At 61.8% G+C, this 54,525-nt stretch carries 58 protein-coding genes and 1 pseudogene (2 of these 59 only partly in view); 28 read left to right on the top strand and 31 right to left on the bottom strand.

Annotation, left to right across the window (positions count from 1 at the left end):
* On the top strand, positions 1-1,196 hold the 3' portion of the coding sequence (gene guaA, locus RL_RS01645; RefSeq protein ID WP_011650119.1) for a glutamine-hydrolyzing GMP synthase. It extends 367 nt beyond the left edge of the window; 1,196 of the gene's 1,563 nt are visible here — the last part of the coding sequence; the start codon falls outside the window, past its left edge; the stop codon is at positions 1,194-1,196.
* Between the two features lie 131 nt (positions 1,197-1,327).
* Here the strand turns inward: guaA and RL_RS01640 are convergent, their stop codons facing one another.
* The 6 genes from RL_RS01640 to RL_RS01615 all read right to left on the bottom strand — a co-directional run bounded on the left by RL_RS01640 (position 1,328) and on the right by RL_RS01615 (position 6,724).
* Positions 1,328-2,554, bottom strand: a complete 1,227-nt coding sequence (locus RL_RS01640; protein ID WP_011650118.1) for an MFS transporter — start codon at positions 2,552-2,554, stop codon at positions 1,328-1,330.
* 55 nt (positions 2,555-2,609) lie between these two features.
* Positions 2,610-3,986 carry an aldehyde dehydrogenase family protein gene (locus tag RL_RS01635; RefSeq protein WP_011650117.1) on the bottom strand — a complete coding sequence of 459 codons (1,377 nt, stop codon included), beginning with the start codon at positions 3,984-3,986 and terminating at the stop codon, positions 2,610-2,612.
* Between the two features lie 25 nt (positions 3,987-4,011).
* Entirely contained in the window at positions 4,012-4,311 is a 300-nt protein-coding gene (locus RL_RS01630; RefSeq protein WP_011650116.1) for a putative quinol monooxygenase, read from the bottom strand.
* A gap of 109 nt (positions 4,312-4,420) precedes the next feature.
* Positions 4,421-5,104 carry a type 1 glutamine amidotransferase domain-containing protein gene (locus tag RL_RS01625; RefSeq protein WP_011650115.1) on the bottom strand — a complete coding sequence of 228 codons (684 nt, stop codon included), beginning with the start codon at positions 5,102-5,104 and terminating at the stop codon, positions 4,421-4,423.
* A 121-nt stretch (positions 5,105-5,225) separates the two neighbouring features.
* Positions 5,226-6,281, bottom strand: coding sequence for an NAD(P)-dependent alcohol dehydrogenase (locus tag RL_RS01620; RefSeq protein WP_011650114.1), 1,056 nt, complete (start codon positions 6,279-6,281; stop codon positions 5,226-5,228).
* 11 nt (positions 6,282-6,292) lie between these two features.
* Positions 6,293-6,724, bottom strand: a complete 432-nt coding sequence (locus RL_RS01615; protein WP_011650113.1) for a GlcG/HbpS family heme-binding protein — start codon at positions 6,722-6,724, stop codon at positions 6,293-6,295.
* 247 nt (positions 6,725-6,971) lie between these two features.
* Between RL_RS01615 and RL_RS01610 the strand changes: the two genes are divergently transcribed.
* Positions 6,972-9,836 carry an ATP-binding protein gene (locus RL_RS01610; RefSeq protein ID WP_011650112.1) on the top strand — a complete coding sequence of 955 codons (2,865 nt, stop codon included), beginning with the start codon at positions 6,972-6,974 and terminating at the stop codon, positions 9,834-9,836.
* On the opposite strand, the gene RL_RS01605 is transcribed toward RL_RS01610, so the two are convergent.
* Positions 9,833-10,732, bottom strand: a complete 900-nt coding sequence (locus tag RL_RS01605) for a LysR family transcriptional regulator (protein WP_011650111.1) — start codon at positions 10,730-10,732, stop codon at positions 9,833-9,835. The genes RL_RS01610 and RL_RS01605 overlap by 4 nt on opposite strands.
* Before the next feature lie 153 nt (positions 10,733-10,885).
* On the opposite strand from RL_RS01605, the gene RL_RS01600 reads away from it, so the two are divergent.
* The gene (locus RL_RS01600) at positions 10,886-11,533 is read left to right on the top strand and encodes a hydrolase (RefSeq protein ID WP_011650110.1); all 648 of its coding nucleotides are present in this window, start codon (positions 10,886-10,888) and stop codon (positions 11,531-11,533) included.
* Positions 11,534-11,836: 303 nt separating this feature from the next.
* On the opposite strand, the gene RL_RS01595 is transcribed toward RL_RS01600, so the two are convergent.
* The 3 genes from RL_RS01595 to RL_RS01585 form a co-directional block, all read right to left on the bottom strand.
* Complete coding sequence (locus tag RL_RS01595; protein ID WP_011650109.1) at positions 11,837-12,367, bottom strand: dihydrofolate reductase family protein; 531 nt, start codon at positions 12,365-12,367, stop codon at positions 11,837-11,839.
* A gap of 200 nt (positions 12,368-12,567) precedes the next feature.
* On the bottom strand, positions 12,568-13,602 hold the full coding sequence (locus RL_RS01590; RefSeq protein WP_011650108.1) for an SDR family oxidoreductase: 1,035 nt from the start codon (positions 13,600-13,602) through the stop codon (positions 12,568-12,570).
* Positions 13,603-13,630: 28 nt separating this feature from the next.
* Positions 13,631-14,626 carry an aldo/keto reductase gene (locus tag RL_RS01585; protein WP_011650107.1) on the bottom strand — a complete coding sequence of 332 codons (996 nt, stop codon included), beginning with the start codon at positions 14,624-14,626 and terminating at the stop codon, positions 13,631-13,633.
* 101 nt (positions 14,627-14,727) lie between these two features.
* On the opposite strand from RL_RS01585, the gene RL_RS01580 reads away from it, so the two are divergent.
* Positions 14,728-15,675 (top strand): AraC family transcriptional regulator, encoded by a 948-nt coding sequence (locus tag RL_RS01580; protein WP_011650106.1) that lies wholly within the window; start codon positions 14,728-14,730, stop codon positions 15,673-15,675.
* Positions 15,676-15,915: 240 nt separating this feature from the next.
* Here RL_RS01580 and RL_RS01575 read toward each other — a convergent pair whose 3' ends face one another.
* The gene (locus RL_RS01575) at positions 15,916-16,797 is read right to left on the bottom strand and encodes an AraC family transcriptional regulator (RefSeq protein ID WP_011650105.1); all 882 of its coding nucleotides are present in this window, start codon (positions 16,795-16,797) and stop codon (positions 15,916-15,918) included.
* A gap of 287 nt (positions 16,798-17,084) precedes the next feature.
* Here RL_RS01575 and RL_RS01570 point away from each other — a divergent pair, with 287 nt between their 5' ends.
* Positions 17,085-17,576, top strand: coding sequence for a GNAT family N-acetyltransferase (locus RL_RS01570; RefSeq protein WP_011650104.1), 492 nt, complete (start codon positions 17,085-17,087; stop codon positions 17,574-17,576).
* A gap of 188 nt (positions 17,577-17,764) precedes the next feature.
* Here RL_RS01570 and RL_RS01565 read toward each other — a convergent pair whose 3' ends face one another.
* On the bottom strand, positions 17,765-18,736 hold the full coding sequence (locus RL_RS01565; RefSeq protein WP_011650103.1) for a LysR family transcriptional regulator: 972 nt from the start codon (positions 18,734-18,736) through the stop codon (positions 17,765-17,767).
* 78 nt (positions 18,737-18,814) lie between these two features.
* Here RL_RS01565 and RL_RS01560 point away from each other — a divergent pair.
* Positions 18,815-19,338: pseudogene (locus tag RL_RS01560) on the top strand (hypothetical protein).
* 98 nt (positions 19,339-19,436) lie between these two features.
* The gene (locus RL_RS01555; protein ID WP_011650101.1) at positions 19,437-19,727 is read left to right on the top strand and encodes an AbrB/MazE/SpoVT family DNA-binding domain-containing protein; all 291 of its coding nucleotides are present in this window, start codon (positions 19,437-19,439) and stop codon (positions 19,725-19,727) included.
* Here the strand turns inward: RL_RS01555 and RL_RS01550 are convergent.
* A complete protein-coding gene (locus RL_RS01550) occupies positions 19,724-20,617 on the bottom strand; it encodes a LysR family transcriptional regulator (protein WP_011650100.1) in 894 nt (297 codons plus the stop codon). The two genes, RL_RS01555 and RL_RS01550, sit on opposite strands and share 4 nt — an antisense overlap.
* A gap of 105 nt (positions 20,618-20,722) precedes the next feature.
* On the opposite strand from RL_RS01550, the gene RL_RS37160 reads away from it, so the two are divergent.
* A complete protein-coding gene (locus RL_RS37160) occupies positions 20,723-21,097 on the top strand; it encodes an Atu4866 domain-containing protein (RefSeq protein ID WP_011650099.1) in 375 nt (124 codons plus the stop codon).
* A gap of 144 nt (positions 21,098-21,241) precedes the next feature.
* A complete protein-coding gene (locus RL_RS01540; protein WP_011650098.1) occupies positions 21,242-21,976 on the top strand; it encodes an SDR family oxidoreductase in 735 nt (244 codons plus the stop codon).
* A 111-nt stretch (positions 21,977-22,087) separates the two neighbouring features.
* Here RL_RS01540 and RL_RS01535 read toward each other — a convergent pair whose 3' ends face one another.
* On the bottom strand, positions 22,088-22,651 hold the full coding sequence (locus RL_RS01535; RefSeq protein ID WP_011650097.1) for a methylated-DNA--[protein]-cysteine S-methyltransferase: 564 nt from the start codon (positions 22,649-22,651) through the stop codon (positions 22,088-22,090).
* A 260-nt stretch (positions 22,652-22,911) separates the two neighbouring features.
* Between RL_RS01535 and RL_RS01530 the strand changes: the two genes are divergently transcribed.
* The 4 genes from RL_RS01530 to ybaK all read left to right on the top strand — a co-directional run bounded on the left by RL_RS01530 (position 22,912) and on the right by ybaK (position 25,661).
* Entirely contained in the window at positions 22,912-23,520 is a 609-nt protein-coding gene (locus RL_RS01530; protein WP_011650096.1) for a 2'-5' RNA ligase family protein, read from the top strand.
* A gap of 101 nt (positions 23,521-23,621) precedes the next feature.
* Complete coding sequence (locus RL_RS01525; RefSeq protein WP_011650095.1) at positions 23,622-24,683, top strand: succinylglutamate desuccinylase/aspartoacylase domain-containing protein; 1,062 nt, start codon at positions 23,622-23,624, stop codon at positions 24,681-24,683.
* 121 nt (positions 24,684-24,804) lie between these two features.
* Complete coding sequence (locus tag RL_RS01520) at positions 24,805-25,155, top strand: ArsC family reductase (protein ID WP_011650094.1); 351 nt, start codon at positions 24,805-24,807, stop codon at positions 25,153-25,155.
* A 32-nt stretch (positions 25,156-25,187) separates the two neighbouring features.
* Positions 25,188-25,661 carry a Cys-tRNA(Pro) deacylase gene (ybaK, locus tag RL_RS01515; RefSeq protein ID WP_011650093.1) on the top strand — a complete coding sequence of 158 codons (474 nt, stop codon included), beginning with the start codon at positions 25,188-25,190 and terminating at the stop codon, positions 25,659-25,661.
* A gap of 76 nt (positions 25,662-25,737) precedes the next feature.
* On the opposite strand, the gene RL_RS01510 is transcribed toward ybaK, so the two are convergent.
* Positions 25,738-26,181 carry a MarR family winged helix-turn-helix transcriptional regulator gene (locus tag RL_RS01510; protein WP_011650092.1) on the bottom strand — a complete coding sequence of 148 codons (444 nt, stop codon included), beginning with the start codon at positions 26,179-26,181 and terminating at the stop codon, positions 25,738-25,740.
* Between the two features lie 82 nt (positions 26,182-26,263).
* On the opposite strand from RL_RS01510, the gene RL_RS01505 reads away from it, so the two are divergent.
* Both RL_RS01505 and RL_RS01500 read left to right on the top strand, forming a co-directional pair.
* Positions 26,264-26,947, top strand: a complete 684-nt coding sequence (locus RL_RS01505) for a glutathione S-transferase family protein (protein WP_041936138.1) — start codon at positions 26,264-26,266, stop codon at positions 26,945-26,947.
* Positions 26,948-27,073: 126 nt separating this feature from the next.
* Positions 27,074-28,327, top strand: a complete 1,254-nt coding sequence (locus RL_RS01500) for an aminopeptidase (RefSeq protein ID WP_011650090.1) — start codon at positions 27,074-27,076, stop codon at positions 28,325-28,327.
* Here RL_RS01500 and RL_RS01495 read toward each other — a convergent pair.
* Complete coding sequence (locus tag RL_RS01495; protein ID WP_011650089.1) at positions 28,275-29,186, bottom strand: EamA family transporter; 912 nt, start codon at positions 29,184-29,186, stop codon at positions 28,275-28,277. The genes RL_RS01500 and RL_RS01495 overlap by 53 nt on opposite strands.
* Before the next feature lie 81 nt (positions 29,187-29,267).
* Between RL_RS01495 and RL_RS01490 the strand changes: the two genes are divergently transcribed.
* A complete protein-coding gene (locus RL_RS01490) occupies positions 29,268-29,768 on the top strand; it encodes a MarR family winged helix-turn-helix transcriptional regulator (RefSeq protein ID WP_011650088.1) in 501 nt (166 codons plus the stop codon).
* Positions 29,769-29,771: 3 nt separating this feature from the next.
* On the opposite strand, the gene RL_RS01485 is transcribed toward RL_RS01490, so the two are convergent.
* Together RL_RS01485 and xseA are read right to left on the bottom strand one after the other, a co-directional pair.
* Positions 29,772-30,365 carry an NAD(P)H-dependent oxidoreductase gene (locus RL_RS01485; protein ID WP_011650087.1) on the bottom strand — a complete coding sequence of 198 codons (594 nt, stop codon included), beginning with the start codon at positions 30,363-30,365 and terminating at the stop codon, positions 29,772-29,774.
* Positions 30,366-30,367: 2 nt separating this feature from the next.
* Positions 30,368-31,948 (bottom strand): exodeoxyribonuclease VII large subunit, encoded by a 1,581-nt coding sequence (xseA, locus tag RL_RS01480; RefSeq protein ID WP_011650086.1) that lies wholly within the window; start codon positions 31,946-31,948, stop codon positions 30,368-30,370.
* Between the two features lie 341 nt (positions 31,949-32,289).
* On the opposite strand from xseA, the gene RL_RS01475 reads away from it, so the two are divergent.
* Positions 32,290-32,535 (top strand): hypothetical protein, encoded by a 246-nt coding sequence (locus RL_RS01475; protein WP_003544643.1) that lies wholly within the window; start codon positions 32,290-32,292, stop codon positions 32,533-32,535.
* Between the two features lie 101 nt (positions 32,536-32,636).
* Here the strand turns inward: RL_RS01475 and RL_RS01470 are convergent, their stop codons facing one another.
* Positions 32,637-34,505, bottom strand: a complete 1,869-nt coding sequence (locus tag RL_RS01470; protein WP_011650085.1) for a hypothetical protein — start codon at positions 34,503-34,505, stop codon at positions 32,637-32,639.
* A gap of 159 nt (positions 34,506-34,664) precedes the next feature.
* Here RL_RS01470 and RL_RS01465 point away from each other — a divergent pair, with 159 nt between their 5' ends.
* Together RL_RS01465 and RL_RS01460 are read left to right on the top strand one after the other, a co-directional pair.
* On the top strand, positions 34,665-35,672 hold the full coding sequence (locus RL_RS01465; protein WP_011650084.1) for a glycosyltransferase: 1,008 nt from the start codon (positions 34,665-34,667) through the stop codon (positions 35,670-35,672).
* Positions 35,669-36,046 (top strand): GtrA family protein, encoded by a 378-nt coding sequence (locus RL_RS01460; protein ID WP_011650083.1) that lies wholly within the window; start codon positions 35,669-35,671, stop codon positions 36,044-36,046. Before RL_RS01465 ends, RL_RS01460 begins: the two co-directional genes overlap by 4 nt.
* 102 nt (positions 36,047-36,148) lie before the next feature.
* On the opposite strand, the gene RL_RS01455 is transcribed toward RL_RS01460, so the two are convergent.
* A complete protein-coding gene (locus RL_RS01455; protein WP_011650082.1) occupies positions 36,149-37,135 on the bottom strand; it encodes a Gfo/Idh/MocA family protein in 987 nt (328 codons plus the stop codon).
* Between the two features lie 178 nt (positions 37,136-37,313).
* On the opposite strand from RL_RS01455, the gene RL_RS01450 reads away from it, so the two are divergent.
* On the top strand, positions 37,314-38,261 hold the full coding sequence (locus tag RL_RS01450) for an aldo/keto reductase (protein ID WP_028740598.1): 948 nt from the start codon (positions 37,314-37,316) through the stop codon (positions 38,259-38,261).
* A 14-nt stretch (positions 38,262-38,275) separates the two neighbouring features.
* Entirely contained in the window at positions 38,276-38,719 is a 444-nt protein-coding gene (locus tag RL_RS01445) for a GNAT family N-acetyltransferase (RefSeq protein ID WP_011650080.1), read from the top strand.
* Here the strand turns inward: RL_RS01445 and RL_RS01440 are convergent.
* Positions 38,709-39,359 carry a hypothetical protein gene (locus RL_RS01440; RefSeq protein WP_032992380.1) on the bottom strand — a complete coding sequence of 217 codons (651 nt, stop codon included), beginning with the start codon at positions 39,357-39,359 and terminating at the stop codon, positions 38,709-38,711. The two genes, RL_RS01445 and RL_RS01440, sit on opposite strands and share 11 nt — an antisense overlap.
* Positions 39,360-39,472: 113 nt before the next feature.
* On the opposite strand from RL_RS01440, the gene RL_RS01435 reads away from it, so the two are divergent.
* Positions 39,473-39,970, top strand: coding sequence for a ferritin-like domain-containing protein (locus RL_RS01435; RefSeq protein ID WP_011650078.1), 498 nt, complete (start codon positions 39,473-39,475; stop codon positions 39,968-39,970).
* A 45-nt stretch (positions 39,971-40,015) separates the two neighbouring features.
* Here RL_RS01435 and RL_RS01430 read toward each other — a convergent pair whose 3' ends face one another.
* A complete protein-coding gene (locus RL_RS01430) occupies positions 40,016-40,924 on the bottom strand; it encodes a LysR family transcriptional regulator (protein WP_011650077.1) in 909 nt (302 codons plus the stop codon).
* A 124-nt stretch (positions 40,925-41,048) separates the two neighbouring features.
* On the opposite strand from RL_RS01430, the gene RL_RS01425 reads away from it, so the two are divergent.
* Both RL_RS01425 and RL_RS01420 read left to right on the top strand, forming a co-directional pair.
* Entirely contained in the window at positions 41,049-42,044 is a 996-nt protein-coding gene (locus tag RL_RS01425) for an aldo/keto reductase (RefSeq protein WP_011650076.1), read from the top strand.
* 107 nt (positions 42,045-42,151) lie between these two features.
* The gene (locus tag RL_RS01420; RefSeq protein ID WP_003544625.1) at positions 42,152-42,511 is read left to right on the top strand and encodes a nuclear transport factor 2 family protein; all 360 of its coding nucleotides are present in this window, start codon (positions 42,152-42,154) and stop codon (positions 42,509-42,511) included.
* A 54-nt stretch (positions 42,512-42,565) separates the two neighbouring features.
* Here RL_RS01420 and pheT read toward each other — a convergent pair whose 3' ends face one another.
* The 5 genes from pheT to infC form a co-directional block, all read right to left on the bottom strand.
* Complete coding sequence (gene pheT / locus RL_RS01415) at positions 42,566-44,989, bottom strand: phenylalanine--tRNA ligase subunit beta (RefSeq protein ID WP_011650075.1); 2,424 nt, start codon at positions 44,987-44,989, stop codon at positions 42,566-42,568.
* A 16-nt stretch (positions 44,990-45,005) separates the two neighbouring features.
* Entirely contained in the window at positions 45,006-46,088 is a 1,083-nt protein-coding gene (gene pheS, locus RL_RS01410) for a phenylalanine--tRNA ligase subunit alpha (protein WP_011650074.1), read from the bottom strand.
* A 150-nt stretch (positions 46,089-46,238) separates the two neighbouring features.
* Positions 46,239-46,643, bottom strand: coding sequence for a 50S ribosomal protein L20 (rplT, locus tag RL_RS01405; protein ID WP_003544622.1), 405 nt, complete (start codon positions 46,641-46,643; stop codon positions 46,239-46,241).
* Positions 46,644-46,681: 38 nt separating this feature from the next.
* Positions 46,682-46,885, bottom strand: coding sequence for a 50S ribosomal protein L35 (gene rpmI, locus RL_RS01400; RefSeq protein WP_003544621.1), 204 nt, complete (start codon positions 46,883-46,885; stop codon positions 46,682-46,684).
* A 311-nt stretch (positions 46,886-47,196) separates the two neighbouring features.
* The gene (infC, locus tag RL_RS01395; protein ID WP_075225634.1) at positions 47,197-47,733 is read right to left on the bottom strand and encodes a translation initiation factor IF-3; all 537 of its coding nucleotides are present in this window, start codon (positions 47,731-47,733) and stop codon (positions 47,197-47,199) included.
* 178 nt (positions 47,734-47,911) lie between these two features.
* Here infC and RL_RS01390 point away from each other — a divergent pair, with 178 nt between their 5' ends.
* Together RL_RS01390 and RL_RS01385 are read left to right on the top strand one after the other, a co-directional pair.
* Positions 47,912-48,736 carry an alpha/beta hydrolase gene (locus tag RL_RS01390; RefSeq protein ID WP_011650072.1) on the top strand — a complete coding sequence of 275 codons (825 nt, stop codon included), beginning with the start codon at positions 47,912-47,914 and terminating at the stop codon, positions 48,734-48,736.
* A gap of 165 nt (positions 48,737-48,901) precedes the next feature.
* Positions 48,902-49,501: a transglutaminase-like cysteine peptidase gene (locus tag RL_RS01385; protein WP_011650071.1), complete on the top strand. Its 600-nt coding sequence runs from the start codon at positions 48,902-48,904 to the stop codon at positions 49,499-49,501.
* Between the two features lie 164 nt (positions 49,502-49,665).
* Here RL_RS01385 and mbfA read toward each other — a convergent pair whose 3' ends face one another.
* Entirely contained in the window at positions 49,666-50,649 is a 984-nt protein-coding gene (gene mbfA, locus RL_RS01380) for an iron exporter MbfA (RefSeq protein ID WP_011650070.1), read from the bottom strand.
* A gap of 173 nt (positions 50,650-50,822) precedes the next feature.
* On the opposite strand from mbfA, the gene RL_RS01375 reads away from it, so the two are divergent.
* Complete coding sequence (locus RL_RS01375) at positions 50,823-51,290, top strand: group III truncated hemoglobin (protein ID WP_003544609.1); 468 nt, start codon at positions 50,823-50,825, stop codon at positions 51,288-51,290.
* 44 nt (positions 51,291-51,334) lie between these two features.
* Here RL_RS01375 and RL_RS01370 read toward each other — a convergent pair whose 3' ends face one another.
* From RL_RS01370 to RL_RS01360, 3 genes are all read right to left on the bottom strand, one after another.
* Positions 51,335-52,246 carry an EamA family transporter gene (locus tag RL_RS01370; RefSeq protein ID WP_011650069.1) on the bottom strand — a complete coding sequence of 304 codons (912 nt, stop codon included), beginning with the start codon at positions 52,244-52,246 and terminating at the stop codon, positions 51,335-51,337.
* A 72-nt stretch (positions 52,247-52,318) separates the two neighbouring features.
* On the bottom strand, positions 52,319-52,894 hold the full coding sequence (recX, locus tag RL_RS01365) for a recombination regulator RecX (RefSeq protein WP_011650068.1): 576 nt from the start codon (positions 52,892-52,894) through the stop codon (positions 52,319-52,321).
* A gap of 9 nt (positions 52,895-52,903) precedes the next feature.
* Positions 52,904-53,929 (bottom strand): histone deacetylase family protein, encoded by a 1,026-nt coding sequence (locus RL_RS01360; RefSeq protein ID WP_011650067.1) that lies wholly within the window; start codon positions 53,927-53,929, stop codon positions 52,904-52,906.
* Positions 53,930-54,062: 133 nt separating this feature from the next.
* Between RL_RS01360 and RL_RS01355 the strand changes: the two genes are divergently transcribed.
* Positions 54,063-54,525 carry the 5' portion of an HAD family hydrolase gene (locus RL_RS01355; RefSeq protein ID WP_011650066.1) on the top strand. 149 nt of this gene lie beyond the right edge of the window, so 463 of the gene's 612 nt are visible here — the first part of the coding sequence; it begins with the start codon at positions 54,063-54,065; the stop codon falls past the right edge of the window.

Raw genomic sequence — 54,525 nt, 5'->3', positions numbered from 1 at the left:
AGGGCCTCTGGTCCTCCGGCTCGCGCCATCAGGTCTGGATGAGCCATGGCGACCGCGTCACCGCGCTGCCGGATGGTTTCGAAGTGGTCGCCACCTCCTCCAACGCGCCCTATGCCTTCATCGCCGACGAGAAGCGCAAATATTACGGCGTGCAGTTCCACCCCGAGGTCGTGCATACGCCTGATGGCGCCAAGCTGATCGGCAATTTCATTCATAACATCGCCGGCATCAAGGGCGACTGGTCGATGTCGGCCTATCGCCAGAAGGCGGTCGAGCAGATCCGCGCGCAAGTGGGCGACAAGCGCGTCATCTGCGCGCTTTCGGGCGGCGTCGACAGCTCCGTCGCAGCGCTCTTGATCCACGAGGCCGTCGGCGACCAGCTAACCTGCATCCTCGTCGACCACGGGCTGATGCGCAAGGACGAGGCGGCCGGCGTCGTCGCCATGTTCCGTGAGCACTACAATCTGCATCTGCTGCACGTCGATGCCGCCGATCGTTTCATCGGCGAACTCGAGGGCGTCAGCGACCCGGAAACCAAGCGCAAGATCATCGGCCGGCTGTTCATCGAGACCTTCGAGGAAGAGGCCAGGAAGCTCGGCGGCGCCGATTTCCTCGGCCAGGGCACGCTCTATCCCGACGTGATCGAGAGCGTTTCCTTCACCGGCGGCCCGTCGGTGACGATCAAGTCGCACCACAATGTCGGCGGTCTGCCGGAGCGCATGAAGATGCAGCTCGTCGAGCCGCTGCGTGAACTCTTCAAGGACGAGGTGCGCGCACTCGGCCGCGAACTCGGCCTGCCCGACAGCTTCATCGGCCGCCACCCATTCCCAGGCCCCGGCCTCGCGATCCGTTGCCCCGGCGGCATCACCCGCGAAAAGCTGGAGATCCTGCGCGAGGCCGATGCGATCTATCTCGACGAAATCCGCAAGGCCGGCCTCTACGACGCCATCTGGCAGGCCTTCGCCGTGCTGCTGCCCGTCCAGACCGTCGGCGTCATGGGCGACGGGCGCACCTATGAATTCGTCTGCGCGCTGCGCGCCGTCACCTCCGTCGACGGCATGACGGCGGACTTCTACCACTACGACATGGAATTCCTCGGCCGCGCCGCCACCCGCATCATCAACGAGGTGCGCGGTATCAACCGCGTGGTCTACGATGTTACGTCGAAGCCGCCTGGCACAATCGAGTGGGAGTGAGGGAAACGGCAAGCGTGGCATAGTTTCGACGGCAGTTTGCGCTGCCCATCGGCTGCCATCCATGTTGTACCTCGCTCTCGCCTGGTGATGTTGGTCTCGCTGCATCAGCCCGCGCCTGGTTTTTTGCGCGTTTAAGCCTGCACGACCGAAGCGCTTCGCGGAAGCGCGATGAAATAGACGAGCAGCCCTGCAGCGGTCAGCACAAATCCGGCAAGCGGTGAAAAGAGGACGCTGTATCCCGCAGCGATGACCAGTCCACCGCCCCAAGCCCCAAGCGCATTCGCGACATTGAGGGCCGCCAGGTTCATCGCCCCCATCAGTGTCGGGGCTTCCGGTGCAAAATGCGTCATCCGCACCTGAATGGTTGGAATCGCCGCCATCATCGCAGCACCCAGCCCGAAGAGACAGGGCATGAAAACCCATACCTTCGTCCCAAAGCACGACAAGATAACAAGGAGGATGAGCGTTATCCCGTATCCAAGGATGAGGCCGCGAAACGCAAAAATGTCTGCGAGCTGACCGCCGACAGCGTTGCCGACCGTCATGCCAACGCCAAAGACACCAAGCGCAAGGGGGATCGTGGATTGATCGAGTTGCACCACATCGGTCACCAATGGTCCGATAAAGGCATAGACCGCAAAAATGCTTGATATTCCGAGTGCCGCAACGACGATCATTGCCCAAACATTCCATCGACGAAGCCCGGATAACTCATGGAGGACCGAGCCTCCGTTAAGGGCTTCCGTGCGCGGCACGAACAGGAACAGCGCAAGAAACGCAACTGCGCCGAGCGCGGCCATGGCGAGATAGGTGTTCCGCCACCCGAGCGTCTGACCAAGGAAGGTTGCCAAGGGCGAACCGAAGATCGTTGCGATCGTCAGACCGGTCATGACCAGCGCGAAAGCCTTTCCGGCGCGGTCTGCGCCGAAGAAATAGGCCGCGATAACCGCCCCCGCTCCAAAATAGGCGCCTTGCGGCACACCGCTTATGAACCGGGCGGCCGCAAACAGGCCGATATTGCTCGCCATCGATGACAGGACGTTTCCAACTACCCATAGCGCCATCAGACACAACAGCAAAGTCCGACGATTGAGTCTGGCCGCGACGAGCGTGGCGAGCGGCGCGCCAAGGACGACGCCGAAAGCATACCCGGTAATCGCATTCGTCGCCGTTGGAATATCGATGCCGAAGTCTTCGGCATATAATTGTATGATGCCCATGCTGGCGAATTCTGACGTTCCGATGCAGAAACTGCCCAGTGCAAGCGAGAAAAGAGCCAGCGCTTGGCTCTCATGGTGAGCACTGGACGGGGCAAACTTCGTTGCCTGGCATTGCGCTTCGTAAGCCTTTCCAAACATCGACCGATCTCCAATCCGGTGGGTGCACGAGGCGTAATTTTAGAAGATGCGCCGGCTAGCGCTTGAAGACGATCATCTTCTCCGCGGTCATTTCGCGCGCCGTAAAGGGAATGCCGCCGACGCCGTAACCGGATTCGCGCCGGCCGGCAAAAGGCATCCAGTCGGTGCGGAACGCGCTGTGATCGTTCACCATCACCGCCGAAGCGTCGAGCTTCTCGGCCGCGTTGAACGCGACATCCAGATCGCGTGTGAAAATGCTCGCCTGAAATGCTACCGGCAGGGAATTTGCTGCAGCAATCGCATCCTCGACCTCGTCATATCCGTAGATGCAGGTGACAGGCCCGAAAATCTCATGCGTCGAGACCTTGGTGTCGCGCGGCGGATCGACGAGTATGGCCGGCTTGAGCGTGGTATCGCTCAGGCGTCCACCGCCGATCCGACGGGCCCCTGCCGTTGCGGCTTCATCGATCCACGTCTCGACCCGCGTGGCTTCGGCAGGTGTGATCAGGGGGCCGACCTCTGTTTCGGCGTGGGTGGGATCGCCGACACGGAGTTGCTCGACCCGCGCGGCGAACCGCTCGATGAAAGCCTCTTTGAGTTCGGCGTGTACATAAATCCGCTGGACGGACACGCATACCTGGCCAGCATGATAATAGCCGCCTTTGGCAAGGGGCTCGATGATCGCGTCGAGATCGGCACTCCGGTCGACAATGACGGGTGCGACGCCGCCGTGCTCAAGGGCGCAACGGGTGCCCGGAGCCAGGTTTGCGCGCAGGCGCCAGCCCACTTCCGCTGACCCGATGAAGCTCAGGAACGCGATGCGCGCGTCGCTCGCAAACGCGCTTGACAGAACGCGACTTTCGGGAAGGAAGGCCTGCACCCAGCCCTCCGGCATCCCGGCCTCATGAACCAGCTTGACCAGTTCGAGACAACAAAGCGGCGTAGCTGCAGCCGGCTTGATGATGACGGGGCAGCCGGTTGCAATCGCCGGTGCCATCTGATGGACGATGAGATTGAGCGGGTGATTGAAGGCGGAAATGGCGGCCACGACACCGATCGGCTCCTGAATCGTCCAGGCACGTCGATTGTCACTTGCCTGCGTAAGGCCCATCGGGATTTCGACGCCACCGCGGGTCCGCAGCACATCGGCAGCATTACGAATGCCGTCGATCGCGCGGTCGGTCTCGACGAGCGCGTCGGTGTAGGGCTTGCCGCCTTCGCATGCGATGCGCTTGGCGAAGACCTCGCGCTGCAGCCCGACAAGGTCCGCGAGTCTCCGCAGCACTGCCATCCGTTCATGCGGCGCAAGCCAGTCGTTGCGATTCAGAAAGCGTGCGCGCGCAGTCTCGAGCTTCGATTCCAAGGCCGCAGCATCGTCCGTCGGCAGATCGGCGATGTGTTTCCGATCAAAGGCTTGCACCACTTCAAGCATGGATGTTCTCCGATCCTCGACAGAACTACGACACGGCTACCGCCTCGAGTACCAGCGCCGACCGCTCTGCCAGCGAAGGAATGCGCGTCAGATAATCCTGGTAGTGCGGCGTCCGGCGATGCGCCTCCACCGCCTCACCGTCGCGATAGAGCTCATCCAGAACGTAGCGCTCGGGAACGGCCTGGTCGCGCCAGACATCCCAGCGCAGATTGCCGGGTTCGGCTCTGCAAAGCGGTGCCATGCCAACAAGCAGTGATCGCAGGTCAGCGGCTTTGCCGGGGTGAGCAGTAAGGACGGCAGTGATTTTGGCCGGCGATTGAGTCATGCGATAGGCTCCCGATAAAATGCGCAAGTGCACTCGTTTGAGCGGGCGGGGCGAGCGCGGTCGCGGTATGAGGGGCACGCCCGAATGTTTCAGCCTGCGTCTCATCAATTCACGCCGGAACGGCAGCCCGTTTGAGGGCGGCGACCAGTTCTTTTCCCAGCGGCCCCGCCGAGGCGGGGTTCTGGCCGGTGATAAGGCGGCCATCAACGACGACGTGAGGTTCCCAGTTGGATGCAGAGGAGTATTCGGCGCCCTCCGCCCTTAACGCATCCTCAAGTTCGTAAGGTACGTCATCGCGAGCGTAGTCGTACTCTTCCTTCTTCGAAAACGACGTAAGCTTCTTGCCGCGCACGAACGGCGTGCCATCCCCGAGGTCGACGCTGAGCAGCGCGCACGGACCGTGACAAACAGCGGTTACGAGCTTTCCGGTGGTCCAAGCGCGCACGATGGCCTTCTGGACATCCGCGTTACGCTGGATGTCGACCATGGGCCCGAGGCCACCCGGCACCAGGATGGCGTCGTAGTCCGCAGCGTCCACTTCGGACAACTTTCGGCTATGATTCAGGCGACGAAAGGCCTTGCTCTCGAGAAACTCCTTTTGGGCGGGGTCTTTCTCGTCGTACGCGTCGTAGGGCGTCCATCCGCCAGCGGGAGACGCGAACTCTACGGCGATCCCCGCCTTGTCGAGCACGTCGAAAGGATGAGCGACCTCGGCGAAAAAGAAGCCGGTCTTGCGACTGTGCGGACCGATCACGGCTGCGTTTGTGACGATGAACAGGACATGTTGAGTCACGATCTTCTCCTTGAATAAATTATGACGCGTTCAAAGATTGGGTTGCATTCGGACATGAAGTCACTTGGGGCGCAGGATACTTGGCGCGGCAGTAATCCGGTCTCGTTGCGCCCTCATGCTGTCAGAACGTCACGACGGCACGCCCAACGATTTTATTGTCGCGCATCAGGTCGATATATTCGTTGATGTCGTCGAAGGAGATCGTCTTGATCGTGTGCTGGATTTTGCCTTCGGCCGCGAGCGCCATTACCTCGGTGAGATCCGCGTTGTTGCCCCAGAACGACCCGTGGAAAGTCTGTTCGCCGGACACACGCGGGAACAATGGGATATCGATGCGATCGCCGATGAACCCGACATCGGCATAGTGGCCGCTGATCGCCAGCCGCGAGAAGGCGAGCTGCATCATCTCGGTCGCGCCGGCGCAATCGATGATCGCATCGAACTTGTCCTGGCCAGTGGCTTTCCTGAGCTCCTTGCCAACGTCCTCGGAGGACTTGCCCTCTATGGCGATGATATGATCCGCGCCATATTTCTTGGCCACCTGCAACTTTTCTTCATTGCGGGCCACCGCGACGACCGGACCGCCGGCGCCAAGCAATTTGGCATATTGGACGGCGTACGCTCCGAGCCCGCCAATGCCAAACACACCGATCACCCGATCCGGGCCGAGGCCACCGGCGTTACGGATTTTCTTGAGGCCGCGGTAGGGCGTCAGCCCGGCGTCGGTCAGCGGCGCGAGCTGCTCGAACTTCAGGTGTTTCGGCACCTTGATCACATAGCGTGCCGGTACCGGGATATACTCCGCGAAGCCACCATCGGGGCCGAAGCCGGGCCAACGGACATTGGGACAGATGTGCGTATCGCCGACCATGCAATGGCGGCAGACACCGTCGCCCCAACCGGGTGCGACCACCACGTGATCGCCTTCTTCGATGCCGGCAACCTTTGGCACGACGCTGCCGATTTTCTCGATCGTGCCTGTAATTTCATGGCCGGGAATGACCGGTGGGGGGATATCGCCATAGCCCTGGAAGAAGCCGTCGATCAGCAACACATCCGACCGGCACATACCGCAGGCAGCAACCTTCACCAGCACCTCGTCGGGCTGAATATCGGGGACCGGTATATCCTCGAGAACCAGGGCCTTTTTATACTCCAAGATACGCGCTGCTTTCATCGCAAGTCTCCCTACGGTTTCGCGTTTGGTGAAATTGCTTCTGCTGCCGCCACGGCGACCGCGATGTCCTGCTCGACCGAACCGGCGCTGGTGCCGACCGCGCCGATGATCTGGTTGTCGTACTTTACCGGCAGACCGCCGCCGAAGATCACGACATTGCCGCCATTGCTCTGTTCGATCCCGAACAGCGGTGCGCCGGGCTGAGCGAGCTCGGCAAGATATTCCGTCGTCTTGTCGAACAAGCGCGCTGTCTTCGCCTTACCGATGGCAAGATCGATGCTCCCGGCGAGCGCACCGTCCTGGCGGGTGAATGCGATCAGCGCGCCTCCGGCATCGACCACCGCGATATTGTAGGGGATGCCGAGGTTGGCTGCCTTGGCCTCGCCGGCCTGCAGCATCTGCTTCGCATCCGACAGCGTCAGTGTGTTGAGCGTGCGAGGCATGCGGCCGTTCCTTCCATCCGGTTTCCGCTCTGTCAGTCCGACACGAGCGCTACCGGGAATGGCCCCCGGAGGTAGAGCGCCCAAATGCATGAATGTTTTCCTGCCGACCGACTTGCGCCCGGACCAACCGGCTCAGCCTTTTCTCAAGTTGGCCTGGGAACGTAAATAGCATCGAGGCGCTGGCGGCGCCGGTTAAAAAAGGTAAATTTAATGCAGCCGTGGAGATTACTTCAGCCAGGGAGCTACGATGGAAGAATTGGAAGAGGCCAACGTAACAACCTATTGTTTCGGCGACTGCCGCTTCATTCCCGCTCGCCAGTTGTTGCTTCATCGCGAGGTTCCAATCCGTGTCGGATCCCGTGCGATCGATCTACTTCATGCGCTGGTACGCCGGCCTGGTATCGTTGTCAGTAAGGACGAGCTCTTTCGCGCAGCCTGGCCGAACGTTTTCGTCGATGAGAGCAACCTCAAGGTCAACATCGCAGTGCTGCGGCGCGCTCTGGCGCAGGTTGAGCCCGATCTAACTTGCATCGCAACCGTGCCGGGCCGCGGCTATCGGTTCGTCGCGCCACTGCGCGTCCTCGGCGTTGCTGACGAGGCAGCTCTTTCCGACGCGGTCAGAGGTATTTCAGGGGAATTGCCAGCCCCACCGGCGCTGATCGGGCGCGACGAGGCTATGGCCGACCTCGCCGGCGCGCTTGCCGAGACCAGGCTGCTTACAATTGTCGGCCCACCCGGCGTCGGCAAGACGAGCGTAGCTGTCGCCACCGCACGGCAGGTCGGTGAGAGCTTGAAGGACGGCGTCTGCTTCGTCGATCTTGCGGCGATCGACTCTCCGCAGCTGGTAGCGCCGGCAATTGCCTTTGCGTGTGGCCTGAACAGCAATCTCGTCAATATCCTGGCAGGTCTTGTCGAAATGTTGCGCGACCGTGAATTGTTGCTGGTGCTCGACAATTGCGAACATGTGTTGAACGCCGCGGCGACGGTTGCAGACCACCTCAATCACGCGCTTCCGAGGCTTCTCGTCGTCACGACGAGTCGAGAGCCACTCCGGTGCAGGCGGGAGTCGGTCTATCGTCTCGCCCCGCTTCGCTTTCCGCCCGCGGGGAGCGAGCTGGACGCGGCAGCGGCGTTAGACTTTTCGGCCGTAGAATTGCTGGTACAGCGCGCTGTGACGCAGGGATATCGGCTCGACGATGCGGACGCCTCTTCGCTCGCGGCCATTAGCCGTCGCCTCGATGGTATCGCGCTGGCGATAGAATTGGCGGCCCCGCGGCTGTCCACCGATGGGCCTGCCAAGCTGGCCGACCTGTTGGAGAATGCCTTCGATGCGTTTGTGTTGCAGGGGAACGCGGCGGCGCCTCGGCATATGACGCTGATGGCGATGCTGGACTGGAGCTATAGGTTACTTCCCGAGCGCGAAGCATGTCTGCTGCGTCATCTATCACTATTTAGTGGAACTTTCACGCTGAACGATGTTGTCGGCGTCTGCGGCCATCTCGGGTCGGCAGAGGATGTCGGGGCGTGGCTGGAGAGCCTTGCCGCCAGATCGTTGTCGTCTGTCAGCTATCATAGCGGACACCGATACTATCGCCTCCTTGACAGCACGCGGAGCTTCGCCAGCGAACGCCTTCGCGCGAGCGGCGAAGAGCAGGCGGCGATGGCGAGCTATACGCACTACCTGCTGGCTCTGTTCGAACAAGGCGAAGTCGAGTGGAACTGGCGGGCGCGCGAAGATTGGACCGCACGTTACGGCCGTTGGGGAAATGATCTCCACCGAGCCATCGATTGGGCGTGGCGTGATGGACACAACAGGGAACTCGGCATCCGGCTGACCGCAGCCGCCATTCCACTGTGGAACGAGCTGTCCTCCCTCTCAGAGACCCGAACGCGCGTGGCTGAAGTGGTGGAGGGGCTCAATGGTCTGGCTATGGACGATGTTGTGCTCAGATTGAAACTCGTGTCGGCGCACGCCCTCAATCTCAATTTCGGCGACGATCGCGGACCGGAGATTGAAGCGGCGTGGCGTGAAGCGAGGACCCTTGCCGACGAAACCGGGAATGTCGAGTATCGGTTGCGAACGACGATGGGCTGGGCCGGCGCGAAGACATTCGCCGGAAATCATCGCCAAGTCCTGTCCGCCCTTTCCGAACTCCGCGGCCTCCTCAACCAGGAAGGAGGTCACTCGGCGGTGCCCGATGTCACGAGACTGGAATTGGTCAACCGTTTCTACTGCGGCGATATCGAGACTTCGGTCGCGGGCCTCAAGGCGTTGGCACGCAGTCATTCCACGGTCGCCTATCGCTCGCAGACGTCAAGGTTTCAACTCGATCGCTTCGTCGGAATACGGTCCTATCTCGCGCCGATGCTGTGGGTAGTCGGCGAGCACCGGGAGGCCTTCGATGTGGCGCAGGAATGCATTTTAGCCGCAACGACCATCGGCCATCCCGTCTCGCTCATGCATGCGTTGGCGGTGGGGGGACTTTCGGTATCGCTTTGGTCTGGCCTTCTTGACGTGGCGCAGGACCAGTTGAAGCGGCTGGAAGCGCAGTACCAAATCTGTCAGCTGGACATTTGGCCGCCCCTTATTCGATTCTATCGGGCTGCCATCGACACCGCTGGCCGTGACGCGCAGGCGGTAGACAGAATGCGTGACGCTATCGGCGGACTCAGGAGCCGCAATCTGCGGATTCATTTCGCAATGAACCTCGCAATGCTCGCGGACGCTGCTCTGTCCCATAATCGTCTCGATGTCGCGCGCGCCGTCGCGGCAGAAGCCAGCGATTATCTGGAGCGGGACGAGGCTTGGTGTCGCTCAGAATTGTTCCGCGTCATTGGCCTCACGCGGTGGCGCGAGGGTGATGTCCTTTCCGCCGCGGAAAATTTGGCCATGGCGGTGCGGGCGGCGCAGCGAAGCGGCGCTCTAACTCTCGAACTGCGCGCTGCGACCCAACAGGCCAAACTCGCGCTGCAAACTGGACATGGTGATATCGCGCTAAGTCACTTGGCCTGCGTGTACCAACGCTTCGAAAGCGGCTTGCATACCGCCGATGTGGTCGCGGCGCGCGACCAGCTGGAGGTTGGTCAGATGATCTCACGGGGCGGCTCTTAATCTGCCCACCCCAAATCGTGAAAGGACGGAGCCGGTTCGCAATACTCAATCAGCAATTCGGTGAGGACCCGTATCTTCCGTGCGGGATGCTGACCTGGCGGGCGGATGACATAGGCACCTGCCGGGGGTGGTGGATAATGCGTCATGACCGGCACAAGCGCGCCGGAGGCAATAAATTCATGGGTAAGGCAATCGGGCAGGTAAGCGATCCCTAATCCTGCTACCGCGGCGGCGACCAGAGCAGTACCGTTGTCGGCTTTAAAGCGCCCCTGCGGACGAACCGTGATGATCTTGTCGCCATCCATGAGTTGCCAGGCTTCGGTGCCCTGCATGAGGGCCTCATGAGCGATGAGTTCCTCCGGCGTCTCGGGAGACCCATGCGCCTTGATGTAGTCCGGGCTTGCGACGAACTTCCCATAGATCGGTCCGACGCGTCTTGCGATCAAGTTGGAGTCCTGAAGATAGCCAACCCGGATCGCACAATCATAACCCTCTGTGATGAGATCGACGAAGCGATCACTGTAGCAGGTGTGGATGTGGAGCTGGGGGTGGCGGCGCGCCATTTCCGCGAGGATGGGAGCGAAGTGAGTCTGGCCGAAGGAAAGCGGCACGGCAACTCGCAAGCGGCCGCGAAGGTCACCGGCGGGTAGGATCGTTTCCCTGGCCACGTCGATCTCGGCGCAGACTCTCGCTGCATAATCTCGGAACGTGACCCCTGCTTCCGTGAGAGCGGCGCCCCGGGTGGTCCGTGCAAGAAGCTGGACACCAAGTTCCGCTTCAAGCCGGAAAAGCCGCCGACTGACGATCGACTTGGAGACGCCGAGCCGGAGCGCGGCCGGCGAAACGCCCCCGGCATCAGCCACTTCCACGAATGTCTGCAGTTCTTCGATATCCATTTAGCGTTCCCCTTTCCGCGACACAGCTTGCCATAAAAGCGTGCTACCGCATCTCGAATAGGAACGGCAATACTGCTTCCAGGCAACGTCGCCCTTGGCGCATGTCTCCCGCAAAACCAATGCCGCTCATGGGCGGCAGCAAAGGAAGTAATAATGACCTTTCGTAACGGCCTTGCTTCGCTTCTTCGTCCCGAAGATTCGGTACTCGTTCTGATCGACCACCAGCCCTACCAGCTCGCGAACCTGAACAGCCACGATCCGCATGCAGTGGTCAACAATTCGACGGCACTGGCGAAGGCCGCGAGGGCTTTCGGTGTTCCCACCATCCTGACGAGCGTGATCGCCGATCGGGGCGGTCTGATCTTCCCGCAAATCACCGACGTATTTCCCGGCCAGGAGGTAATCGACCGGACGTTCATCAATACCTGGGAAGACAGGAAGGTCGTGGACGCGGTCAAAGCAACCGGCCGCAAGCAGCTGATCATCGCCGGCCTGTGGACCGAAATCTGCGTCGCGATGCCGGTGATCCAGGCGCTCGGCGAAGGCTGGGATGTGACTGTTATCACCGACGCGTCGGGCGGCACTTCGGTCGAGGCCCACGAGGTCGCCATCCAGCGCATGATCGCGGCTGGCGCGAACATGATGACCTGGCTGGCGCTGGCGTCCGAATGGCAGCGCGACTGGGCGCGCACCGAGCACGCTGCAGAGTTGACGGAGGTTCTCAAGCAGCACGCCGCCGGTAGCGGCATCGCGTACCTCTGGGAGCAGCAGCTGCTCAACACACCTGTGCCTAGAGCATGATGCTGAAAAGTGTCAGCGGTTTTCGGACGACATCATGCTCTAACTTTTTAATTTAGAACAGGATTCAGATTTTAGGCCGATCTGGCCTAAAATCATCCTGCTCTAGCAACGCAGGCTGGTCTGCACCCGGATCAGGCGCCCGTCCGCTATCGCGGGCATCACCTTTGCGACGGGCGCCCCTATGAATTCTTAGGCTGCGCGCCGTCACCTCCGTCGACGGCACCAAGCGGGCTGTTTCCGTCGCTTTGGCCCCAACCCAAGACCAAGACTTTCGCGGCGATTTCCATCTGGCGAGTCCCGAGATCAAGCCGGAACGTAGGTCAACCTGATCACATCCTCGCCAATCCGGTCATGAGCCATCAGGCGGAGCGGCGGCCTGGGTCCGGCGAAATATGGCTTGCCGTGACCGAGCACGACGGGGTGCAGGTAGATGCGATACTCATCGATCAGGCCAAGTTCGGTCAGGCTTTGCGCCAAATTGGGGCCGGCAACTTCGATCTCCCCGTCGCGTTCCGCCTTCAGCTCGCGGATCGCGGCCGCAAGATCTTCCTCAACAAGCCTGGCGTTGGGACCGACCGACTTCGATGAGCGCGAGACGACCCATTTCGGCTGGTTCCGCCACGCTGCCGCGAAGGCGTGTCGCTCTGCGTCCCATTCAGGATGTTCGTCGTCCCAGTAACGCATGACCTCATACATCTGGCGACCGTACACACTGCCCGCCTGCCGCTGAGCCTCCTCGATGAAGTGGCGGAAGAGTGTCGGGCTTGGCCCAAACGCCGTATGATCGACGTAGCCGTCCAGGGACTGGTTCATTCCGAACACAAGCTTGGCCATACTCACTTCCTTTCCTTAAAAGGCATATCCGCGCAAGCTGATTGCACTATGCAATCGGTTGTAAGTTAGTTCAACTGGTTTTTGAAATGCGCATAAATCCGCGACCCGATGTTCGCCACCCGCCGTGTCCACGCTATAATCCGCAGGCGCGCATTTCGTTGCCGTAGGGAACCGCCGTCGATCTTGGGTGTCTCCAATTTCTAATCCTTCATGTTGACCCGGCCGAGGCGGATGAGGCTGTCGGCCGTGGCGCCGATAGCCTCTTCACGCGAGCGGGGCTCCCAACCAAGCAGGCGTTGGGCCTTCTCGCTGCTGGCGTTCATATTGACGCCGAGATGCGGCACGATCCCCTTCATCGCCGGATTGAACAGCGCGACGACGCGGACGAACCAGTTGGGCAAAACACGCGTGGACACCTTGCTCGCGCCTTTCCCCAGACGTTGTTTGAGAAGCCTGGCGATCTCGACCATCCACAGGCTTTCGCCCGACGCTGCGAGGAAGCGCTCGCCCCTTGCTGCGGGATCGGTCATCGCGCGTAGATGCAAGTCGGCGACGTCGCGCACGTCGACAACGCAGGTATTGATCTTGGGACAGCCCTGCTGACCGTCCAGCAAGTTCTTGATGAGACGGATCGAGTGGGAATAGTCGGGACCGAGCGCGGGCCCGAGCACGGTCGTGGGGTTGACACTCGCAAGCTCGAGCCCGCCGCCCTCGCGGGCAATGAAATCCCACGACGCGCGCTCGGCCAGCGTCTTCGATCTCTGATAGGGCGCCACATGCCCGTTCAGGTCACTCCAGTCGGTCTCGACGAAGGGACGACTTCGCGGTTTGTGGCCGACGCCGATCGCACCGAAGGCCGAGGTGAGCACCACCCGCTTCACGCCCGCATCGCGTGCCGCGCGGAGCACGCGCATGTTGCCGTCGACCGCAGGCCTGACCCAATCTTCCTCGCACACCTGATCGCCGGACGGCGTAGGCGAGGCGCCGTGGATCACATAGGTGCAGCCTGCGGCAGCCTCCGCCCAGCCGTCGTCGGCGGTAAGGTCAGCAGCGATAAACGAAAGGCGGTCGCCTGGCTCGGCACCGCCAGTCCTGAGGTTGCTGAGAACCTCCGCCTCTCGCGACAGTGACCTGAGCGTGGTCCGCACGCGATAGCCCGCCCGCAAGAGCGCCAGGATGCAATGCTGCGCGATGAACCCGCTTCCGCCGGTCACGAGCACCAGTTCGCCACTCATAACGATCTCCAGACTTGCTTGTTGTGCATCAGCGGTCGATCCCCGCCATGATCCAGTCGGGATAGCGATTGCCGGAGACCGTACCAGTCGCCAGTGCATCGTCGAGCGTCTGCATCTCGGCAGGCGTCAGCCGGACAGCGTCTGCCGCGACATTTTGCTCGAGGTAGGCGCGACGCTTGGTGCCGGGGATCGGCACGATAAAATCGCCCTTGTGCAGCAGCCAGGCGAGCGCGATCTGCGCAGGCTTTACACCCTTGGCTTCAGCGATGTCGAGCACCGCCCGCGCCGCCCGTAGGTTGGCGCCGTAATTCTCGCCCTGATACCGTTCATCGATGCGGCGGGTATCGCCTTCAGGATAGTCTTCCGCGCGCTTCACCCCGCCGGCCAGGAAGCCGCGTCCGAGTGGACAAAACGGCACAAGACCGATGCCCAGGTCGCGCAAGACCGGGATCACGTCGGCTTCGAGATTGCGTTCCCACAGCGAATATTCGCTCTGCAGCGCCGAGACCGGATGGGTGGCATGCGCGCGGCGCAGCGTGGCGGCACCTACCTCGGACAGGCCGAAGAAGCGGACCTTGCCTTCCTTCACCAGCTCGCCGACTGTACCCGCCACATCTTCGATCGGTACCTTGCGATCGATGCGGTGCTGATAGAGCAAGTCGATATGGTCGGTTTGCAGCCGGCGCAGCGAGCCCTCGACCGTCTGGCGGATCGCCGCGGGGCTGCTGTCGGTCTCGGTGCCGAGCTGGCGACCATTCTCGAATCGAAAGCCGAACTTGGTGGCGAGGACCACTTTCTCGCGACGGTCGCCGAAGGCGCGGCCGAGAAGCTCCTCGTTGGTGTGCGGGCCGTAGCCTTCCGCCGTATCGAAGAAGTCGCAGCCGAGCTCGATGGCACGATGCAGGGTGGCGATCGATTCGGCCTCGTTGGCCGGTCCGTAGGACTGGCTCATGCCCATACAGCCCAGGCCAATCGCGCCGACCTTGAGGCCCTGATGTCCAAGTTGCCGTTTGCTCAATATCATTGTCATTGGCCTCGTCGTTCTGGTGTGTGGCAGTGAACATAGATGTGGCAGGGCGGACGTTGAATGCTTGAGAATACGCAATACTTGCGCGAGAATACGAAATGACTACTGATCCCTTCTCCGACATTCTCAAGCTTGCGCGGGCGGAAACGCTGGTCACGGGTGGATTCACCGCTGGAGGCCCTTGGGCGATCCGTTTCCCCGTGCCGAAGACGATCAAGTTCTTCGCCGTCGTAAAGGGAGGCTGCTGGGTGACGCTCGACGGCGAAGCGCCTATCCGGTTTGCAACTGGTGATGTGGGGCTGCTCTCGGCGCCGCGAGCATTCGTGCTCGCCAGTGATCCCGATGTCTCTCCTGTCGACGCGATGACGTTGTTCTCCGGAGTCGGGCGAACGACGGCTCAACTCGGCGACGGTGACGACTTCGCGCATGTCGGCGGACACGTCCTACTTGATCCCGTGAGCGGCCGCCTGTTGGCGGACGTGCTGCCGCCCTGGATCCACGTGCAGGCGAACTTGCCCGCGGCCACGACGTTCCGCTGGCTGCTCGACCGGCTCGTCGAGGAGCGAACATCCGATTTACCAGGCGCTGAACTCGCATCCGCTCAGCTGGCGCAGCTGCTTTTCATCCAGATCCTGCGGGCCCATCTGGCCGGAGCACACTGCGCAGGCAGCGGCTGGCTAAGGGCGCTAAGCGATCCGCGCATCGCGCCGGCCCTACGTTTGATGCACGAGGATCCAGCGCGGGCATGGCACCTTGAAGATCTCGCTGCTGCCTGCGCCATGTCGCGGACGACGTTCGCCGACCGGTTCCGCACCGTCGCCGGCGTCGCGCCCCTGACCTACCTGACACAGTGGCGCATGCGACTGGCTGAGCAGGCACTGCGGGACGAGGCAGGAAAATCGGTGGCGTTGATCGCGCGCTCAGTCGGCTACACGTCGGAGAGCGCTTTTAGTAACGCGTTCAAGCGGGTAGCCGGTAAGTCGCCGAAATCTTACCGAGACAATAATATGCACAAACGCAGTTTGACGCAGGTCAAGGATATCTGATGCACTCCGGACCTTGGCTGTTGCGCACCTCTCAGGTGTTCGAAGGCTGACGCTGACGGTACTTCTGCCGCGTTCGCGGTTCGGACCTGGAATGGTGCGCTAAGAGCCGATGGTAGTCGGTAGATGGCTTGCGGGGATTGTAGACATTCCCCCGGGGCTCAAGCCCCCCGGCCGGCCCGAGGCGGACAACGGCCTGTCCGCTTCCAGCGATCAGAATGGACAGGCCGCCGCCAGAGGGCGCTATTTCAGCGGCAGAAACAGTTCCGCCACCGCCTCATGCTCCGGCACTTCGGGGAAGAAGCTCAGCCGCTGGCAATAGATCGGGAAGTCGCGCACTTCCTCGCCGCTGGCCGGAAGCCAGTCCCGATAAAGGTAGAGCGCGGCGGGCTCCAGATTGTCGGTGTTGCCGACGACACGCAGCACCGCGCAGCGTCCGCCAGGGATCTCGCCGGCTTTGATCTCCTCGCCATTCGCCTCGATCGCTTGATCGGTCCCGACACAAAGGTCCACGCTATAATCGGTAGGCGACTGAGGACGCCGCTCTGAACGCCAGACATTGAAGGTCGGACTTGTCCTGGGGTGCAGGCCAGCGGCCTTGCGCCAGGCGATGAACCGCTGGATGGTGGCGCCGAGCGTCGCCGGGTCGCCCCGATGCTCCATGATCGCCACCGGCGTGGTGGGCACATTGCGAATTATCACGTCGTCAGTGGTAAAAGTCTTCTGCATGAGCTTGCTCCTTGCATTGTCGAGAGGCCCGAAGGCGGCAAGCCACGGCTCCCAGTCGGGAGACTTCCGAAACGACGAAGGCGATTGCCCGAACCGTTGCCGAAAAGCGCGGGCGAAGGCATCCGGTGCATCGTAGCCGGCATCCATCGCTATATCGGTGACGCGTTCTTCGTCCCTGTAAACCAGCCGGTATGAAGCGCGCTTCATGCGGGCAAGCTGGATATAGCGATGTACTGACAATCCGAAGGTCGCCGTGAACTGCCGGTGGAAGTGAAACTTCGAGAAGGCTGCGACACCGCTCAGAAGGTCAAGATCGAGATCGTCATCAAGGTGCTGGTCGACATAATCCAGCACTCGCAACATCCGCTCATGATAGTTCCGAAGCGCTGCGGTCATTCGTCTTGCTCTCCGTGTCAGCTCAAACTAGATCCCTCCGGCAACGCAGCGCTCGACCGATCTTGCGGTTTGGCATGGATCAGCCGGTGCCGCCCGATCGGAGCATCTTGCGATCCTCGCCCGGCACTGTTATTCGCATTTCCGTCTTAGAGGAGAACGCCTTTGTTTGCCGTCGCAACGATCCAGAACTCACCGGCTGCGGCGGTAGGGATAAAGGCGCTCGGCATCGTGACCGAGCGCTGATCCTCGCTCTATCGCTCGGCCATTAGCGCGCCCAATGCTGGCGCATGTCTAATGTCGAGAAAACGATGATTATCGAACTAACGTCTCATGATTTTGAAGCGGTGCTAAAGGGCATGGCGCCTCATCATCTGCGCCTTGTCCAAGACAGCGCGATTGCGCCTCCTGACGTACTCGCGATGTTGAGCCGCCTCGCGGCTGAAATCGGCGCTGATTTCTCGCCGTCGGCCTGGATGATCGTGGACGATGGCGAGATCGTCGGCCTCTGCTCCATCGTTCGGGTTCCACAAGATGGAAACATCCATATCGGCTATGGGATTGCGCCTTCCCGTCAGGGCCGTGGATGCACCACGCGGGCCATAGGGCAGTTGCTGGAGTGGGCGCGGGACGACCCTCGCGTGGCTTTGATCTCTGCAGAAACCGGGTTTGAGAACATCGCGTCACAGCGTGTCCTTGAACGCAATGGATTTATTCGTGTCGGCGAGCGTATCGATGCCGAAGATGGTCCATTGATTTGCTGGGAAGCAATGACCGTGTAGGTTTGCCGGCTGGAAAAGCCCGTACAGGAAAACGGCCGGCCGAGGTTCAATTAGCTCGGCCAGCCGTTGTCATGGAGGGATGACGACTGCTATCCGGCTTCAGCGGCCGTGGTGACCTCGACGGAGGCCGCCCATCGTTGATCTGCTTCACAAGCGGTTTGGATCTATTCCAGTTCACGCTTCCCACCTCAGCGCATTTTCGTGGCTGGTGTTTGCCTGTCGTCGATGTGAATTCGGGTTTTGTCGGCAGCGTCCGCCCGGCTTTTCACGTGATCAATGAAGGCCCGCAGCTTCGGCATCACTTGATGACGACTGGGATAGTAGAGGAACACACCCGGCGCCACCGGTTCGAAAACCTCCAGGACGCGGACGAGTTTTCCCGCCTTCACGGGTCCGGCGGCGATTGGCTCCGGCACTTGCGCAAGCCCCATATCTCCGATGGTTGCTCCCAGCATGGTGGGAAAGTCGTGGGCGATCAGCGGCCCGGAGACAACAGCCTCGATCGGCTTTTTGCCAATGACAAACGACCACGGCGCGATTGAGCCGTTCGAGCGGCGCATGCGGATGCAGGCATGCTGACGCAGATCGTCGATACGCTCGGGCCACCCTCTCCGGCGCAGATATTCGGGGCTGCCGACGACCACCAGCGGGAAGGACGGCGTCAGCCGGACCGCGACCATGTCGGCTGCGATGAACTGGCCGAGCCGGATACCGGCGTCAAATCCGTCGGCGGCGATATCGACCAGTTCCTCATTCGCGGCGATCTCCACCTCGATCTCGGGAAAGGCCTGGCAGAAGGATGCGATCAGTGGCTCCAGCAGGATCGGCACCACTGCCGGCGGCACAGTGAGACGCAACAGTCCAGCCGGTCGCTGCCCGAGCTCACGCGCAAGCGCGCTTGCGGCGACCAGTTCCTCGAAAGCGGGCTTTGCGCGCGTCAGGAACCGCTCACCGGCCTCCGTCAGGCCGACACTGCGCGTCGTGCGGATGAAGAGCACTGCGCCGACACGCTCCTCGAGAGCGCGTACGGCCTGGCTGATTGCCGATGGGGTCACTCCGAGTTCCCCAGCTGCTTTGCGAAAACTGCGGTGCTGGGCAACGCTCAGAAACGCCTCAACGCCGTCGAGCGCGCCTTGCCTGACTGTGAAGTTCTGCTTCATACCGCATCGATATTATCGCGAATAGTCGACCGCGGGAAGCGGCCGTACATTTGGATCCCACAAATCAGGAGTGCCCCGATGTCGACGGAATCCATCTTCCAAACCCATCTCGTCCTAGGCTATGTCGCGTGGCTGATTTGCTTCGGCGCCTATATTCTGCCCTGGCTCACATCGATGGACAGGGTCAGGGCGCACCGCGCCATCGCCACTCTGCACAGCTTCCGCTTCTTCGGGCTCGTCTTCATTCTGCCCGGCGTCGTCGGCCCCAACCTGCCCGCCAGCTTCGCCGCCTTCGCCGCCTATGGCGACCTCGCGGCCGGGCTGCTCGCCATGCTGGCGCTCATCACGATCAGGATACGCCCGATCTTCTGGCTGTTCGTCGTCGCCTTCAATCTCGTGGGAATGGGCGACCTCGCCCTCGACTATTATCACGCGATCCAGGCCGGCCTTCCCGCGCAGGCGGGGAGCTGGGCGCCGCATATGCGATACCGATCATTTACGTGCCCCTGCTGATGATCACCCACGTCTTCGCATTCTATTTGCTGATGCGCCCTCAGCCGAAGGCAACCCAGGCCCTCGCTGGCGAGGCTGCGGTATCTTAGTACTCCGCCGTCTCAAGCCCTGAACCTCGCGATAGTGTGGTGACGGAACCATCTGCCTCGCATATCTTGTCTTTGTGTTACCTGCGGGACTCAAGCTGATGGCTCACTCCGAAAACCTCATTGCAACGGTCTCGACCAACGGGCAGATCATTCTCCCAAAAACGATCCGCCAGCGGCGGGAATGGGAGGCTGGTACTCGGCTGATCGTTGAGGAAGCTGCGGAAGGCGTGCTTCTGAGGCAGGCTCCTGCCTTTTCTCAAACCAAGCCGGACGATGTATTCGGCATGCTTCCCTTCAGCGGTGAGCCGAAAACTCTGGAAGACATGGAAGCCGACGTATTGGCCGAAGCCCGCCGCCGTGACGGCCTCGAATTCGCAGATGGCATCTAACCCTTAGACTTGCGGACATAATCGACCAACGCGCGCAGTTTCAGCGGCTGCCTCTGGCGCCGGGGGTAGTAGAGATAGAAGCCCGCGAAGGGCGGGCAGAAATCCTCCAGCAGCGGCACGAGTTCGCCCCGTTCGATATAAGGCTGGAAGGTCTCCACCATGCCGAAGGTGATCCCGGCCCCCGCGCAGGCCATGCGGATCATCATTCCCATGTCGTTGGTCGTAACAGTGGGATCGACGGAGACGTCGAAGTCGCGGTCGTTTTCGGTGAATTCCCAGCGATAAGGCGCCGTATCCGGGCGTGGCCGCCATCCGATGCAGGCGTGTTTCTGCAACTCGCCGGGATGGCGGGGATGGCCGCGGCGCTCGAGATAGCTGCGGGATGCGGCGGCGCATTGTCGCTGCTCTTCGGAGACTGAGATCGCGATCATGTCCTGCTCGATCACCTCACCTAGCCGGACACCCGCGTCGAAGCCGGCCTCGACGATATCGAATTCGTCATCGGTGATGGTGATATCGAGTTTGATATCAGGGCAGGCTTCCATGAAGCCGGCCAGCAAGGTGCCGGAGAGGAAGTTCTCAGCGATCGAGGAAACGGTGATCCGCAGCAGGCCGCTCGGGCGCGCCTGCATTTCCCTTACCGTCTGCATCGCATCCTTGACCTGACGGACCGATGGACGAACCGCGTCGAAGAACACTTCGCCGGCTTCGGTCAGGCTGACGCTGCGCGTCGTGCGCTGGACCAGGGCGACGCCGACCCGATCCTCCAGGCGCTGCAGGGCCTGGCTGACGGCGGAGCGGGTAACGCCGAGCCGCTCGCCGGCGAGCCGGAAGTTGCGCGCCTCCGCCACCGCAAGAAAAACTGAAATGCCTTCGAGATCGTCGACCATTGGTTAGCATCTCTAACCAAGGCATCCTGGATTGGCAACTTAATCACTCGGGTTCTCCGTATTATCTTTCAGTCGAGGTCAACGAAGGCTTCGAAAGGCAAGGCAATGCGAAGGATTTTCAAAAGCCCCGTCCTGCGGTTTTTCACGGCGGTCACACTGGCTGGCGCGGCGACCAGTTCGTTCGGCGCCGATACCGTGAACGACCGAGAAACTCAGCAGCAACAAACAAGCGAGAACAGAATGCAGCAACATCCTTATGTCGGCATGTGGGTTACGGATGATGGCCGCGTCCGCCACGAACTTCTGCCCAATGGCCGCTACGACGAAGCCCGTGGCAGCAGGGAAAGCGCCTACCGGGGACGCTACGAAGTCACCGGAAGCCACATCGAATATTGGGATGACACCGGCTTCACAGCCGACGGCGATTTCGTCGACGGCAATACCCTCCATCATGGCGGCATGGTGCTTCGGCGCAAATGATGTGCCGCCTGAAAGGCAACGATGCACTGCGCGCAAACTTCGACGCCTGGGCGGAGACATCGCTCAGCGCCGATTTTCCCACCTGACCACCAAGAAAACCCTCAGCCGCATCGCCAGGCGAGCGGCGTACACATGGAGCTTGAAATGTCTGATATCAAAGGAAAAGTCATTGCAATCACCGGCGCCAGCAGCGGCATCGGAGAGGCTGCGGCGAAGGTGCTGGCTGCCGCAGGCGCCCATATCGTCATCGGCGCCCGCCGCACCGAGCGCCTAGAGGAACTCGCCGGCGAAATCGCCGCAACGGGCGGGACGGTGCGCCTGCGACAGCTTGATGTCACCGACCGTTCCCAGGTGGAAGCCTTTGCAGGTTTTGCCCGCTCCGAATTCGGCCGGCTGGATGTCATCGTCAACAATGCCGGCGTCATGCCGCTGTCGCCGCTCGAGGCTCTCAAGGTCGACGAGTGGGACCGGATGGTCGACGTCAACATCAAGGGCGTTCTCTACGGCATCGCGGCGGCGCTCCCGATCATGAAGGCGCAGGGATCAGGGCAGATCATCAACCTGTCTTCGATCGGCGGCCACAGCGTCTCCCCGACGGCGGCCGTCTATTGCGCGACGAAATTTGCGGTGCGGGCAATCTCGGACGGATTGCGGCAGGAGACCGATCGTATCCGCGTGACCGTCATCTCTCCGGGCACGACGACATCGGAACTGGCCGACACGATTACCGATCCGACGGCGCGGGACGCCATGAAGGCTTTCAGGGCGATCACGATCAGCCCTGAGGCCGTCGCCAATTCGATCCTCTACGCCGTCAGCCAGCCTGATGACGTCGATGTCAGCGAGATCATCATCCGCCCGACTGCCAGCCCGCATTGAGCGGCTGACACTGCTACTGAAGCAATTCCTGCAAAAGTGCGCAGCGGCTTTGCCAGGCAAAGCGCGAAGCGATTTTGCCGGGAATTGCGGAAAACGAAAAGCCTCCGCCGCCTAGAAACCCAGGGACTGCTGGGCAGGCGGCGGCGGGCCGAGGTTGACGCCTTCGAGTTCCAGCATGCGGGCCTTCGATGACGAACCGCCGGGAGCCGAGAAGCCGCCGATCTTGCCGCCGGCTGCAAGCACCCGGTGGCAGGGAATGATCAGAGCGACCGGGTTCTTCGCCATCGCCTGGCCGACGTCGCGGGCGGCTTCCGGCCCGACGCCGAGCTCCTTCGCCAGCGCGCCGTAAGTGGTGGTGCGGCCCCAGCCGACACGCCTTGCCGCCGCATAAATATCCCGGAAGAAGGCATCCTGGCCGGCAAGGTCGAGGTCGACGCCGGAAAAATCCGTCTCCTCACCCTGGAAGTAACGCTTCACCGCAGCGACCGTCTCCAGCACGGCAGGCGTCGGCGCGCCGGCTTCGGCATCCGGCAGGCGGCGCAGCAAGAGCCGTTCGGTCGCTTCTGCTGATTTGGTCGGCAGTTGGAAACGGGTGATGCCGGCGTCACTCCAGGCAATGCCGCAGAAACCGCCCGCGGTTTCGAAGATGAGATAGTGGTGCGTTGTCTCAGCCATGACACAGCCTCCGCGTTTTCGATTATCTCAAAATCGTATGGGACGGCCTCGGTTTCAACCCGTTTCTTGCGCGCATAAGGCTTCCGGGAAATATCGCGATGCGTCTCTCGAAATGTCGATCGAACGTCCACATCATCCGTTCAGAGCGGATTGTATCGGAAAATTATGTTCTCTTTCTGTTCTTGATATTCAATCTCGTCAGAGTATCCTTCGTCGCGTTTTGGAAACGACGAGGTGGGTCATGACGACCCTGAGAGCCCATGAACCAAATCTCCTTCGACTTCGAGGATAGGCGAAGTCGGCGCAGGCGACCGGGCGAAAACCATAGCGGCGGACACCGGCTTTTCTTCGCCCTCTGTCCGCCTGCGGCGGTCGAGCGGCAGGCGGCATCAATCGCCGATGACTATGGCAAGGCTTTCTCTCTTTCGGCAAAGCCGCGGCTGACCACGCTGCATGTGACGATCATCGGCATCGACGATTATGAAGAATTGCCCGAGGACGCGGTCTTTGCGGCGCGCCAAGCCGGCGCCACGGTGGAGAGCGCGCCGATCGCGATCACTTTCGACAGGATCATGAGCTTCAGGCGGGAAGGCAAGGCGCGGCCGCTCGTGCTTTACGGCGAAGGCGGGCTGAGGCTGCTCACCCGACTGCATGTCCAGCTCGGTGTCGGCATGCACAATGCCGGACTGCGGCACAATATCAGCCGCGATTTCACACCGCACATGACACTGCTCTACGACCGCAAGACCGTGCCGACGGCGAGCCTCGACACACCGGTTTCATGGACCGCGTCCGAATTCCTGCTCATCCACAGTGTTCTCGGAAAAACCGAACATCGGATCATCGATCGCTGGCCGCTGCTCGGCTGAGGCAATGATGTCTCCGGACCACGCTTGCGCTTGCCCTATTTCCGCTCATATAGCTCGGAATGCCTAACCGGGCGCTGGTTACAAACGGGAACGAAGACAGCATGGACGTTTCAGAGATCATCATCCCTGGAGATACGCCGGGAACGGAGTGGCGGTTGCCGGTGCTGCGCTTTAAAGGTCACGATCCGAAGGCGCCGAAGATCTATATCCAGGCGGCACTGCATGCCGGCGAGCTGCCGGGAACGGTGCTGCTGCATTTCCTCTGCGAAAGGCTGCGGCAGGCGGAAGACCAAGGCGGGATCGCCGGCGATATCACCATCGTGCCGCAGGCCAATCCGATCGGTGCGGCGCAATCGCATTTCGGCGAGTTGCAGGGTCGTTTCGACCTGGGCTCACGCACCAATTTCAACCGGGATTTTCCACTGATCTCGATTGTCGATCGCGCCACGCTGACCGAAGATCTCGATGATTACCCGGCTACGGACAGATTGAAGAGGCAGCTGCTGCATATGGCGCTTGGCGCCGATCTCGTGCTCGATCTGCATTGCGACGATGAATCCCTGCAATATGCCTATATCGACGAGGCCTTCTGGCCGGAGGCGGCCGATCTTGCCGCTGCACTCGAGATGGAGGCGGTGCTGCTTTCGGATGGCGAAAGCTCGGCCTTCGAGGAGGCCGTCGGCTTTGCATGGAAATATGAAGTGCCCGGCGAGCGCCGACCCCGGCTGCCCGGCAAACTCTCCGTCACCGTCGAGCTGCGCGGCAAACGCGACGTCGATCCCGTGCTGGCGAAAAAGGACGCGGACGGGCTCTGGCACTTCCTCTCGGCACGCGGGATCGTTGGCGATGGGAAGCCCGCGGCGACGGTATTTTCCGGTCCGGCCGTGCCGCTCGACAATGTCGAGATCATTCGTACGCCAGAAGGCGGCGCCGTGCTTTTCCATCGCGACATCGGCGAAAGGGTTGCCGAAGGCGATCTTCTGGCGACGATCGTCACCCGGCCCGGGCAGCCGGGCGGCAGCATCGAGCTCACCGCGCCGCAGGACGGGCTGATCCTGACCCGGACCTCCGACAGGCTGGTGCGGCGGCGCGGCGACCTGATGAAGATCGTCTGCGACGAACCCAGCAAGGCTTCCCGCAAGGCCGGCACGCTGGAGAATTGAGCCACGGGCCGGCTTTGCCTGCCTCGATCGTCGACGCGCTCCGGGGATAAAACGTTGCACGGCGTTTGCGCCGGCCTTCGTGCATGTTATCTCGCTGTCATCACAGGGAGATCGATCGGGCATGGCCGTCACCATCTATGGCATCAAGAATTGCGACACGATGAAGAAGGCCCGCAACTGGCTGGAAGAACATAGCGTCGCCTATGAGTTTCACGACTACAAGGCGCTCGGTATCGACCGCACCCATCTCGAAGCCTGGATCGACGAGGCCGGCCTCGATACCGTGCTCAACCGCGCCGGCACCACCTTCCGCAAATTGCCCGACGCCGAGCGCGAGAACCTGACCCGGGAGAAGGCGATCCAGCTGATGCTCGACCAACCGTCGATGATCAAGCGGCCGGTGCTGGAGGCGGAGGGGAAATTGCTGGTCGGCTTCAAGCCGGAGATTTACGCCGGAACATTCGGAAGCTGACAGGCGGCCGGGTGAACTCACGAGGAGAAGAGATGTCCAAGACCACGCGCGCGACACAGCTTCTTTCGCAGGCAGGCGTCGCCTTCACCGTTCATGCCTATGACTACGACCCCAATGCCGAGCGCGTCGGGCTGCAGGCGGCCGAAGCACTCGGCGAGGCGCCGCACCGGGTACTGAAGACGCTGATGGCGGAGGTGGACGGCAAACCGGTCTGCGTCGTCGTGCCGTCGGATCGCGAGGTCAGCATGAAGAAGCTTGCCAGCGCCTTTCACGGCAAATCTGCCCACATGATGAAGCCTGCCGATGCCGAGCGGCTGACGGGCTATCATGTCGGCGGCATCAGCCCATTCGGCCAGAAAAAGACCGTGCCGACAGCGATCGAGGAAGCCGCCCTTGCCGAACCGCTCGTCTATATCAATGGCGGGCAGCGCGGGCTGCAGGTGCGGCTCGATCCGAAGGCTGCGTTGAAGGCGCTGAAAGCGGTCGCCGCGCCACTGATTGCCTGATCGGAGCATGATGCCGAAAAGTCTGAGCGGTTTTTCCGACGACATCATGCTCTCGCTCTTCAATTGAGAACAGGATTCAGAGAAAGCGGTCGAGCAGGCCGGCGATCGCCTTCGCCTCGTTTTCGGCAAGCTTGCAGCCGATATGAGTGTCGATCGATTTGGCATAGACGATCCACATGCGCTCGCGAAGCTTTCGGCCGGCATCTGACAGCACCACCCAGCGGCCGCGTCCATCCTCAGCGAAGACCTCGCGCCGGACCAGGCCCTCCCGTTCCAGCCGGTCGAGCAGCCGGGAAAGATTATACTGCGCCAGCAACGTCCGCTCCTCGATCTCGTAGGGGCGCAGCTTGCCGTCTTGCGAGCGCGCCAATTCCCACAGCACGTCATACCAGGCAAGCGGCGGCATGCCGGCCGCCTTCAGGTCGGCTTCGATGGCGCCAAGCAACCGCTCGCGGGCGCGCATGATGCTGGTCCAGGCAGAGGTGACTGCTTCGCTCGGATTCGACGGTTTTTCAGACATAAATGCAGTTACATCTATCTTGAATTTCGCCGCAAGCACTATTAGATGCATTTACATCTATCATCGTCGTGTGGAGACCGCCATGAGCAAGCTTACCCTCGTCAGCCATCATCTGTGCCCCTATGTGCAGCGCGCCACGATCGCGCTGCTCGAAAAGGGCGTGCCCTTCGGGCGCATCAACATCGATCTTGCCGACAAGCCGGACTGGTTCCTGCAGATCTCGCCACTCGGCAAGGTGCCGCTGCTGCGGATCGAGGAGGAAGACGGCAGCCAGGCCGTGCTGTTCGAAAGCAGCGTCATCTGCGAATATCTGGAGGAAACGCAGCCGGGTGTGGCGCTGCATCCGAGAGATGCGCTGACGCGTGCCCGCCATCGCGGCTGGATGGAATTCGGTTCCTCCTTGCTTTCCGATCTCTGGGGTTACGAGACGGCTGAGGATGCCGCGCAGCTGGAGGCCAAGCGCACGGCACTCATCTCCAAATTCGCAACTGTCGAGAAGGTGTTGACGGACGGCCCCTATTTCGCCGGCAACGACTTCAGCCTCGTCGACGCCGTCTTCGCGCCGGTCTTTCGGTATTTCGATCTCTTCGAGACGCTCGGCGACAGCGACATCTTCGAAGGGCTTGAACGGGTGAAGCGCTGGCGCAAGACGTTGTCCGAACGGTCAAGCGTCAAGGCCGCCGTTGGCGAAGACTATCCGCAGCGGCTGATGGAATTCCTCGAAAAACATAACTCGATCCTGCTCAGGCTGCCTGCCGCAGCTTAAAGCCCCGCGAGCGGCCGGACATATAATCCGGCCGCTGCAATTCGGCAGCGGCGCGCTTCATTTTCGCCGCAAACGGGTCTAAGTCTTCCAGCCTCCCACCGTCGATGACAGAAGGCAGGTTGAACCATGACTTTCATGCCCCAGAGCCAGAACACCGTTGATCCCGTCAAGCTGGAAAAGCTTGCGGAAGTCGCCGTCAAGGTCGGGCTGCAGCTGCAAAAAGGTCAGGACCTGGTGATCACCGCGCCTGTCGTGGCGCTGCCGCTCGTCCGCCTGATCACCAAACACGCTTATAAGGCCGGCGCCGGGCTGGTCTCCGCCTTCTATTCCGACGAGGAAACGACGCTGGCGCGCTATCAATACGGCAGCGACGAGAGCTTCGACCGCGCCTCCGGCTGGCTCTACGAGGGCATGGCCAAGGCCTATGCCAATGGGGCGGCCCGTCTTGCGGTCGCCGGCGACAATCCGATGCTGCTGTCCGAGCAGGATGCCGGCAAGGTCGGCCGCGCCAATCGCGCCAACTCCACCGCCTACAAGCCGGCGCTGGAGAAGATCTCGAATTTCGACATCAACTGGAACATCGTCTCCTATCCCAACCCATCCTGGGCCAAGGTGGTCTTCCCCGACGATCCGGAACCGATCGCGATTGCCAAGCTCGCCAAGGCGATCTTTGCCGCTTCGCGCGTCGATGTCAGCGATCCCGTCGCCGCCTGGGCCGAGCACAATGCCAATCTCGGCAAGCGCTCCGCCTGGCTGAACGGCGAGCGCTTCGCCTCGCTGCATTTCCGGGGACCGGGCACCGACCTGACGATCGGCCTTGCCGACGGACATGAATGGCACGGCGGCGCTTCCACCGCCAAGAACGGCATTACCTGCAATCCGAACATCCCGACCGAGGAAGTCTTCACCACGCCGCATGCGCTGCGCGTCGAAGGCCATGTCTCGAGCACCAAGCCGCTCTCGCACCAGGGCACGCTGATCGACAATATCCAGGTGCGTTTCGAGGGCGGGCGCATTGTCGAGGCCAAGGCCTCGCGCGGCGAAGAGGTCTTGAACAAGGTGCTCGATACCGACGAGGGCGCGCGCCGGCTCGGCGAAGTGGCGCTGGTGCCGCATTCCTCGCCGATCTCGGCGAGCGGCATCCTGTTCTACAACACGCTGTTCGACGAAAACGCCTCGTGCCACATCGCGCTCGGCCAGTGCTATTCCAAATGCTTCCTCGATGGCGCGACACTGAGCCAGGAGCAGATCAAGGCACAGGGCGGCAATTCCAGCCTGATCCATATCGACTGGATGATCGGCTCGGACAAGGTCGATATCGACGGCCTCAAGCCGGATGGTTCACGGGTTCCGGTGATGCGGCAGGGCGAATGGGCCTGAGCGGCATCATCGTGCGCTGACTGAGCCACACGCTGGCAAGAACCATAGCCAAACCGCCGATCTGCACCGGCGTCAGGCTCTGGCCGAGCGCCAGCCAGCCGAGCAGGGTCGCGACCAGCGGACTAAGGAAGCCAAGCGAGGCAACCGCCGAGGGCTCGATGCGCGACAGGCCACGGAACCAGAGCAGATAGGTGAAGGCTGCGCCGATCAGCCCGAGATAGGCAATGCCGGCAATGTTTGCGGCGGTCGGCATCGGCAGCGCCGGTTCCAAGAAAAAGGCAAAAGGCACCAGCAGCATGCCGCCCGCCGTCAATTGCCAGGCGGTGAAGGTGAGGTTTGAGACCGGCGGCGCCCAGCGGCGCGTCAGCACCGTGCCGAAGGCCATCGAGACCGCGCCGGCCAGACCGGCAGCGACACCTATCGGATCGAGCCCCGCCTTCGGCGTCAGCACCAGCAGTCCGACGCCGGCCATGCCGGCGAGACCAGCCAGTACGGCAAGCGGCCGGACCGGCTTGCCGAGAAAAAGCTGCGACAAAGCGATGACGATCAACGGCTGCACGGCGCCGACCGTTGCGGCAACGCCGCCTGGCAGCCTGTAGGCCGAGACGAAGAGCATCGCCCAGAAGAACGAGAAGTTAAGCGCGCCGAGAACGAAAGCCCTTCCCCACCAGATGCCGAAAGGCAGCTTTCTGACCAGGAAGAGAAGCAGCAAACCGGCCGGCAAGGCGCGCAGCATCGCCACCGTCAGCGGATATCCAGCCGGCAGGAAAGTGGTGGTGACGATATAGGTGCTGCCCCAGATGGCGGGTGCGAGCGCGGTTGCCGCAAGATCGGCGACGTAACGTGAATTTGTCTTCATATCGAGAATCTCTATTTCAAGATAAATTCATCTTACGCCTTCTTATCTTGACGTCAAGATAATGAATGATATCGATGGAGCATGAGCGAAGACGGCAAGATGGACCATGTCGACAAGATCCTGGCGCAATGGCGACGGGAGCGGCCGGACCTAGACGTCGAACCGATGGGCATCCTCGGGCGTCTGAAACGCCTGAGTACCCATCTCGGCCGCGAAGTGGAGGCCGTGCTCATGAAGCAGGGGCTGTCGTCCTCCGCCTTCGACGTGTTGGCGACGCTGCGCCGCGCCGGCGCGCCCCACCGGCTTTCGCCGGGGGAGCTTCTGGAGATGACCATGGTCAGCTCCGGGACGATGACGAACCGCATCGACCAGTTGGAGAAGGCGGGCTACGTCGAACGTATCCTCAATCCGGAGGATCGCAGGAGCGTGCTCATCGCGCTGACGGAAAAAGGGCTTGCGACGGTGGAGACCGCCGTCGATGCGCATGTCGTCAATCAGCACCGGCTGTCGAAAAATCTGAGCGCGGCCGACAAGGCGGAACTCGACAGGCTGCTGCGCAAGTTTCTTGCGGACTTCGAATAGCGCCTAGCGGATCGCCGACAGCAGCTTGCGCACACGATCGAGATGCGCCCTGCGCTTTACATCCGAGGCCCGGTCCATGTCGTGCAGGCTGAGCATGCGGAAATTCAATCCCTTCGAGCAGAAGGCGGCGATGCCGCGCTTCAAGAGCCGGCGTACCGGATCGCCCATATAGAGACGCACCAGCCACCAGGGCGAGCCTGTCGTCGTCAGCGCATAGAGCAGCCTTATATGGGTCAGCTGCGGCACGATACGGCCGCCGGCGGCATCATGGCTGAAGGCAACGCCGGGGGCGAAGACCCGGTCGAAGAAACCCTTCAGGATGGCGGGGAAATTGAACCACCATTGCGGAAAGACGAGGATCAGGCCGTCGGCAGCCTTCAGGCGGGCGACAATATCGGCAACGGCTGAAGTATCGTAGGGCTGATCGAAATAACCGCCGCGCTCAGCCTTCGAAAGACGCGGATCGAAATTTTCGGCATAGAGATCGAACAGGTCGACAACATGGCCGGAGGCTTCCAGCGCCTCACGCGCAGTCCTTGCCACGGCAGCGGCGAAACTATCCTCCAGCGGATGGGCAAGCACCAGCAGGATCCGCATCGTCAGAACAGGCTTCCCTGCTTCGGCGGTTCTGCGGGTTTTGTGCTGCGCTTCTTGGCACCGGCCGGCGGTGTGCCACCTTCCGTGGTCATGGCGCCGACACGGCCGTCGGCGAATTCGATGGCGATGCCCATGCCGGCGGAGAGGTGAGCAGCCTGCGAGACCGGCCTGTTATCCTCATCGCGAATGACGGCGTAGCCGCGCTTCAGCACATTCTTATAGGAGAGCGACTGCAGCACGCGGTCCTGCGCGGAAAGCTCGGAGCGCGCGCGGGTCAGCTGGTGGCGGACCGCCGTATCGGCATGGCGCGAAAGATTGCCGAGGCGTTCGCGACCGCGGTCGGTCTGGGTCTTCAGCCGGGCCGGCAGTGAGGCGAGGATGGCTTCGGCGCGGTCGACGCGCGATTTCGAGCGGTCGATCAGCCGCTCGACCATGCGCTCGGCCCGGGCCATGCGCTCGTTCAACGTCTGGCGGCGCTCGGCGATGCGGCCGGCGAGCAGATCGGGGCGCAGATGCGCGGCCACGCGCTCGAAGCCGCGGCGCTTGTTGATGGTGTTGAGCTCCAGCCCGCGACCGAGACCGGTTGCCGCCTCGTCGAAACGGCGGCGCGGCAATGCGAGAAGCTGATCGAGCGACGGCAATGCCCGCATCAGGGCACGCACCGACTGGCGCCGCTGATCCATCTGCCGGTTCATGCAGCCCTGCAGGCGTGCCGCAAGACCGGCGGCCTGCGCCTCGAGCTCCGCCTTGACCGGCACTGCCATTTCCGCTGCCCCCGTCGGCGTCGGCGCACGGACATCGGCGGCGTAGTCGATCAGCGTCCAGTCGGTCTCATGGCCGACGGCCGAGATCAGCGGTATTGCGCTTTCGGCGGCAGCACGCACGACGATTTCGTCGTTGAAGCTCCAGAGATCTTCCAGGCTGCCGCCACCGCGTGCGACGATCAGTACATCCGGGCGCGGGATGGTGCCTGAAGGTTCCAGCGCGTTGAAGCCGCGGATGGCGTTCGCCACCTCCTCGCCGGAGCCCTCGCCCTGGACCTTCACCGGCCAGACGAGGACATGCACGGGAAAACGATCGGAGATGCGGTGAAGGATATCGCGGATCACGGCGCCGGTCGGCGAGGTGACGACGCCGATTACGCCGGGCATGAAGGGCAGCCGCTTTTTGCGGGCGGCATCGAACAGGCCCTCGGCGCCGAGCTTGCGCTTGCGCTCCTCGATCAGCGCCATCAGCGCGCCGGCGCCGGCCGGCTCCAGCGTCTCGATGACGATCTGATATTTCGAAGAGCCCGGAAAGGTGGTGACCTTGCCGGTGGCGATGACTTCCATGCCCTCTTCCGGGCGGAACTTCAGCCGTGAGAAGGTGCCCTTCCAGATGACGGCATCGATGCGGGCGCGATCGTCCTTCAGCGCGAAATAGGCATGGCCCGAGGAGTGCGGCCCGCGATAGCCGGAGATCTCGCCACGCACGCGAACCTGGTCGAAGGCGGTTTCGACGGTGCGCTTGATCGAGCCGGAAAGTTCCGAAACCGAATATTCGGCAAGGTTGGTCGGCGAATCGCCGTCGAAGACGTTGCTCATCCCTCTTTGTATGTCGATCAGCGATAAACGGGAAGCTCGGCCTTGGCGCAGGAACCTGTTTTCCCGGCCGTCGAAATCGTTGGCGAGAGTGGTTCGTTGCCGTTGCATCAAGCGCGCTCGTCTCAACGCATCCTCCACATGCACTCGTTGCAGCCGGGCGGACAAACAACAAAATCGTGTAAAACTGTTTTGTTGCGGAACGGATAGTTAGAATATGCGTTTTATCCGAAAGGGATTGCTAACCACCGCAATACAAAGGCTTTTCGGCGAAGATCGCCGGTAAATCTTTGTTAGTTGGCGCTTCCTATGCTTCCCCTCGTTCTCTCTGGGAAGGTGCTGAAATGATTATTCTCACAGCAGCAGCATTGGGCGTCAGCGCCGGGCAGACGCGTTCGGCTGGCGTGATCGCGCTGGTCGCCGCGCTGATCGGAATGACATTCGCGTTGGCGGCGATAACCTCGCCCGGGCCGGTGTCTATTCTCGCATTCGTCTATGCCGTGCTCGGCTATAATGGCGGCCTCATGCTCTTCGTGCTCGGGCTCTATGCCAATCAGCGCCTTCGCCGCGCCATGCGCGTTTCGCACTGATAAGCGCGTCGCGATCTTTCAGATCGGCTTCCCGCGCTTGCTTTGTTTTTACGCATGTCGTTATCGCGACATGCTTTATCCCACCCTGAAGATTGCCGGCGTCAATTCGTCGCCGGCCGATAGCGAAAGAACTGAACGCCCACGTCCGCCGCCTTCGGAAGCGGTTCCAGATAGGGCGGGATATTGCTCTTGCCGAGCTCAGCATAGAGCCCATCCGGCTTCAGTTTGGTGATCTCGCGGGTCTGCAGGTCGCTGGGGCAGAAGGCAAGCACCGTCACGCCGGTCCCCTTCAGGAAGGCTTCCGCCTCCTGCGGCTCCGCCATGCCGATATGCAGCTCCGTCAGCATGCCGCCCTGATTGCGATGATAAGGCGCAGAGAGAACCCGGTTCGCGGTGAAGCGGAGGATCGGCACGCCCATTTCCGACGGCGCCGAGACCAATCCGGCCGGTAGTCCGGCCAGCGGCGCCAGCGCCGCTTGCGATGTGCAGGAAATCTTCTTTGCCGGCTCTGCGGCCTTCTTCTGCGCAGCATTCTGCATCTGCAGCGAGACAAATCCGCCGCCGACGGCCCAGGCGGCCGGAGCACTGGCGAGCACGGTGACGATATAGACGAAGGCGGCTGCGACATTCTCGCTGTCACCGTTGGAGATGCGACGGACATCTATAATCAACAGGGCAAGCGGCAGGATGGAGATCAGGTTCGAGAAGGTGGAACCACGCACCTGGACCAGCGCGATTGCCCAGCTCGTCATCAGCAGGAAGAGCAGGACCAGATGGATTTGCACACGGTCACGCTGGACGACGCGGAAGATGCAGACGGCGATGCCGAACAGGCCGGCCGCATAGAAGCCACCGATCGAGAAGAGATCGGTGCGTCCGAGAGCGAAAATCGACTGCGCTTCCGAAACATTTCTGAGCCAGAGCTCGACCAGCATCGGGTCGAGGCCGGCCAGCGGATCGCTCAGGCATTGTGGTGCGATCACGATCGCCGAACCGAGAACGCCGGCGCCGACGACGGCGAGTGCGGCAAAGCGCAAGGGCCGGCGCAAGCGGCTGGCAAAAACCGCCGAAAACAACAGCAACCCGCCGCCGATCGCCGCCAGGCTGTAATAGCCGAGCGAGAGATTGTCGCAGGTGACTGTCGAATAAAGCCGGGGCGGCACCGTTGCGAAGAAGAGGATGCTGATCGCAATCGCCAGCGCCAGCCCGAAGGCCTTGGCGGCGGCGGCGAAATTTTCGCCCTCCCATGCCCAGAGCAGGGCGATGGTCAGGCAGACGGCGGCGACGAAGGGGGTCGTCTCGGCGCCGATGGCGATGGCAACGGCTGCCGCGATGCCGGCGACCGCATAACTCCAGGCGCGACGCTCTGGATCCAGCAGCATGGCGATCATCGTCGCGACCAGCGCCAGCTGCACATTGTGATGATCGATGGCGCCCGGCGCGAAGCGGTTTCCGGTGTAAATCGCAAGACTGGTCAAGCCGAGACTGATATGCATGGCGGCAACGCCGCCGATGCGCCGGCCGGCAACCGCCATGGCGAGCATGGCGGGCAGGATGAGCGATACCGGCCAGACGGCGAGCGCCAACGCTTCGGCCGTCTCGCGGGGCGCGAACAGGCCGAAGAACCAGATCAGCGAGGCGATCGGCAGATCGATCAGCCGCGACCAATGCATCAGCGTGCCGCCGTCGAGGCCGAGACGGTATTGCATCAGATCGAACCAGCCCTGCCCGGCCAGAAAATCGCGAACTTCGACGAGACGCATTCCATCATCATTGTCAGGCCCGACATAGTCGGTGGCGCCGGAAAGCTTGGTGATGAGGATGGCGGCGGCAAGGATGACGCTATAGGCGATGACGGTCGGCCAGAGACGCGTCAGCAGGTCGCGCAGCCCGTCCCTGGGAGCGGGCAGCCCGCCCCTGGGAGCGTCGATCGCGGAGGATGCATGGGGGATCGGCTGCACAGCGTTCATTGTGGTTAGCGGTTCGTTTCGATACCCGAACTTTAGCCGCCGCCGATCAAGAAAGTGTAAAGCCGTTTGTGGCAGCTGCCGATTTTGCCTGCGTCATAGGGTCTTATTAACGGCGCGTGATTTAGGCTGAGCGCGGCTTTCAGTGTAACGAGTAGAGTCATGGCCCGATCGCGTACCGATAATCTGAATATTGCCGTCCTGCTCCCTTGCTATAATGAAGCGGCGACGATCAGCGCTGTCGTGCAGGGCTTCCGGGCGACGCTGCCCGATGCTGCGATCCACGTCTACGACAACAATTCCACCGACGGCACCGCGCTGCAGGCAATGCTTGCCGGCGCGCATGTCGTGCGCGAGCGGCGTCAGGGCAAGGGCCATGTCGTGCGCCGCATGTTCGCCGATATCGACGCCGACATCTACATCATCGCCGACGGCGACGGCACCTATGCGCCTGGTGATGCCGAGGAACTCGTGCGCACGCTGCTCACCGAGCGCGCCGACATGGTGGTCGGCACCAGGCGCGGCGTGCACTCCGATGCCGGCCGTCAGGGCCATGCGCTCGGCAACCGGCTTTTCAACCTGCTCTATCGGATGATCTTCGGCCCCGACTTCACCGATATCTTCTCCGGCTACCGCGCGTTTTCGCGCCGCTTCGTCAAGAGTTTCCCGGCGGTATCCGGCGGCTTCGAGATCGAAACCGAAATGTCCGTGCATGCCTCCCGGCTGAAGCTGCCGGTCAGCGAGCTGGAGCTCGACTATGGCCGCCGGCCGGAAGGCTCGCATTCCAAGCTTTCGACATTCCGCGACGGCGCCAAGATCCTCTGGATGTTCGCAATGCTGATGAAGGAAACCCGGCCCTTCGCCTTTTTCAGCGCGATCAGCGCCACCTTCATGCTGGCGAGCCTCGGCTTCATGGCGCCGGTGCTGGCGGAATATTTCGAGACGGGTCTCGTCAGCCGCATGCCGACCTGGGTGCTGTCGACGGCGCTGCTGATGATTTCCTTCATGCTGTTCACCGCCGGCGTCATCCTGGATTCCGTTGCGCGTGCCCGCGCCGAACAGCTTCGTATCCATTATATGGGCCTGGAAAGGCCGAGCGCGTTGAAGGCACCGCTCAGCGACGCAGGGCCGGTATCGCGTGCACGTCCCGGCAAGGCGGATGCGGCATGAGAAAGCTCATCCACTTCGCGATCGCCGGCGGCATCGGCTTCCTGGTCGATGCTGGCATTCTGTCGGCGCTGCTTGCGCTGACGCCGCTCGGGCCGTTTCTGGCGCGGCTCGTGGCGATCGCCTTCGCCATGGCGGCGACCTGGGCTTTCAACCGGAGCTTCACCTTCGATCGCTCCGGCCGTTCGCTTGCCGCCGAAGGTTTCCGCTACGGCTCGGTCGGGGTGACGGCAGCGCTCGTCAATTACGGGCTCTATTCCGCCCTTCTGCTGTCGCTGCCGGCACTTCAGCCGCTGGCGGCCATGGTGATCGCCAGCATCGCCTCGATGATCTTCAGCTTCTTCGGCTATTCGCGCTTCGTCTTCCGCGCGGAATGATTAGAGCGCCGCGCGTCCAATAGGACGCGCTAAGGACGCTCTAACCCCCTGAATGGCGCATAATCCTTTCCGAAAATCGATTCCGATTTTCGGGGTTATGCGCTAGACCGCCTCCCAGCCGTCCTTTTCGCTGGCCCGATAGATCGCGTCGATCACCTTCTGGTTCAGTTTCGAATTTTCGAGCGTGACGATCTCTTCCTTGCCGTTCTTCACCGCCCGGGCGAAGGCCTCGACCTGCCGCTTGTACTGGCGGCTGTCCTGGAAGCGGAAAATGCGCGATTCACTGTGGCTGCGGTCGGCAAGCTCGATCTCTTCCGGTCCCCAGCGATTGGCGTTGAACGGCGACTTGACCTCGATGTAGCCTTCGGTGCCGTGGAAGACCATGACCTGGCGGTTGGCCATCTGCGTCGAGATATAGAAGCTCAGCTCGAAATCGCCGAAATCCGCCTTGACGCTCGAATAGATGTCCGTGCCGAAATCCGCATCGCGCTCGGTGATCGCCTGGATCCACAGCGGCTCCTTGCCGGTGGAAAAACGCGTGCCCATGACGGGATAGACCCCGATATCAGGAAGGCCGCCGCCGCCGAGCTCGGGGACGTTGCGCATGTTGGCGGGGTCGCGGTTGAAATAGGTGAAGGCGCCCTGCACATGCCGGAGCGAACCGATGGCGCCCTCGTCGATCAGCGAGCGCACCTTCTGCCAGACCGGGGAATAGGTGATCATATAGGCTTCAGTGACCACCACCCGGTTGCGGTCGCGGGCGGCGATCACGTCGTCGATATCGTCGGCCTTGAGCGCTAAGGGCTTTTCGCAGAGCACGTGTTTGCCGGCATCTGCCGCCTTGATCGACCATTCGATATGCTGCGAGGTCGGCAGCGGAATGTAGACGGCGTCGATGAGGTCGGAGGCCAGCATCTCCTCGTAGGAGCCGAAGGCATGCGGCACCGAGAAACGGTCGGCCATCTCCCTTGCGCGCGCCAGATCACGGCTGGCAATCGCCGTGACGACGCAATTCTCCGCATCCTGGATCGCCGGAACGACATTGTCGCGACCGATCTTCGCCGTTGAAATGATACCGAAACGCAGCATGATCCAAGTCTCCCAAACTGATTTCCGCGAACCATATTCAGGCCCTAGCTGCGGCGCAATGGCGCGACCTGAAATCACGGAAGTTTGCCTTCCCGGATACGCGGATCGCGCTAAGTTGGTCAGGGCGGCGTTCTGCCGTATCCGCGATTTCAATTCCTTCACACTTCTGGAGAGCGTCATGGAAATGCGCCGGCTTGGAAAAACAGGTCTATCGGTCGCGCCGATCGTCATCGGCGGCAATGTCTTCGGCTGGACCGCCGACGAAAAAACATCCTTCGCTATTCTCGATGCCTTCTTCGACGCGGGCCTGAATACGATCGATACGGCCGATGTCTATTCCTCGTGGGTTCCCGGCAACAAGGGCGGCGATTCCGAGGAAATCATCGGGCGCTGGCTAAGCCAAGCCAAGGTCTCCCGCGACAAGGCTCTCATCGTCACCAAGGTCGGCTCCGACATGGGACAGGGAAAGACGCTGAAGGAGACCTATATCCTGAAGGCGGTCGAGGATTCGCTGCGCCGGCTGCAGACCGACTACATCGACGTCTATCTCTCGCACTGGCCGGATGAAGATACGCCGCACGAGGAAACGCTCGGCGCCTATGCCAAGCTGAAGCAGCAGGGCAAAATCCGCGCCATCGGCTGCTCGAATTATGATGCGAAACTGCTCCAGGCTTCCTTCGACGCTGCCGAAAAGGCCGGATTGCCGCGTTACGATGTGTTGCAGCCGGAATATAATCTCTATGAACGTTCGAGCTTCGAGGGGCCGCTTGCCGATCTCTGCGTCAAGGAAGACATCGGCGTCATCACCTATTTCAGCCTCGCCGCCGGCTTCCTGACCGGCAAATACCGCAGCAAGTCCGATACGCAAGGCCGCGCACGCGAAGGCCGGGTTTCGAAATATCTCGACGACAAAGGCCTGCGCATCCTGGCCGCGCTCGACAAGGTTTCTGCCGAGACCGGCGCCAAGCCGGCGGAAATTTCGCTCGCCTGGCTGCTGCGCAAGAAGGGCGTGACGGCGCCGATCGCCAGCGCGACCAGCCTTTCACAGCTTGAAAGCCTGGCGAAATCGGCGACACTTGCGCTTTCCGATGATGCGATGGCGCTGCTCGACCAAGCCGGCGCCTGAAAGAAAGAGACGCCATGACCGTGACGATACGTGAGGCCCGCCCCGAAGACGAAGCCCGCTGGCGCGAACTTTGGGCCGCCTACCTCGTCTTTTACGACGTCACCGTCGATGCCGATATTACCGATTCCACATGGCGCCGGGTCTTCGATCCGGCGTCGGCGATTGCGATGCGTGTCGCCGAGGTCGATGGCCGGATGATGGGCTTTGCGCTCTATCTCACGCATGAGGGCACGTGGATCCGCGGCAGGGACTGCTATCTCGAAGACCTGTTCGTCGATGCCGATGCGCGCGGCCAGGGCGTCGGGCGGGCACTGATGGACGATCTCGTTTCGACCTGCAAAGCCAAGGGCTGGTCGCGGCTCTACTGGCATACGAGCGAGCAGAACAGAACCGCGCGGGCGCTCTATGACAGCTATGTCGAGAGCGACGGCCACATCCGCTATAGGATCAGCTTTTGAGCAATGGAAAACCCGTATACCACTCGGAATGATCGCTTTCCCAGTTGGCCATGCCGGGTTTGGTCAGGATGCCGCGCGGGCTGACATAACTCTGGATCACCCGTTTCGGCCGTTCGTGCCATTGGATATTGAAGGCCCAGAGCTTCGGGAAAAAGCAGAGCGAAGCATAAGGCAGGTGGTCGTGAATCCACCAGGCGAGCCGCTGCCAGTCGCTTTCAACGCGGTAATGGTCGACCATCCACGGCACGGCAATGCAGACGGCAGCACCCATGCAGCCGTCAAAGTCCCTCATATCCCAGATGTGATGCGCGGCGGTGGACGCATTGGTCGAACAGTTCAGTTTGTTCTCGTTGCCGAACCTGTTGACCGCAGGCGAACGATAGCCGGAACGAATATGCAGCCGTCCGAACGTTGCCTCCAGCGGCTCCAGCAATTCCTCGCAGAGCCTCTTGCCTGTCTCGATCGCCAGATCGGGATCCTCGGGGATGTTGGGGATGCGGTAGAAATCAGCGATTTCGGAGTGCAGGAAATCGCGGAGAAAGAAGTTTTGCGACAGCCGCACACGGCCGAGATCCTCCAGACCCTTCATCGAACCCGGCTTTCGCATGACTTCACCTCCCACATCGATGGCAGGAATCATCGCCCGGCACCGATTTCCAGTCCACCCGAAATCGATCGGGAACAATTAGCGCGATCTTCTCTTCTTAATGTGTCGCCGCATTCGCGGTTTTCCCCAAAACAAGGATCGAGAAAATGGCCAAGGAAAAGACGTTGGAAGATCTCTTCTACGACACGCTGAAGGACATCTACTTCGCCGAACGGCAGATATTGCGCGCCCTGCCGAAGATGGCGCGCGCCGCCCAATCCCCCGAATTGAAGAAGGGCTTCGAAAAACACCGTGAGGAAACCGAAGGCCAGGTCGAGCGCCTGCAGCAGGTTTTCGAGCTGATCGGCAAACGCGCCCAGGGCAAGACTTGCGAGGCGATCCAGGGCATTATCGCCGAGGGCGAGGAAATCATGGAGGAATTCAAGGGCACGGTGGCTCTCGATGCCGGCCTGATTTCCGCTGCCCAGGCCGTCGAGCATTATGAAATCGCCCGTTACGGCACGCTGAAGACCTGGGCCGCGACCCTCGGTCTCAAGGAGGTCGTCGGCCTGCTCGACCAGACGCTGCAACAGGAAACGGCCACCGACAAGACCCTCTCCCAGCTAGCCACCACGGCAGCAAACCAGAAGGCAAAGGCTGCCTGATGCATAAAGCGCCCTAATGAGAACGGGCGGCCCGGTTTCCATTCCTTACCGGCCGCCCGTATCCTGCTCGCTGTATCTGAAGAAATCTATGAAGGCGCGTAGCGCCGGCCGCATCTGCCGCCGGGTGGGGTAATAGAGAAACGGCCCGGAATAGGGCGCGCACCAATCTTCCAGCACCCGCACAAGTGTGCCGCCCGCCAGCTCATCATAGACGCGCATGTCGAAGAGATAGGCAAGGCCGGCGCCGTTCAGCGCCGCAAGCAAAGCCAGCCGATCCTCGCTGACGATCAGCGGCCCGTCGACCGAAACGACGAGTTCCTGCCCGTCCTTTTCGAATTCCCAGCGATAGATCGAGCCGTTGGTAAAGCGCCGCTTGATGCAGCGATGATGGACGAGATCGCGCGGATGCTCCGGCTTCGGATGATGCTCGAAATATTCGGGCGAAGCGGCGATCACCGTCGTCAGATCGGGCGAGACCCTGACCGCGATCATGTCAGCCTCCAGGCTCTCCTCCAGCCGGATACCGGCATCGAAACCCTCCTTGACGATATCGGTGAAGCCATCTTCATTGGCGATCTCCAGGGTGATATCGGGATAGAGATTGAGAAAGTCGCCGAGCCGCGGAGCGAGCAGCAGATCGGAGGCGAAGCGCGGCGCAGTGATGCGCAGGTTTCCGGCCGGCTTGGCGCGCGTATCGCGGACGGCCTCCAGAGCAATGTCGATCTCCTCCAGCGCGGGACGAAGTCTTTCAAGCAGCAGGCGGCCCTCTTCCGTCGGCGCGACGCTTCGGGTGGTGCGCGCCAGAAGCCGCACCCCCAGACTTTCCTCGAGGCTCGATATCGCATGGCTGATTGCCGAGGGCGCGACGAGGAGTTCCTTCGCCGCCGCCCGGAAGCTGCGATGCTCCGAGACGGCGGCGAGAACGGCGAGTTGCGAGAGCTGTGTCCTGTTCATTGATCGAAATTATAGAACAACCTGTTAGAAACTGCATGTATTTTCTGATTGATGCGACAGCGATATGGTCTGGCGGTACCGCAACCGATCAAGCGGTTCAAAACTGCTCACAAAGGAGCGCATCATGAAAACCCGGAAACTCGGAAACGATCTGACCGTATCTGCCGTCGGCCTTGGCTGCATGGGCATGAGCTTTGCCTATGGCGCCAGCGACGATGCGGAATCGATCAAGACACTGCATCGCGCCATCGATCTCGGCGTCACCTTCTTCGACACTGCCGAAGTCTATGGCCCGTTTACCAACGAGGTTCTGCTCGGCAAAGCGCTGAAGCCGTTCCGCGACCGCGTGGTGATCGCCACCAAGTTCGGCTTCAAGATCGATGCCAGCAAGCCGGGCATTGCTGCCATCACCGGCGTCGACAGCCGCCCCGAGCATGTGCGAACCGTGGCCGAGGCCTCGCTGAAACGCCTCGGCATCGAAACCATCGACCTCTTCTACCAGCACCGGGTCGATCCTGACGTGCCGATCGAAGAGACGGTCGGCGTGATGGCGGAACTGGTAAAGGAAGGAAAAGTCCGGGCGCTCGGGCTTTCGGAAGCCGGCAGCGCCACCATTCGCCGCGCCCATGCGGTCCATCCGATCGCAGCCCTGCAGAGCGAATATTCGCTCTGGACGCGCGATCCGGAAGAGGAGGTGCTTGCCACCTGCCGCGAACTCGGCATCGGCTTCGTGCCCTACAGCCCGCTCGGCCGCGGCTTCCTGACCGGAGCAATCCGCAAGGCGGAGGATCTCGACGCGGACGATTTCCGCCGGCAGGTGCCGCGGTTCCAGGCGGAAAATTTCGACGCCAATGCCGCCCTCGTCGCGACGCTCGAGCGGCTTGCTGCCGAGAAGGGCGTGACGGCAGCGCAGCTGGCGCTCGCCTGGGTGTTGAACCAGGGCGACGACATCGTGCCGATCCCCGGTGCCCGCAAGCTTCACCATCTCGAACAGAATGCGGCCGCTGCCGATATCGTGCTGAGCCCGGCGGAGCTCGCGAGGCTTGAAGAGATCATCCCCGCCGGACAGGTTGCCGGCAAGCGCTATTCGGACGCCTCGCTTGCCATGACGAACATCTGAACCCCTACCGAAACAAAGAGCGAAAGCCCGGTCGGCCACAACCGGCCGGGCTTGCCTTCGGGCTCGGCGAAACTATCTAACACCATCTCTGAGAACGGGATGAAAATATGTCGGACAGGCAGGCAGTCGAACAGACGGTTCATCTCTATGTCGAAGGCATGGCCTTCGCCAATGAGGCAGCCTTGAAAAAGGCCTTTCACCCGAAAAGCTCGATCATCGGCCATTACGAAAATGCGGTCGAATGGCTGACGCGGGACGAATTCATCGCCGCGATCCTGCAGGAGGAGCCGGCGCCGCCCGGCACGCAGCCCTACATGGACATCCAGAGTGTCGATGTCGAGGGCGATGCGGCAAGCGTCAAGGTCACCGACGATTTTGCCGGCATGCGCTTTACCGATTATCTCTCGCTGCTGAAGATCGACGGCCGCTGGACGATCGTCAGCAAACTCTTCCATCTGCATCGGTGAAAAGACCGGCCGCCATTCGCGACCGGTCCATTATCTGGCAACGTTGGGTGACGCTCAGCTTCTGAGGACACCGCCGGTGAATTTCGCAACACTGGCGACGATCTTCTGCGTCAGCGCCTCGAAATCCTCATCCGTCAGCGTGCGCTCGACCGGCTGGATCTGCACCTCGATCGCCACCGACTTCTTACCGTCGCCAACCGATGCGCCCTCGAAGATATCGAACACATTGACGGCGGTCACCAGCTTGCGGTCGGCGCCCGTCGCGGCCTTGACGATGGCGCCGGCTTCCACCGTCTTGTCGACGACGAAGGCGAAGTCGCGCCGCACCAGCTGGAACGGCGACAGCTCGAGCGCCGGTTTGGTGCGCGTCGCCTTGCGCTTGGCCTCCGGCATGGCGTCGACATAGACCTCGAAGCCGCAGAGCGCGCCGGAGACGTCGAGCGATTCCAGCGTCAGCGGATGGAATTCGCCGAAATAGCCGAGCACGACCTTCGGCCCCATCTTGATCGTGCCGGAGCGGCCGGGATGGTACCATGCCGGGCCCCCCTGCTCGATCTGGATATTGCCCATCGGCAGGCCGCAGGCTTCGATGACGGCGAGCGCGTCGGCCTTGGCGTCGAAGACGTCGACCGGCTTGCCGCCGCCCTTGGCGGCGTTCGACCAGGCGCGACCGGCGCCGGCAAGCGAGGCCGTGCCGCGGCGGATGCCGCCGGCAACGCGGCGCTGACCCTCCGGCCTGTCGTTCTCATAAGTGCCGGAGACCTCGAAGAGGGCGACGTCGCCGTAACCCTTGTCGGCATTGCGCTGGGCGGCTGACAGCAGGCCCGGCAGCAGCGACGGGCGCATATCCGACATTTCGGCGGCAATCGGGTTGGCAAGCTTGAGGGCGGGCGAACCCCCGCCGAAGAGCTTTGCCTGGTCTTCGGGAATGAAGGACCAGGTGACGGCTTCGAGCATGCCGCGCGCGGCGAGCGCCCGCTTGGCGAGGCGGGTGCGGATCTGCAGCGTCGTCAGGATCTTGCCGTTGACGGCCGCATGGCTTTCAAGCGGCGCCGGCTTGATATTGTCGACGCCGTGAATGCGCATGACCTCCTCGACGAGATCGGCCTTACCGTCGACATCGGGACGCCAGGAGGGGACAGCGACGGAGACGCGCTCGCCGGAACCGGAGACGGTAAAGCCGAGGCGCGTCAGAATCGTGTTGCTTTCCTCATTCGAGACGTCGAGGCCCGTCAGGCGCTTGACCTCCGAATAGGGGAAATCGACGATCTTCGGTTCGTAACCCTGGTAGCCGACGATCTCGGCCTTGGCGGCCTTGCCGCCGCAAAGCTCCAGCACCAGTTCCGTCGTGCGTTCGAGACCCGGGACCATATATTCCGGATCAACGCCGCGTTCGAAGCGGTAGCGGGCATCGGTGATGATGCCGAGGCTGCGGCCTGATTTGGCGATGTTCATCGGATCCCACAGGGCGGATTCGATCAGCACGTCGACGGTGTTCTCGTCGCAGCCGGAATGTTCGCCGCCCATGATGCCGCCGATCGACTCGATACCGTTTTCATCGGAGATGACGACGTTGTTCGGCGACAGCTTGTATTCGCGCTGGTCGAGCGCCAGCACCGTCTCGCCTTCGGCGGCACGACGGACGGCCAGGTTGCCGTTGATCTTGGCGGCATCGAAGACGTGGATCGGCCGCCCTTGATCGAAGGTCATGTAATTGGTGACATCGACCAGAGCGTTGATCGGGCGCAGGCCGATGGCGATCAGCCGCTGCTGCATCCAGCGCGGGCTCGGGCCGTTCCTGACGCCGCGCACGAGGCGCAGCGCAAAGCCCGGGCAGAGCTTCGGATCATCGAGATCGAGCGTCAGCTTCACCGGCGTCTCACCCTCGACGGCGAAGGACGGGGCGGGCCGCATCTTCAGCGTGCCGAGGCCGGAGGCGGCGAGATCGCGGGCGATGCCGTGGATCGAGGTGCAGTCCGGCCGGTTGGGCGTCAAGTTGATCTCGATGAGGGGATCGTCGAGATGAGCATAGGCGGCATAACTCTGGCCGACCGGCGCATCCTCGGGCAGATCGATGATGCCGTCGTGGCTGTCGGAGATCTGCAGCTCCTTTTCGGAGCACATCATGCCATGGCTTTCGACGCCGCGGATGTTGCCGACGGCGAGCGTCACATCGATGCCGGGAACATAGGTTCCGGGCGCTGCGAAGGCGCCGACGAGGCCGGCGCGCGCATTCGGGGCGCCGCAGACGACCTGGACCGGTGCGCCGGATCCGGTATCGACCATCAGCACTTTCAGGCGATCGGCCTGGGGATGTTTTTCGGCCGAGACGACCCTGGCGATGACGAAGGGCTTGAAGGCCGCCTTGTCGTCGACATCCTCGACCTCCAGCCCGATCTCGGTGAGGCGCGTGCAGATTTCATCGAGGCCGGCATCCGTTTCCAGATGCTCTTTCAGCCAGGAGAGCGTGAATTTCATCGTCCCAATTCTCCGTTCAAGCGCTGAGGCCGCCGAACAGCGTCGGCATGTCGAGCGGGCGGAAGCCGTAATGCGTCATCCAGCGGACGTCGGCGTTGAAGAAGTCGCGCAGGTCGGGCATGCCGTATTTCAGCATGGCGATGCGATCGAGGCCCATGCCCCAGGCAAAGCCCTGATATTCGTCCGGATCGAGCCCGCCGTAACGCAGCACGTTCGGGTGGACCATGCCGCAGCCGAGGATCTCCATCCAGTCGGTACCCTCGCCGAACTTGACGATCGGGCCGGAGCGGTCGCACTGGATATCGACCTCGAAGGAGGGCTCGGTGAAGGGGAAGAAGGACGGGCGGAAACGCATCGTCACGCTGTCGACCTCGAAGAAGGTCTTGCAGAATTCTTCCAGCACCCAGCGGAGGTTGGCGACATTGGCCTTCTTGTCGACGACCAGGCCCTCGACCTGATGGAACATCGGCGAATGGGTAGCGTCCGAGTCCTGGCGGTAGGTCTTGCCGGGAATGATGATCCGGATCGGCGGTGTCTGCGCCTCCATGGTGCGGACCTGCACCGGCGAGGTGTGGGTGCGCAGGACCTTGCGCTCACCATTCTCATCCGGGTTGAAGAAGAAGGTGTCGTGCATCTCGCGGGCCGGATGGCCTTCGGGGAAATTCAGCGCGGTGAAATTGTAATAATCGGTCTCGATGTCAGGACCTTCGGCGATCGAGAAGCCCATGTCGGCGAAGATCGCGGTGATCTCGTCGACGATCTGGCTGATCGGATGGATACGGCCGCGCTCGGCCGGCGAAGAGCGCACCGGCAGGCTGACATCGACCGTCTCGGCCTGCAGCCGCGCATCGATCGCCGCTTGCCGGAGCGTCGTCTTGCGGGCGGTGAGCGCCTCGGTCACCGCGTTCTTCAGAACGTTGATCGCCGCGCCCTTGCTTTGGCGCTCTTCCGGCGTCATGGCGCCGAGCGTCTTCAACAATTCGGAGACGGAGCCCTTCTTGCCGAGGGCGGACACGCGCACGGCTTCGAGCGCCGTCTCGTCATCGGCGGCAGCGATTTCGGCGAGCAGCGATGTGTTGAGCTGGTCGATATCTGACATTGTCACTTCTTTCCGTCCAGTATCAGGCGGGCGATCGGGAGGCAGGCGGCGCCGGCCGGCGCCAGGAATATAAAGAAAGAAAAACCCGCGCTAGCCCAAACCAGCGCGGGTTTCCCAAAATCATAAATTCAAAAGCTTGGGAAGCGCTGGTTACTTGACCGCGCCTTCAAACTCGTTCGCCGTACCGGCTTCCTTGAGGTATTCAAGAGCCTTCTTGGCAGCGCTGACCAGCGCGCCGAATGCTTCCGGCTCGTGGATCGCCATGTCGGAGAGAACCTTGCGGTCGACCTCGATGCCAGCCTTGTTCAGGCCGTCGATGAAGCGGCCATAGGTCAGGCCGAATTCACGCACAGCGGCGTTGATGCGCTGGATCCAAAGCGCACGGAAGTTGCGCTTGTTGACCTTGCGGTCGCGGTAGGCGTACTGCTTCGAACGATCGACAGCAGCCTTGGCGGTACGGATGGTGTTCTTGCGGCGGCCGTAAAAGCCCTTTGCGGCCTTCAGAACCTTCTTGTGCTTGGCGTGAGAGGTGACGCCTCTTTTTACACGTGCCATATCATGATCTCCTTAAATCTAGCGTTCGCGGACGAGTCTCAGAGACCGTTCGGCAGGTAATTCTTGATAACCTTGCGGCCATCCGGTTCTGCGAGAACCATGGTGCCACGTGCATCGCGAATGAACTTGTTGGAACGCTTGATCATGCCATGGCGCTTGCCGGCAGCGGCAGCCTTGACCTTGCCGGTTGCGGTGATCTTGAACCGCTTCTTGGCAGAGGACTTCGTCTTCATCTTGGGCATTTTGCTACTCCTTCTGTCCTCCCTGCGCGCTTCATCAAAAAAGCCCTTCTCGCGAAGTCCGGTTCTCCGGCCGTCGCAACAAGTTGCGGGAGCGTTTGTTGTTGATCTGCGGCATCGGCGACGAACCGTTCCGCAAGCATTCGAAACTGCCACGGCATGCCCTGCCGGTCAGTTCGGACGCGCGCTTATAACCGCAGCGTCATGAAAGTGCAACGGGGCCGCGGAGGAATCTTCGTGCATCCAAAAATACAGTGGCAGAAAGCACAAAAGCCGCCCTTGCGGACGGCCTTGGGCGAAATACTGCCTGGCGCTTACTTCGGCGCCAGCACCATCATCATCTGGCGGCCTTCGAGCTTGGGTTCAGCTTCGACCTTGGCGAACTCGATCGTATCGGCCTTGACCTGCTGCAGAAGCTTCATGCCGAGTTCCTGGTGGGCCATTTCACGGCCGCGGAACTTCAGCGTCACCTTGACCTTGTCGCCTTCGTCGAAGAAGCGACCCATCGCCTTCATCTTCACCTCATAATCATGGGTGTCGATGTTCGGGCGCATCTTGATTTCTTTGACTTCGACGATCTTCTGCTTTTTGCGCGCCTCGGCTGCCTTCTTCTGGTTGGCATATTTCAGCTTGCCCAGATCGAGGATCTTGCACACTGGCGGTTCGACATTTGGGGAAATTTCGACGAGATCGAGGCCGGCTTCTTCCGCCATTCTCAAGGCCTGGTCGGTAGGCACGACGCCCATATTCTCTCCGTCAGCCCCGATCAGCTGAACTTTGGGAATGCGGATTTCACGGTTCGAGCGCGGTCCGTCCTTCACGGGCGCGTCGGTTTTAAAAGGTCTGCGAATGGTCGTATTCTCCTCGCGTTGTTTCGGAACGTTGCAGCATCGCGCTCCCAATCAGGGGTGCACAAACGTGTCGCGTCATCGCTGCAACGGAGTCAATATCATCCTTTAGCGGAAAAATCACCCGCTGTCAGCCTGCCAAGAATCTGTTTTATAGGCCAAAACAACAGGAGTTTCGCCGATGTCCGATCAGTTGTCCAATGCCCAGCCGCAGTTCCTGACTGTCGGCGAGGGTGAGGCGGCGCGTGAGATCGCCACGCTCGTCCGCCCGGCGCAGACCGGCAATGGCGCACCGGCACTCGTCTGGCTGTCCGGCTACCGCTCCGACATGAGCGGCACCAAGGCGGTGGAACTCGACGGGCTGGCGGCGGAACTTGGGCTCGCCTGCATCCGCCTCGACTATTCCGGCCACGGACTTTCCGGCGGCAGCTTCCGCGATGGCACGATCTCGCGCTGGCTGGAGGAGGCGCTGGCCGTCATCCGTCATGTCGCGCCCGATCGGGTGATCCTCGTCGGCTCGTCGATGGGCGGCTGGATCGCGCTCAGGCTGGCGCAGGAGCTTGCACGGCAGGGCGGCCCGAAGCTCGCAGGCATGGTGCTGATTGCGCCCGCCCCCGATTTCACCTCGGAGCTGATCGAGCCGAACCTCAAGGCCAAGGAGCGCAAGTCGCTGGCCGAGCGCGGCTATTTCGAAGAGCGTTCGCAATACAGCCCCGAACCCAACATCTATACGCGGGCGCTGATCGAGGACGGCCGAAAGAACCGGGTGCTCGACGGCATCATCGAAACCGGCTGCCCGGTGCACATTCTCCAAGGCATGAAAGACGCCGACGTGCCGCATGCGCATGCGATGAAACTGGTCGAACATCTTCCCGCCGACGATGTGGTGCTGACCTTCGTCCGGGACGGCGACCATCGCCTTTCCCGCCCCGGCGATATCGCGCTTCTCCTGAGCGCCGTCAAAGGCATCATCCGTTCATCAACAAATAGGCAGATGCCCACTTGAATGGCAGAGGCGGATAAATTCGCCTGATGCAGGTCCCCAACCCGTTGCATTTTAACCATGTCGGCGAGTCGCAAGGTCCTCCCAAGAAGTAACGATTGACTCTTTTGGGCCCTCTCCATTAACACTTTGTTAATAAATAAGGGGCGATGCGAGGAAAGAGCGGGCGTGCGGATCAAGGGTATCTTTGTGGCCATGATGGCCATGTTTGCGATGGCGACGGCCGCCATACCGGCCCCCAGCAGAAATGCTTCCATGGTGACAGGCAATGCCACCTCACAGCCGATCGGGCACTATGATTTCTGTCAGATCCACCGCAGTGAATGCGGCGCAGACCGAAACGCCGGCCCCGTTGCCATGAACCCGGGGAAGTGGTCGCTCGTGCGTTCGGTCAACGCCACGGCCAACCGCACGATCACGCCGATGACCGACAAGGAAATCTACGGCAAGGATGAGGTCTGGGCCTATCCGACCACCGCCGGCGACTGCGAGGATTTCGCGCTGTTGAAGCGCCGCATGCTGATCCAGCGCGGCTTTCCGGCTGCCGATCTGCTGATGACCGTCGTGCGCAAGCCGGATGGCGAAGGCCATGCGGTGCTGACGCTGCGCACCGCCGAGGGCGATTTCGTGCTCGACAACCTCGCCGCCGACGTCAAGCCATGGTTTGGAACGCCCTATTCCTTCGTCAAGCGCCAGTCGAGCTACAATGCCGGCCGCTGGGTCACCATCGAGAACGGCCGCGACGTCCTGGTCGGCGCGCTGCGGTAAAGGTTGCAATAGAGAATGTGGAAAGGCCGGCGGTTTGCCGGCCTTTTTGTTTTAGCAGGTTTGAAAGATGTGGCACCGTCTCCCGGCCCTTCGCTTGGGCTCAGGGCGTTCGTTGCTGCAATCGATTCACTGGATCGATTGCTCGGGCTGCGCCCGACCGCAACTCACCCATTCCCAATCAGGATACCAGCGCCGAGCACCAGGCCGCCGCCGAGCACCACCTGGAAGGCGGCGCGCAGGAAGGGGGTTTCCATGTAACGGTTCTGGATGAAGGCGATCGCCCAGAGCTCGAAGAAGACGACGACGGCGGCGGTGATCGTTGCCGTCCAGAAATGCGGGATCAGATAGGGCAGCGCGTGACCGAGACCGCCGAGCGCCGTCATGATGCCGCAGGCAAGTCCGCGCTTGATCGGCGAGCCTCTGCCGGAAATCTTGCCGTCGTCATGGGCGGCTTCGGTGAAGCCCATCGAAATCCCGGCGCCGACGGAGGCCGAAAGGCCGACGAGGAAGGTCTGCCAGGTATCCTGCGTGGCGAAGGCGGCGGCGAAGATCGGCGCCAGCGTCGAGACCGAGCCGTCCATCAGCCCGGCAAGACCCGGCTGCACATAGGTCAGCACGAATTGCCGATGCACCGTCGCGTCCTCGTCGTGCTTGACGTCTTCGGGCGTATGTTTGTCGCCCAGCATGCGGGCGATATCCTCATGCCCCTGTTCGGCAAGGGCGAGATCACCGAGAAGCTGGCGCGTCGATGCGTCGGAGGTACGTTTTGCCGCCTCGACATAGAAACGATAGGCCTGCTCCTCCATCGCCTCGGTTTCCCTGCGCATCGCATCCAGCGAAAGGTTTGCCCTGAGCCAGTCCGGCTTGCGCTCGTAGAAGCCCTCCACATGCTCGCGCCGGATCAACGGAATGCGCTCGCCGAAACGCTGACGATGGATCTCGATCAACGACTTGCGATGCGTATCCTCGACCTCGGCCATGTCCTCGAAGACCTTGGCCGAGGCCGGAAATTCGCGGCGCAGCCTATCGGCATAAGCAAGGTAGATGCGGGCATCGTCTTCCTCGGAGGCGATCCCAAGGGCAAGGATTTCCTGCTCGGACAGCGAGTCGAAAGATCGTTTCGAGGATCTGAAAAACCGCGCCAGCATGACTTTCTCCAATATTTTAGAATAATTCTAAATCTAAAGAACCGTGCGATGCCGGTCAAGTGCGTAGGGCAAGCTGGCTGACAGATTGCCGCAAGCGGCACGGACGACTTTGGCGCGCTGGCATAAACACCTATATGAGAGGGCGCCGCATCACGCGGCGCCGGGGTTTCGGAATGGACAATGACATTCAGGGCCGCCCTGCTCATGTCGCGGCGATCCGCGAAAGGGCGGAGGCGGAGATGCGGGAAATGGGCGTCGACGCGGCCTTCATCGACAGGCTGGTCGAGACCTTTTACGGGCGCGTGCTAGCGCATCCCGATCTCGGCCCGGTGTTCGACGCCAGGCTGTCCGGCCGCTGGCCGGAGCATATGGCGAAAATGAAGAGCTTCTGGTCGGCCGTTGCCTTCCGCAGCGGCGCCTATGGCGGCAAGCCGGTGCAGGCGCATACGGGTGTCCAGAACCTGACGCCCGATCTCTTTCCGAAGTGGTTGTCGCTGTTTGCCGCAACGCTTGACGATATCGCGCCAACGCCGGAGGCCAAGGCCTGGTTCATGGCGACGGCGGAGCGGATCGCCAAGAGCCTGATACTGTCGCTGTTCTACAATCCGGCGCTCGACGATCCCGCCCGCAAACCCGCCTGATCCATCTTGTAGAGACGGCGTTCCCGGAAAACGCTGACACTTTTCTAGGTCTTCGCCGCCGAGGCGGTGGCGCCGGCGCTGGCCGCCACCACGAGCGCCGTACCCAACATCTGCAGCGCGGTCATCGGCTGGGCGAGGATCAGAAAGCCCGCGAGAGCGCCGAGGGCCGGTTCGAGGCTCATCAAAATGCCGAAGGATGCCGACGGCATGCGCCGCAGCGCCACCATCTCCAGCGCATAGGGCAAAAGTGGCACGAGGATGGCAAGGCCGAGAACCTCGACCAGTCCCTGCGCTGTGAAGGCGCCCCCTGTCTCGGCCAGACCGAAGGGTGTCGCGACGAGGCCGGCAACGATCAGCGACATGGAGAGACCTTCCAGCCCCTTGAAGGCAGCGCCGACCTTCTTCGTCAGCAGGATATAGACCGCCCATCCCACGGCCGAACCGAGGGCAAAGAGGACGCCTGAGGAATTGCCGACCCAGCCTTCGCCGTCATGGGCGAGGAAGAGAATGCCGGCAGCAGCGATCAACGGCCAGGTGAGCCGCCAGGTCAGGCCATAGCCGAAGACGGCGACCGAGAGCGGCCCGAGGAAATCGATGGCGATCGCCAGGCCGAGCGGCAGCCGCTGGATCGCGGCGAAGAAGCAGAGCGTCATGGCAGCCGTCGTCGTGCCGAGCAGCAATGTCGCCTGCCATTGGGCGCCGCTATAACGCAGCACCGAAGGCCTGACGACGGCGGCAAGGATGATCGCCGCGAAAGCAAGCCGCAGCCAGGTGGCGCCGGCAACGCCATAAGTCGCAATGGCTGACGAAGACAGTGCCGCGCCGAACTGGATCGACGACATCGACATCAGGCACATGGCGACACCGGCCGCCAAGCCGCCCGAAGTCGGCGATATGCCCGGCTGCGCGATCAAGGCTGCGCCGTCCGTCCCGGTCTCGATATTCTTGATATCCATGTTGCCCCCGATCCTGGCGCGGTTCTAGGCCGAAGACGGGTGAGAACCAAATTCAAACTTTTCATGCCGGGATCAAGAGCGCTGATGCTGAGGCGCCGCAGATCGGCCCGCGACGATGATCTCTTCGGCGTCTTCGAAGCTCATGTCGAAGACCTTCCTGCCGATGTCGAAGCTGAAGCCGTTGCGGGCAAAAGCCGAAAGCTCTTTCGCCTTTCGCTTTTCATCAAGCTCGACCCGGCGGAAGGGGCCGAAGGCGCGCTTGCGGGCGAAGATCGCTGCAGCATAGAGATCGTCAGCCTCTTCAAGTGCTGCCTCGACCTTGTCGCTGGAGACGCCCTTGGCAGCAAGCTTCTGGGCGATCGCGCGCTTCGATTTGCCACCGCGCACGGCAGACCGCGTGCTGACCTCCGCATAGGCGTGATCGTCGAGCACCTTGTTGTCATAGGCAAATTTGACGGCGAAATCGGCAACGGCCTTCAGTTGTGCCGCGCTGATACCCGCGAATTTCTCCTTCGCCTTGCGGGCAATGGCATCAAACAGCTGCTTTTCCGTCATCATCCGCCGCTCGAGGCGGTAGACGGTGGAGTTGCGCGCCCAGCTCAGCATGCGTGATGTCGGGATATCGGATGGAACGGTCTCGTCGGTCATCGGCAGCGATCAGGCTTCCAGACCCTTGAGGACATTGGCGACGTTGAGGCCGATCTCCGGCACGCCGTAGCCGCCCTCCATGCAGGCGAGCACCGGCAAGCCGGCGGAAGCGATCATCGCGCCCATGCGGGTGAAATCGTCGGAGGTGAGGCTGAAGAAAGAGATCGGATCGCGCTCGAAAGTGTCGACGCCGAGCGCCACGACGATCGCCTCGGCGCCGAAGGCCTTGATGCGGGTGAGTGCATCGGCAAGGGCCGAAGACCAGACATCCCAAGGCGTGCCCGGCGGCATCGGATAGTTACGGTTGGCGCCAGTACCCTCCCCCTCGCCTTCCTCGTCGGCATGGCCGAGGAAATAGGGAAAGGCCTGCATGGGATCGCCATGCAGCGAGGCGGTGAAGACATCGCCTCTGTGATAGAAGAGATCCTGCGTGCCGTTGCCATGGTGGAAATCGACATCCAGCACCGCGACTTTCCTCGCACCATGGTCGAGCAGCCGCTGCGCGGCGACACCCGAATTGTTGATGAAACAATAGCCGCCGAAGAGATCGATGCCGGCATGGTGGCCGGGCGGGCGGCAGAGCGCGAAGGCGAAACGATTGCCGGCATTCAGCCAGTCGGCGCCTGTGATCGCGCAGCGCATGGAGGCGATCGCCGCCTCGTACGAGCCCTTGGTGATCGAGGTATCGGCGGCATTGGCGTAATGGCCGATTGCGCCGACGATATTGTCGGGCACGCGCTGGCTGGTGCGGCGAACGGCGAAGGAATTGGCGATCGCCTCGCCGGTGAAACCAGCCGCCACCCAGCGGTCCCAGACGGTGGCGAGAAAGTCCAGATAGGCGGGATCATGCACTTTTCGAGCCGTTTCCAACCCGTGCGCATCGGGCGCCACCACGTCGGTAAAGCCCGCCTGCTTGACCGCCGCCAGGATCCATTCGGCGCGAAAAGGCGCCTCGAAGGGCGTCACCAGCTGGCCGGCGTGCAGCTCGGTCCTGGCATCGCGCAGCTTGTGATCTTCGGAATAGATGACGCGCATTTCAGATCCTGCCCTTGATTGACAATGGAGATTTACACGGCTCGGCCCTGACAAAAAAGCGGCGCGGACCCTTGATCGTCTGGAATAATGACGCCACCTTCGCCGCTGTTTTGAGAACGAGGAAATTTTCCGCATGAAAGTGCTGATGGTCGATGTCGACGGCGTGCTCATTCATGGTCGTCCGACCGATGGCCTGCCTCACTTCACCTACCTCGAGCGCGATCTCGGCCTGCGCTTCGACCTGCTGCAGCAGGAATTCTTCCAGACGCACTGGGGCGATATCATCATCGGCCGCGCGGCGCTGGAACCGAGGCTCGCCGGCGTTCTCGCAAAGATCGCGCCCCACCTCAGCGCCGAAACGCTGATCGACTACTGGTTCGAAAACGATTCCCGCCTCGATCGCAATCTGCTCGAGGAACTCGCTGGTCTCAGGCAAAGCGGCATCACCCTCTTGCTGGCGACCAACCAGGAGCATAGGCGGGCACGTTACCTGATGGAGCAGATCGGCCTTAGCGCGCATTTCGACGACATCATCTATTCCGCAGCACTCGGGCACAGCAAACCTTCCCCCGACTTCTTCCGGCTGGCGACGGAGC

Source organism: Rhizobium johnstonii 3841, from assembly GCF_000009265.1.
Taxonomy (GTDB): Bacteria; Pseudomonadota; Alphaproteobacteria; order Rhizobiales; family Rhizobiaceae; genus Rhizobium; species Rhizobium acaciae.
Note: the sequence above shows the minus strand (reverse complement) of the source record. Positions and strands in the feature narration are given on the sequence as shown.

What these genes read in the sequence shown, in the direction of transcription:
- RL_RS01640 (WP_011650118.1), bottom strand. Translation starts at nt 2,554, where the DNA reads ATGTTTGGAAAGGCTTACGAAGCGCAATGCCAGGCAACGAAGTTTGCC.
- RL_RS01635 (WP_011650117.1), bottom strand. Translation starts at nt 3,986, where the DNA reads ATGCTTGAAGTGGTGCAAGCCTTTGATCGGAAACACATCGCCGATCTG.
- RL_RS01630 (WP_011650116.1), bottom strand. Translation starts at nt 4,311, where the DNA reads ATGACTCAATCGCCGGCCAAAATCACTGCCGTCCTTACTGCTCACCCC.
- RL_RS01620 (WP_011650114.1), bottom strand. Translation starts at nt 6,281, where the DNA reads ATGAAAGCAGCGCGTATCTTGGAGTATAAAAAGGCCCTGGTTCTCGAG.
- RL_RS01615 (WP_011650113.1), bottom strand. Translation starts at nt 6,724, where the DNA reads ATGCCTCGCACGCTCAACACACTGACGCTGTCGGATGCGAAGCAGATG.
- RL_RS01610 (WP_011650112.1), top strand. Translation starts at nt 6,972, where the DNA reads ATGGAAGAATTGGAAGAGGCCAACGTAACAACCTATTGTTTCGGCGAC.
- RL_RS01605 (WP_011650111.1), bottom strand. Translation starts at nt 10,732, where the DNA reads ATGGATATCGAAGAACTGCAGACATTCGTGGAAGTGGCTGATGCCGGG.
- RL_RS01600 (WP_011650110.1), top strand. Translation starts at nt 10,886, where the DNA reads ATGACCTTTCGTAACGGCCTTGCTTCGCTTCTTCGTCCCGAAGATTCG.
- RL_RS01595 (WP_011650109.1), bottom strand. Translation starts at nt 12,367, where the DNA reads ATGGCCAAGCTTGTGTTCGGAATGAACCAGTCCCTGGACGGCTACGTC.
- RL_RS01590 (WP_011650108.1), bottom strand. Translation starts at nt 13,602, where the DNA reads ATGAGTGGCGAACTGGTGCTCGTGACCGGCGGAAGCGGGTTCATCGCG.
- RL_RS01585 (WP_011650107.1), bottom strand. Translation starts at nt 14,626, where the DNA reads ATGATATTGAGCAAACGGCAACTTGGACATCAGGGCCTCAAGGTCGGC.
- RL_RS01580 (WP_011650106.1), top strand. Translation starts at nt 14,728, where the DNA reads ATGACTACTGATCCCTTCTCCGACATTCTCAAGCTTGCGCGGGCGGAA.
- RL_RS01575 (WP_011650105.1), bottom strand. Translation starts at nt 16,797, where the DNA reads ATGACCGCAGCGCTTCGGAACTATCATGAGCGGATGTTGCGAGTGCTG.
- RL_RS01570 (WP_011650104.1), top strand. Translation starts at nt 17,085, where the DNA reads ATGTCTAATGTCGAGAAAACGATGATTATCGAACTAACGTCTCATGAT.
- RL_RS01565 (WP_011650103.1), bottom strand. Translation starts at nt 18,736, where the DNA reads ATGAAGCAGAACTTCACAGTCAGGCAAGGCGCGCTCGACGGCGTTGAG.
- RL_RS01555 (WP_011650101.1), top strand. Translation starts at nt 19,437, where the DNA reads ATGGCTCACTCCGAAAACCTCATTGCAACGGTCTCGACCAACGGGCAG.
- RL_RS01550 (WP_011650100.1), bottom strand. Translation starts at nt 20,617, where the DNA reads ATGGTCGACGATCTCGAAGGCATTTCAGTTTTTCTTGCGGTGGCGGAG.
- RL_RS37160 (WP_011650099.1), top strand. Translation starts at nt 20,723, where the DNA reads ATGCGAAGGATTTTCAAAAGCCCCGTCCTGCGGTTTTTCACGGCGGTC.
- RL_RS01540 (WP_011650098.1), top strand. Translation starts at nt 21,242, where the DNA reads ATGTCTGATATCAAAGGAAAAGTCATTGCAATCACCGGCGCCAGCAGC.
- RL_RS01535 (WP_011650097.1), bottom strand. Translation starts at nt 22,651, where the DNA reads ATGGCTGAGACAACGCACCACTATCTCATCTTCGAAACCGCGGGCGGT.
- RL_RS01530 (WP_011650096.1), top strand. Translation starts at nt 22,912, where the DNA reads ATGAACCAAATCTCCTTCGACTTCGAGGATAGGCGAAGTCGGCGCAGG.
- RL_RS01525 (WP_011650095.1), top strand. Translation starts at nt 23,622, where the DNA reads ATGGACGTTTCAGAGATCATCATCCCTGGAGATACGCCGGGAACGGAG.
- RL_RS01520 (WP_011650094.1), top strand. Translation starts at nt 24,805, where the DNA reads ATGGCCGTCACCATCTATGGCATCAAGAATTGCGACACGATGAAGAAG.
- ybaK (WP_011650093.1), top strand. Translation starts at nt 25,188, where the DNA reads ATGTCCAAGACCACGCGCGCGACACAGCTTCTTTCGCAGGCAGGCGTC.
- RL_RS01510 (WP_011650092.1), bottom strand. Translation starts at nt 26,181, where the DNA reads ATGTCTGAAAAACCGTCGAATCCGAGCGAAGCAGTCACCTCTGCCTGG.
- RL_RS01505 (WP_041936138.1), top strand. Translation starts at nt 26,264, where the DNA reads ATGAGCAAGCTTACCCTCGTCAGCCATCATCTGTGCCCCTATGTGCAG.
- RL_RS01500 (WP_011650090.1), top strand. Translation starts at nt 27,074, where the DNA reads ATGACTTTCATGCCCCAGAGCCAGAACACCGTTGATCCCGTCAAGCTG.
- RL_RS01495 (WP_011650089.1), bottom strand. Translation starts at nt 29,186, where the DNA reads ATGAAGACAAATTCACGTTACGTCGCCGATCTTGCGGCAACCGCGCTC.
- RL_RS01490 (WP_011650088.1), top strand. Translation starts at nt 29,268, where the DNA reads ATGAGCGAAGACGGCAAGATGGACCATGTCGACAAGATCCTGGCGCAA.
- RL_RS01485 (WP_011650087.1), bottom strand. Translation starts at nt 30,365, where the DNA reads ATGCGGATCCTGCTGGTGCTTGCCCATCCGCTGGAGGATAGTTTCGCC.
- xseA (WP_011650086.1), bottom strand. Translation starts at nt 31,948, where the DNA reads ATGAGCAACGTCTTCGACGGCGATTCGCCGACCAACCTTGCCGAATAT.
- RL_RS01475 (WP_003544643.1), top strand. Translation starts at nt 32,290, where the DNA reads ATGATTATTCTCACAGCAGCAGCATTGGGCGTCAGCGCCGGGCAGACG.
- RL_RS01470 (WP_011650085.1), bottom strand. Translation starts at nt 34,505, where the DNA reads ATGAACGCTGTGCAGCCGATCCCCCATGCATCCTCCGCGATCGACGCT.
- RL_RS01465 (WP_011650084.1), top strand. Translation starts at nt 34,665, where the DNA reads ATGGCCCGATCGCGTACCGATAATCTGAATATTGCCGTCCTGCTCCCT.
- RL_RS01460 (WP_011650083.1), top strand. Translation starts at nt 35,669, where the DNA reads ATGAGAAAGCTCATCCACTTCGCGATCGCCGGCGGCATCGGCTTCCTG.
- RL_RS01455 (WP_011650082.1), bottom strand. Translation starts at nt 37,135, where the DNA reads ATGCTGCGTTTCGGTATCATTTCAACGGCGAAGATCGGTCGCGACAAT.
- RL_RS01450 (WP_028740598.1), top strand. Translation starts at nt 37,314, where the DNA reads ATGGAAATGCGCCGGCTTGGAAAAACAGGTCTATCGGTCGCGCCGATC.
- RL_RS01445 (WP_011650080.1), top strand. Translation starts at nt 38,276, where the DNA reads ATGACCGTGACGATACGTGAGGCCCGCCCCGAAGACGAAGCCCGCTGG.
- RL_RS01440 (WP_032992380.1), bottom strand. Translation starts at nt 39,359, where the DNA reads ATGATTCCTGCCATCGATGTGGGAGGTGAAGTCATGCGAAAGCCGGGT.
- RL_RS01435 (WP_011650078.1), top strand. Translation starts at nt 39,473, where the DNA reads ATGGCCAAGGAAAAGACGTTGGAAGATCTCTTCTACGACACGCTGAAG.
- RL_RS01430 (WP_011650077.1), bottom strand. Translation starts at nt 40,924, where the DNA reads ATGAACAGGACACAGCTCTCGCAACTCGCCGTTCTCGCCGCCGTCTCG.
- RL_RS01425 (WP_011650076.1), top strand. Translation starts at nt 41,049, where the DNA reads ATGAAAACCCGGAAACTCGGAAACGATCTGACCGTATCTGCCGTCGGC.
- RL_RS01420 (WP_003544625.1), top strand. Translation starts at nt 42,152, where the DNA reads ATGTCGGACAGGCAGGCAGTCGAACAGACGGTTCATCTCTATGTCGAA.
- pheT (WP_011650075.1), bottom strand. Translation starts at nt 44,989, where the DNA reads ATGAAATTCACGCTCTCCTGGCTGAAAGAGCATCTGGAAACGGATGCC.
- pheS (WP_011650074.1), bottom strand. Translation starts at nt 46,088, where the DNA reads ATGTCAGATATCGACCAGCTCAACACATCGCTGCTCGCCGAAATCGCT.
- rplT (WP_003544622.1), bottom strand. Translation starts at nt 46,643, where the DNA reads ATGGCACGTGTAAAAAGAGGCGTCACCTCTCACGCCAAGCACAAGAAG.
- rpmI (WP_003544621.1), bottom strand. Translation starts at nt 46,885, where the DNA reads ATGCCCAAGATGAAGACGAAGTCCTCTGCCAAGAAGCGGTTCAAGATC.
- RL_RS01390 (WP_011650072.1), top strand. Translation starts at nt 47,912, where the DNA reads ATGTCCGATCAGTTGTCCAATGCCCAGCCGCAGTTCCTGACTGTCGGC.
- mbfA (WP_011650070.1), bottom strand. Translation starts at nt 50,649, where the DNA reads ATGCTGGCGCGGTTTTTCAGATCCTCGAAACGATCTTTCGACTCGCTG.
- RL_RS01375 (WP_003544609.1), top strand. Translation starts at nt 50,823, where the DNA reads ATGGACAATGACATTCAGGGCCGCCCTGCTCATGTCGCGGCGATCCGC.
- RL_RS01370 (WP_011650069.1), bottom strand. Translation starts at nt 52,246, where the DNA reads ATGGATATCAAGAATATCGAGACCGGGACGGACGGCGCAGCCTTGATC.
- recX (WP_011650068.1), bottom strand. Translation starts at nt 52,894, where the DNA reads ATGACCGACGAGACCGTTCCATCCGATATCCCGACATCACGCATGCTG.
- RL_RS01360 (WP_011650067.1), bottom strand. Translation starts at nt 53,929, where the DNA reads ATGCGCGTCATCTATTCCGAAGATCACAAGCTGCGCGATGCCAGGACC.